The 55,122-nt window shown below is 73.0% G+C and carries 55 protein-coding genes and 1 riboswitch (1 of these 56 only partly in view); of the genes, 33 read left to right on the top strand and 22 right to left on the bottom strand.

The features are described 5' to 3' along the window. Positions 1-2,567: the 3' portion of an ABC transporter permease gene (locus tag JFN87_RS04010; RefSeq protein WP_209338448.1), read on the top strand. The gene continues 28 nt to the left of window position 1, outside the view; 2,567 of the gene's 2,595 nt are visible here — the last part of the coding sequence; its start codon lies off the left edge, out of view; it ends in the stop codon at positions 2,565-2,567. A 96-nt stretch (positions 2,568-2,663) separates the two neighbouring features. Here the strand turns inward: JFN87_RS04010 and JFN87_RS04005 are convergent, their stop codons facing one another. After that, positions 2,664-3,710, bottom strand: a complete 1,047-nt coding sequence (locus JFN87_RS04005; protein WP_209338447.1) for a glucose 1-dehydrogenase — start codon at positions 3,708-3,710, stop codon at positions 2,664-2,666. 336 nt (positions 3,711-4,046) lie between these two features. Between JFN87_RS04005 and JFN87_RS04000 the strand changes: the two genes are divergently transcribed. Continuing rightward, complete coding sequence (locus tag JFN87_RS04000) at positions 4,047-4,397, top strand: DUF190 domain-containing protein (protein ID WP_209338446.1); 351 nt, start codon at positions 4,047-4,049, stop codon at positions 4,395-4,397. Positions 4,398-4,443: 46 nt separating this feature from the next. Continuing rightward, entirely contained in the window at positions 4,444-5,760 is a 1,317-nt protein-coding gene (locus JFN87_RS03995; protein WP_307865289.1) for an MFS transporter, read from the top strand. A 24-nt stretch (positions 5,761-5,784) separates the two neighbouring features. Here the strand turns inward: JFN87_RS03995 and JFN87_RS03990 are convergent, their stop codons facing one another. The 3 genes from JFN87_RS03990 to JFN87_RS03980 all read right to left on the bottom strand — a co-directional run bounded on the left by JFN87_RS03990 (position 5,785) and on the right by JFN87_RS03980 (position 7,981). Continuing rightward, the gene (locus JFN87_RS03990; protein WP_209338445.1) at positions 5,785-6,462 is read right to left on the bottom strand and encodes a class F sortase; all 678 of its coding nucleotides are present in this window, start codon (positions 6,460-6,462) and stop codon (positions 5,785-5,787) included. A gap of 25 nt (positions 6,463-6,487) precedes the next feature. Continuing rightward, a complete protein-coding gene (locus JFN87_RS03985) occupies positions 6,488-7,276 on the bottom strand; it encodes a GVDTG sorting domain-containing protein (protein WP_209338444.1) in 789 nt (262 codons plus the stop codon). 282 nt (positions 7,277-7,558) lie between these two features. Further along, positions 7,559-7,981, bottom strand: a complete 423-nt coding sequence (locus JFN87_RS03980; protein ID WP_209338443.1) for a hypothetical protein — start codon at positions 7,979-7,981, stop codon at positions 7,559-7,561. A 417-nt stretch (positions 7,982-8,398) separates the two neighbouring features. Here JFN87_RS03980 and JFN87_RS03975 point away from each other — a divergent pair, with 417 nt between their 5' ends. Next, complete coding sequence (locus tag JFN87_RS03975; protein WP_209338442.1) at positions 8,399-9,103, top strand: DUF4232 domain-containing protein; 705 nt, start codon at positions 8,399-8,401, stop codon at positions 9,101-9,103. A gap of 117 nt (positions 9,104-9,220) precedes the next feature. Here the strand turns inward: JFN87_RS03975 and JFN87_RS03970 are convergent, their stop codons facing one another. Both JFN87_RS03970 and JFN87_RS03965 read right to left on the bottom strand, forming a co-directional pair. After that, positions 9,221-9,445: a DUF397 domain-containing protein gene (locus JFN87_RS03970; RefSeq protein ID WP_209338441.1), complete on the bottom strand. Its 225-nt coding sequence runs from the start codon at positions 9,443-9,445 to the stop codon at positions 9,221-9,223. Between the two features lie 3 nt (positions 9,446-9,448). Then, the gene (locus JFN87_RS03965; RefSeq protein WP_209338440.1) at positions 9,449-10,309 is read right to left on the bottom strand and encodes a helix-turn-helix domain-containing protein; all 861 of its coding nucleotides are present in this window, start codon (positions 10,307-10,309) and stop codon (positions 9,449-9,451) included. Between the two features lie 238 nt (positions 10,310-10,547). Here JFN87_RS03965 and JFN87_RS03960 point away from each other — a divergent pair, with 238 nt between their 5' ends. Together JFN87_RS03960 and JFN87_RS03955 are read left to right on the top strand one after the other, a co-directional pair. Next, the gene (locus tag JFN87_RS03960; protein WP_209338439.1) at positions 10,548-10,865 is read left to right on the top strand and encodes a recombinase family protein; all 318 of its coding nucleotides are present in this window, start codon (positions 10,548-10,550) and stop codon (positions 10,863-10,865) included. Then, positions 10,862-11,404, top strand: coding sequence for an ATP-binding protein (locus JFN87_RS03955; protein ID WP_209338438.1), 543 nt, complete (start codon positions 10,862-10,864; stop codon positions 11,402-11,404). Before JFN87_RS03960 ends, JFN87_RS03955 begins: the two co-directional genes overlap by 4 nt. A gap of 112 nt (positions 11,405-11,516) precedes the next feature. Here the strand turns inward: JFN87_RS03955 and JFN87_RS03950 are convergent, their stop codons facing one another. Further along, the gene (locus JFN87_RS03950; RefSeq protein ID WP_209338437.1) at positions 11,517-11,903 is read right to left on the bottom strand and encodes a PIN domain-containing protein; all 387 of its coding nucleotides are present in this window, start codon (positions 11,901-11,903) and stop codon (positions 11,517-11,519) included. Beyond that, positions 11,900-12,163: a hypothetical protein gene (locus tag JFN87_RS03945; RefSeq protein WP_209338436.1), complete on the bottom strand. Its 264-nt coding sequence runs from the start codon at positions 12,161-12,163 to the stop codon at positions 11,900-11,902. The genes JFN87_RS03950 and JFN87_RS03945 overlap by 4 nt, the downstream gene beginning before the upstream one ends. Positions 12,164-12,374: 211 nt before the next feature. On the opposite strand from JFN87_RS03945, the gene JFN87_RS03940 reads away from it, so the two are divergent. Continuing rightward, on the top strand, positions 12,375-12,908 hold the full coding sequence (locus JFN87_RS03940; RefSeq protein WP_209338435.1) for a DinB family protein: 534 nt from the start codon (positions 12,375-12,377) through the stop codon (positions 12,906-12,908). Between the two features lie 81 nt (positions 12,909-12,989). Here the strand turns inward: JFN87_RS03940 and JFN87_RS03935 are convergent, their stop codons facing one another. After that, positions 12,990-13,715, bottom strand: a complete 726-nt coding sequence (locus tag JFN87_RS03935; protein ID WP_209338434.1) for a TioE family transcriptional regulator — start codon at positions 13,713-13,715, stop codon at positions 12,990-12,992. Positions 13,716-13,773: 58 nt separating this feature from the next. On the opposite strand from JFN87_RS03935, the gene JFN87_RS03930 reads away from it, so the two are divergent. Beyond that, entirely contained in the window at positions 13,774-14,976 is a 1,203-nt protein-coding gene (locus JFN87_RS03930) for an erythromycin esterase family protein (protein WP_209338433.1), read from the top strand. A gap of 77 nt (positions 14,977-15,053) precedes the next feature. Then, on the top strand, positions 15,054-17,201 hold the full coding sequence (locus JFN87_RS03925; protein WP_209338432.1) for a S9 family peptidase: 2,148 nt from the start codon (positions 15,054-15,056) through the stop codon (positions 17,199-17,201). On the opposite strand, the gene cobN is transcribed toward JFN87_RS03925, so the two are convergent. Further along, complete coding sequence (gene cobN, locus JFN87_RS03920; RefSeq protein ID WP_209338431.1) at positions 17,198-20,869, bottom strand: cobaltochelatase subunit CobN; 3,672 nt, start codon at positions 20,867-20,869, stop codon at positions 17,198-17,200. The two genes, JFN87_RS03925 and cobN, sit on opposite strands and share 4 nt — an antisense overlap. A 53-nt stretch (positions 20,870-20,922) precedes the next feature. Next, positions 20,923-20,998: riboswitch (cobalamin riboswitch) on the bottom strand. Between the two features lie 85 nt (positions 20,999-21,083). On the opposite strand from cobN, the gene cobG reads away from it, so the two are divergent. The 4 genes from cobG (at position 21,084) to JFN87_RS03900 (ending at position 25,332) form a co-directional block, all read left to right on the top strand. Beyond that, positions 21,084-22,334 (top strand): precorrin-3B synthase, encoded by a 1,251-nt coding sequence (gene cobG, locus JFN87_RS03915; RefSeq protein WP_245178698.1) that lies wholly within the window; start codon positions 21,084-21,086, stop codon positions 22,332-22,334. Then, positions 22,331-22,975 carry a precorrin-8X methylmutase gene (locus JFN87_RS03910; RefSeq protein ID WP_209338430.1) on the top strand — a complete coding sequence of 215 codons (645 nt, stop codon included), beginning with the start codon at positions 22,331-22,333 and terminating at the stop codon, positions 22,973-22,975. The genes cobG and JFN87_RS03910 overlap by 4 nt, the downstream gene beginning before the upstream one ends. 44 nt (positions 22,976-23,019) lie before the next feature. Beyond that, positions 23,020-24,543, top strand: coding sequence for a precorrin-2 C(20)-methyltransferase (locus JFN87_RS03905; RefSeq protein WP_209338475.1), 1,524 nt, complete (start codon positions 23,020-23,022; stop codon positions 24,541-24,543). 210 nt (positions 24,544-24,753) lie between these two features. Next, on the top strand, positions 24,754-25,332 hold the full coding sequence (locus tag JFN87_RS03900; RefSeq protein ID WP_209338429.1) for a ferritin-like domain-containing protein: 579 nt from the start codon (positions 24,754-24,756) through the stop codon (positions 25,330-25,332). Here JFN87_RS03900 and JFN87_RS03895 read toward each other — a convergent pair. After that, positions 25,310-26,146 carry a cobalt-precorrin-6A reductase gene (locus JFN87_RS03895; protein WP_209338428.1) on the bottom strand — a complete coding sequence of 279 codons (837 nt, stop codon included), beginning with the start codon at positions 26,144-26,146 and terminating at the stop codon, positions 25,310-25,312. The two genes, JFN87_RS03900 and JFN87_RS03895, sit on opposite strands and share 23 nt — an antisense overlap. Before the next feature lie 11 nt (positions 26,147-26,157). Between JFN87_RS03895 and JFN87_RS03890 the strand changes: the two genes are divergently transcribed. From JFN87_RS03890 to JFN87_RS03880, 3 genes are all read left to right on the top strand, one after another. After that, complete coding sequence (locus JFN87_RS03890; RefSeq protein ID WP_209338427.1) at positions 26,158-27,321, top strand: cobalt-precorrin-5B (C(1))-methyltransferase; 1,164 nt, start codon at positions 26,158-26,160, stop codon at positions 27,319-27,321. Positions 27,322-27,561: 240 nt separating this feature from the next. Beyond that, a complete protein-coding gene (locus tag JFN87_RS03885; RefSeq protein ID WP_209338426.1) occupies positions 27,562-27,759 on the top strand; it encodes a hypothetical protein in 198 nt (65 codons plus the stop codon). A 36-nt stretch (positions 27,760-27,795) separates the two neighbouring features. After that, a complete protein-coding gene (locus JFN87_RS03880) occupies positions 27,796-27,936 on the top strand; it encodes a hypothetical protein (protein ID WP_209338425.1) in 141 nt (46 codons plus the stop codon). A gap of 31 nt (positions 27,937-27,967) precedes the next feature. Here JFN87_RS03880 and JFN87_RS03875 read toward each other — a convergent pair whose 3' ends face one another. Next, the gene (locus JFN87_RS03875) at positions 27,968-28,213 is read right to left on the bottom strand and encodes a DUF397 domain-containing protein (protein WP_209338424.1); all 246 of its coding nucleotides are present in this window, start codon (positions 28,211-28,213) and stop codon (positions 27,968-27,970) included. Continuing rightward, entirely contained in the window at positions 28,182-29,039 is an 858-nt protein-coding gene (locus JFN87_RS03870) for a helix-turn-helix domain-containing protein (protein ID WP_209338423.1), read from the bottom strand. The genes JFN87_RS03875 and JFN87_RS03870 overlap by 32 nt, the downstream gene beginning before the upstream one ends. Positions 29,040-29,206: 167 nt before the next feature. Between JFN87_RS03870 and JFN87_RS03865 the strand changes: the two genes are divergently transcribed. The 3 genes from JFN87_RS03865 (at position 29,207) to JFN87_RS03855 (ending at position 31,101) form a co-directional block, all read left to right on the top strand. Beyond that, the gene (locus JFN87_RS03865) at positions 29,207-29,518 is read left to right on the top strand and encodes a hypothetical protein (RefSeq protein ID WP_209338422.1); all 312 of its coding nucleotides are present in this window, start codon (positions 29,207-29,209) and stop codon (positions 29,516-29,518) included. A gap of 63 nt (positions 29,519-29,581) precedes the next feature. Next, positions 29,582-30,178: a TetR/AcrR family transcriptional regulator gene (locus JFN87_RS03860; protein WP_245178697.1), complete on the top strand. Its 597-nt coding sequence runs from the start codon at positions 29,582-29,584 to the stop codon at positions 30,176-30,178. A gap of 65 nt (positions 30,179-30,243) precedes the next feature. Then, positions 30,244-31,101 (top strand): NmrA family NAD(P)-binding protein, encoded by an 858-nt coding sequence (locus tag JFN87_RS03855; RefSeq protein WP_209338421.1) that lies wholly within the window; start codon positions 30,244-30,246, stop codon positions 31,099-31,101. Positions 31,102-31,103: 2 nt separating this feature from the next. On the opposite strand, the gene JFN87_RS03850 is transcribed toward JFN87_RS03855, so the two are convergent. Continuing rightward, positions 31,104-31,646, bottom strand: a complete 543-nt coding sequence (locus JFN87_RS03850; protein ID WP_209338420.1) for a hypothetical protein — start codon at positions 31,644-31,646, stop codon at positions 31,104-31,106. Between the two features lie 127 nt (positions 31,647-31,773). Between JFN87_RS03850 and JFN87_RS34260 the strand changes: the two genes are divergently transcribed. The 3 genes from JFN87_RS34260 to JFN87_RS03835 all read left to right on the top strand — a co-directional run bounded on the left by JFN87_RS34260 (position 31,774) and on the right by JFN87_RS03835 (position 36,106). Beyond that, positions 31,774-32,994 (top strand): helix-turn-helix domain-containing protein, encoded by a 1,221-nt coding sequence (locus tag JFN87_RS34260; protein WP_307865288.1) that lies wholly within the window; start codon positions 31,774-31,776, stop codon positions 32,992-32,994. Positions 32,995-33,205: 211 nt separating this feature from the next. Then, positions 33,206-34,174, top strand: coding sequence for a hypothetical protein (locus JFN87_RS03840; protein ID WP_209338419.1), 969 nt, complete (start codon positions 33,206-33,208; stop codon positions 34,172-34,174). A gap of 30 nt (positions 34,175-34,204) precedes the next feature. Further along, the gene (locus JFN87_RS03835) at positions 34,205-36,106 is read left to right on the top strand and encodes a M16 family metallopeptidase (protein ID WP_209338418.1); all 1,902 of its coding nucleotides are present in this window, start codon (positions 34,205-34,207) and stop codon (positions 36,104-36,106) included. A 66-nt stretch (positions 36,107-36,172) separates the two neighbouring features. On the opposite strand, the gene cobM is transcribed toward JFN87_RS03835, so the two are convergent. The 6 genes from cobM to JFN87_RS03805 form a co-directional block, all read right to left on the bottom strand. Next, positions 36,173-36,913 carry a precorrin-4 C(11)-methyltransferase gene (gene cobM / locus JFN87_RS03830; RefSeq protein ID WP_209338417.1) on the bottom strand — a complete coding sequence of 247 codons (741 nt, stop codon included), beginning with the start codon at positions 36,911-36,913 and terminating at the stop codon, positions 36,173-36,175. Further along, positions 36,910-38,298, bottom strand: coding sequence for a precorrin-6y C5,15-methyltransferase (decarboxylating) subunit CbiE (cbiE, locus tag JFN87_RS03825; protein WP_209338416.1), 1,389 nt, complete (start codon positions 38,296-38,298; stop codon positions 36,910-36,912). Before cbiE ends, cobM begins: the two co-directional genes overlap by 4 nt. Beyond that, the gene (locus tag JFN87_RS03820; RefSeq protein WP_209338415.1) at positions 38,295-39,821 is read right to left on the bottom strand and encodes a cation:proton antiporter domain-containing protein; all 1,527 of its coding nucleotides are present in this window, start codon (positions 39,819-39,821) and stop codon (positions 38,295-38,297) included. Before JFN87_RS03820 ends, cbiE begins: the two co-directional genes overlap by 4 nt. 130 nt (positions 39,822-39,951) lie before the next feature. Then, complete coding sequence (locus tag JFN87_RS03815; protein WP_209338414.1) at positions 39,952-40,218, bottom strand: GlsB/YeaQ/YmgE family stress response membrane protein; 267 nt, start codon at positions 40,216-40,218, stop codon at positions 39,952-39,954. A 119-nt stretch (positions 40,219-40,337) separates the two neighbouring features. After that, positions 40,338-40,742, bottom strand: coding sequence for a DnaJ family domain-containing protein (locus JFN87_RS03810; protein ID WP_209338413.1), 405 nt, complete (start codon positions 40,740-40,742; stop codon positions 40,338-40,340). Between the two features lie 25 nt (positions 40,743-40,767). Continuing rightward, positions 40,768-41,361, bottom strand: a complete 594-nt coding sequence (locus tag JFN87_RS03805; RefSeq protein WP_209338412.1) for a TIGR03086 family metal-binding protein — start codon at positions 41,359-41,361, stop codon at positions 40,768-40,770. 97 nt (positions 41,362-41,458) lie between these two features. Between JFN87_RS03805 and JFN87_RS03800 the strand changes: the two genes are divergently transcribed. The 6 genes from JFN87_RS03800 (at position 41,459) to JFN87_RS03775 (ending at position 45,354) form a co-directional block, all read left to right on the top strand. Further along, entirely contained in the window at positions 41,459-42,304 is an 846-nt protein-coding gene (locus JFN87_RS03800) for a helix-turn-helix domain-containing protein (RefSeq protein WP_209338411.1), read from the top strand. Positions 42,305-42,349: 45 nt separating this feature from the next. Beyond that, positions 42,350-42,946 carry a GNAT family N-acetyltransferase gene (locus JFN87_RS03795; RefSeq protein ID WP_209338410.1) on the top strand — a complete coding sequence of 199 codons (597 nt, stop codon included), beginning with the start codon at positions 42,350-42,352 and terminating at the stop codon, positions 42,944-42,946. Between the two features lie 22 nt (positions 42,947-42,968). Further along, positions 42,969-43,712: a Mut7-C RNAse domain-containing protein gene (locus JFN87_RS03790; RefSeq protein WP_209338409.1), complete on the top strand. Its 744-nt coding sequence runs from the start codon at positions 42,969-42,971 to the stop codon at positions 43,710-43,712. 83 nt (positions 43,713-43,795) lie between these two features. Continuing rightward, a complete protein-coding gene (locus JFN87_RS03785) occupies positions 43,796-44,146 on the top strand; it encodes a YnfA family protein (protein WP_209338408.1) in 351 nt (116 codons plus the stop codon). A gap of 144 nt (positions 44,147-44,290) precedes the next feature. Further along, positions 44,291-45,073, top strand: a complete 783-nt coding sequence (locus tag JFN87_RS03780; protein ID WP_209338407.1) for an SDR family NAD(P)-dependent oxidoreductase — start codon at positions 44,291-44,293, stop codon at positions 45,071-45,073. A 47-nt stretch (positions 45,074-45,120) separates the two neighbouring features. Further along, positions 45,121-45,354: a hypothetical protein gene (locus JFN87_RS03775; protein WP_030911194.1), complete on the top strand. Its 234-nt coding sequence runs from the start codon at positions 45,121-45,123 to the stop codon at positions 45,352-45,354. 345 nt (positions 45,355-45,699) lie between these two features. On the opposite strand, the gene def is transcribed toward JFN87_RS03775, so the two are convergent. After that, complete coding sequence (gene def, locus JFN87_RS03770; protein WP_209338406.1) at positions 45,700-46,281, bottom strand: peptide deformylase; 582 nt, start codon at positions 46,279-46,281, stop codon at positions 45,700-45,702. Positions 46,282-46,366: 85 nt separating this feature from the next. On the opposite strand from def, the gene JFN87_RS03765 reads away from it, so the two are divergent. Next, positions 46,367-46,951: an ArsR/SmtB family transcription factor gene (locus JFN87_RS03765; protein WP_209338405.1), complete on the top strand. Its 585-nt coding sequence runs from the start codon at positions 46,367-46,369 to the stop codon at positions 46,949-46,951. A 146-nt stretch (positions 46,952-47,097) separates the two neighbouring features. Next, positions 47,098-49,836: an NPCBM/NEW2 domain-containing protein gene (locus JFN87_RS03760; protein ID WP_245178695.1), complete on the top strand. Its 2,739-nt coding sequence runs from the start codon at positions 47,098-47,100 to the stop codon at positions 49,834-49,836. Positions 49,837-49,933: 97 nt separating this feature from the next. Here JFN87_RS03760 and JFN87_RS03755 read toward each other — a convergent pair whose 3' ends face one another. Next, complete coding sequence (locus tag JFN87_RS03755) at positions 49,934-51,127, bottom strand: RtcB family protein (RefSeq protein WP_209338404.1); 1,194 nt, start codon at positions 51,125-51,127, stop codon at positions 49,934-49,936. Positions 51,128-51,463: 336 nt separating this feature from the next. Here JFN87_RS03755 and JFN87_RS03750 point away from each other — a divergent pair, with 336 nt between their 5' ends. The 3 genes from JFN87_RS03750 (at position 51,464) to JFN87_RS03740 (ending at position 54,990) form a co-directional block, all read left to right on the top strand. Then, positions 51,464-52,414: a DUF3558 domain-containing protein gene (locus tag JFN87_RS03750; RefSeq protein WP_307865286.1), complete on the top strand. Its 951-nt coding sequence runs from the start codon at positions 51,464-51,466 to the stop codon at positions 52,412-52,414. 140 nt (positions 52,415-52,554) lie between these two features. Continuing rightward, complete coding sequence (locus tag JFN87_RS03745; protein ID WP_209338403.1) at positions 52,555-53,451, top strand: DUF3558 domain-containing protein; 897 nt, start codon at positions 52,555-52,557, stop codon at positions 53,449-53,451. A 144-nt stretch (positions 53,452-53,595) separates the two neighbouring features. Next, positions 53,596-54,990: a DUF2637 domain-containing protein gene (locus tag JFN87_RS03740; protein WP_209338402.1), complete on the top strand. Its 1,395-nt coding sequence runs from the start codon at positions 53,596-53,598 to the stop codon at positions 54,988-54,990. Positions 54,991-55,122: the final 132 nt, after the last annotated feature.

Here is a 55,122-nt window from a genome sequence, read left to right as displayed (position 1 = left end):
CCCACAAACTCACCGCGCTGATCGCCGTGGCGTGCGCCGTACTCGGCGGCGCCGCTCTGCTCACCGGGACGGGCGTGCTGGCCGAGTCGGGCCTGCGGTCCCACGTGCCGCCCGGCCGCCTCGGCGGCGCGGACGTCGTCGTCGCGGCCGACCAGGAGTTCCACCCGGCCGGTGACCTGCCGATCGCGCTCCCGGAGCGCGCCACGGTCCCCGCCGGTCTCGTCGGCCGGCTCGCCGAGGTCGACGGGGTCACGGCCGCCGTTGGCGACGTCGGGTTCCCGGCCGCGCTCGTCGGCCCCGGCGACGGCCGGGTGCTGCCGGCCGAGGACCCGGGGGCGTCCGGCCACGGCTGGTCGTCGACCGCGCTGCTGCCGAAGCCGCGGATCGAGGGCCACCCGCCGTCCGGCGCGGGCGAGGTCGCCGTCCCGGCTTCGGCCGGCTTCCGGGTGGGCGAGCGGGTCCGGGTCGTCACCGGGGACAGGCCATCGGCCGCTTCCGGTGCGCGGAAGCCGTCCTCCTCGTACCTGGTGTCCGCCGTCGTGGACGCGCCCGGCGCGGGCGTGTACTTCGCGGACGGCACCGCGCGGCGGCTGTCGGGCCGCGCGGGCGGGCCCCGGGCCGGGACGGTCGACCTGATCGGCCTGCGTACCGCGCCGGGCGCCGCGGACTCCGTGGCGGCGGCGGTGCGCGAGCAACTGGCAGGCACGAAGCTGAAGGTGCTGACCGGCCCCGACCGCGGTACGGCCGTGGCTCCCGGAGTGAGCGCCGCTCGTTCCATGCTGCTTCTGCTGGCGGGTTCGCTCGCCGGGATCCTGCTGATGGTCATCGGCTTCGTCACCGCGGGCGCGCTGAGCGCGTCGATCGCCGGGCAGCGCCGCGATCTGGCGCTGATGCGCGCGGTCGGCGCCACGCCTCGGCAGATCCGCCGTCTCGCCGCCTTCCAGGCATCGGCGATCGCGGTCGCCGCCGCCGTACCCGGCATCGTCCTCGGCTACCTGCTGGCCGGGAGGTTCTCCCAGGTGCTCGCCGACCGTGCCGTTCTTCCGCGCGAACTGCCGCTCACCGTCAGCCCGTTGCCCACGCTCGCCACCCTCGTGCTGATGCTAGCCGTAGTGCAGGTGTCCGCCCGCTGCGCGGCCTGGCGCACGTCCAGGCTGCCGGCCACCGAGGCGGTCGCCGAGTCACGCAGCGAGCCGCGCACCCCGTCTCGCGCCAGGACGCTGACCGGCCTGCTGCTGATCGCGGTCGCGACCGCGTCGGCGGTCACCCCGCTGTTCGCACGCACCATGCTGGGTGCCACGTCCGCGTCCATCGCGGGCATCGTGGCCGCGATCGGTCTCGCCCTGTCGGGACCCGCGCTGGTCAAGTCCGCGGGCGGGGCGGCACTGCGGCGCATGCGGCCCGGAGCCTCCGCTCCGAGCCGGCTGGCGGTGGCCGGACTTCGGGCGCACGCTCTGCGGTTCTCCGGGGTCATCAGCCCGCTGGCCATGGGCATCGTCTTCGTACTGACGTACACGCTGACGCAGACGACGGTGCTGGCAGCGACGCGGCAGGACGTACGGGCCGGCACCCTCGCCCAGTACACGCTGAGCGCGCCGCGGCTGGGAGGGGTGCCCGCGGGCACCCTGCCGGCCTTGCGGCGGCTGCCGGGGGTGAAGGCCGCGGAGCCCGTCACCTCCACCACCGCGGTGTGGCAGTACCAGGTGTTCGGCGAGACGACGAGCGAGCCGGCGTCCGCGATGATCCTGCCTCCGGGCGGTGCGGCCGGAGTGCTCGATCTCGGGGTACGGGACGGGGACTTGGCGCGCCTGAAGGGCGCCACCGTCGCCGTGAGCAGTGCGGTCGCGGCTGCGCGTGACGCCGAGCCGGGAGGGCGAGTGCGGCTGATCCTCGGGGACGGTGCGCGGGTGACGGCCCGGGTCGTCGCCGTCTACGACCGGGGCCTCGGCTTCGGCCCGCTGGTCCTGTCCCGGGACCTGGCCGCGGGGCACACCACCGTGGCCGCGGCGCAGAGCGTCCTGGTGCGGACCGACGGCAGCGCGACGGCCGGCGATGCGCTCGCCGCGCTGGCCGGGGAGCGTTCCGGCCTTGTCCTGTCGGGTGCGGGTGCGGGTGCGGGCGCGGGTGCGGATGCGGGCACAGGTTCGGGGTCCGGGGCCGGGCAGCAGACACCGCCCGAGGTGTGGATCAACCTGGCCGTCATCGTCGTCCTGCTCGCCTACCTGCTGCTGTCCATCGCGAACAAGCTGGTCACGGCCACCGTCCAGCGGCGCACCGAGATCGCCGCGCTGCGTCTGGTGGGTACGACGCCCGGTCAGGTGCGCGCGATGATGCGCCGCGAGGCCGCGATGGTCGCCGCGATGGCGTGCGGGGCGGGTCTTGTGGTGTCGGCCGTGCCGCTGGTGCTGCTGGGGCAGGGGTTCCTCGGCCGCCCATGGCCCGCGGGCCCCGTCTGGCTGCTGCCGGTCGCCGTCGCCGTCCTCACCGCGACGTCCTTCGTCGCCCTCGAACTCCCCACCCGGCGGGCCCTGCGCACGCCGCCGGCCGAGGCACTGCGCGCAGCGTGAGGGGGCGCGCGGCGGCGCCGGGCGCCCCCGGTCATCGCGGGCGCCCCGGCGGGCGCGGCCGTGGGCGTCGGCCCCGGCGGGGGCGCCCCGTGGGCGTCAGGCGTGGAGGTCGACCACGACCTTCACGTCGTCGCCCTTCTTGCGCAGCGCGTCCTTGAAACCGCTCATCGGGACGCGCCGCGTGATGAGGCGCTCGAGCCAGGCGCGGTCGGCGCGCGCGAGGGCCTCGGCGGCCTGCTCGTAGTGGCGGCGTGAGGCGTTGACCGTGCCGAACAGGACGGCGTTCTCCAGCACCAGGCTCTTGTTGACCTGGTCGGTGCTGACCGGCACCGTGCGGGTGCCTGAGGAGATCCCCGCCAGGCAGATGACGGCGTCCGGTGAGATCACGTCGGTGAGTTCGAAGACCAGCGGCCCGTGTCCCGTGCACTCGATGACGACATCGGGGCGCAGGCCGGTGTCGCGGACGTCCCCGGTGTGGAAGGTGGCGCCGATGTCCGCCACGAGTCCGGGCTTCGGGCCGCTGTCGTCGAGGTCGAGCACGTGGACCTCAAGGCCGCGTTGCACGCCGAGCAGCGCGGCGAAGAGGCCGATGGGCCCCGCGCCGGTCACCAGCGCGGTGCGGGGCCGCCAGGACGCGCGGGAGAAGACGCGTTCCGTCTGCTCCCAGGCCTTGGCGACGACGGACGTCGGCTCGATCAGGACGCCGCAGTCGCCGAGCGCGGGGTCCACCTTGACCGCGAACTCCGGCTCCACGCGCCAGCGTTCCGAGCCGTAGCCGCGTCGCTCCTTGATGCCGCGCTCGGTGTACTTCCCGTTGCGGCAGAAGTCCCACTCCCCACGCGAGCAGGGCTCGCACGGCACGGGGTCGGGACGGCGCACGATGCCCACCACGCGGTCCCCCTCGGCGAACCCGCTGTCCTGCGGCGCCCGCAGCACCGTGCCGAGCGATTCGTGGCCGACCAGCAGCCGGTCCTCGCCGGGCGGGGGCGTGCCGTAGCCCTGGTGCACGATGTCGGCGTCCGTGCCGCAGATGCCCAGCAGGTCGCCCTGGACCAGCAGGGCGCCCTCCGCCTCAGCGGGTTCCGCCACGTCGTCGGTCCGCACCTGGTCCACGTCGCCGGGCACCACCGTGATCGCCTTCATTCGTGCCGCCTTCCTCGCCCCGGGGTCTTCGGGTTCCGGCTTCCCGGCATGCCGCGCCGCCACACCGCGCCGCGCGGTGCTATGCGGTGCTACGCGGTGCCTGGCACACCGCGCCGGGCACGACGCGCGCACCGCGACGCGCTCGACGCGCCGTGCTCAGCGTCCAGCGTCACCGCTGCCTGGTGGGCCCGCAAGCGCGGCGGGTACCCAGAGGCCGTCCGCCGCAGTGCCGTGCGCGAGCGGGACGCGGCTCGTACGCTTGTGTCCGCGAAGGCCGCCCGGACCGCCATTAGCGGAGAGCCGCGGCGAGTCCGGCGAGTCGCATCGGAGTGAGCCATGAGCTTCCACACGCGAGAAGCGGTCCGCCTGACCGTCATGCTCGACGACACCGACACCTGGCACCACAAGCCCATGTGCAGCGAGATCGTCCACCGGGCCCACCGCGCGGGGCTGGCCGGCGCATCGATCTTCCACGGCATGGAGGGCTTCGGCGGGCGGCAGGTCGTCCACACGACCCGGCTGCTGTCCATGGCCGACGACCTTCCCGTCGCCGTGGTCGTCGTCGACACCGAGGAGCACGTCGAGGCGTTCCTGCCGCGGCTGGAGGAGCTCGGCATCGAGGGCCTGATCACCGTGGAGCCGGTCCGCGTCGTGTGCTTCGGCGACGAACGGGCGCCGGAGCGGTGATCGTCCGCGCACCCGCCCCTTCGGCACTGCCCACGGCGCGGACGGCGTGAGCCTCCCCGGCGCTCCCGGGCCCGCCGCACAGGCGCGCACGCCGGGCATGCGCGCCTGGCGGTTCGTCGTCGTCTTCGGGACGATCAGTCTGCTGGCCGACTTCGTCTACGAGGGCGCCCGCTCCGTCACCGGCCCCCTGCTCGCCCACCTCGGCGCGACGGCCGCGGTCGTCGGCATCGTCACGGGCGTCGGCGAGGCGGCCGCGCTGCTGCTGCGCCTGGGCTCTGGGCCACTCGCCGACCGCACCCGCCGCTTCTGGGCCTGGACCATCTGCGGCTACGCGCTCACCGTGATCAGCGTCCCGGTCCTCGGACTCGCGGCGGCCCTGTGGGTGGCCTGCGCGCTGGTGATCGCCGAACGCGTCGGCAAGGCGGTGCGCTCGCCGGCCAAGGACACCCTGCTCTCGCACGCCACCGCGGTCACCGGGCGCGGCAAGGGCTTCGCCGTGCACGAGGCGATGGACCAGATCGGCGCGGTGATCGGGCCGCTGGTCGTCGCGGGCGTGCTGGCCGCGACCGGCGGCAGCTACGGACCGGCCCTCGGCGTGCTGGGCCTGCCCGGCCTCGCGGTGCTCGTACTGCTGTGGTGGCTGCGCGCCCGGGTGCCCGAGCCGGCGGGGTACGAGACGGCGGCGGGCGCCGCGAGCGCCGACGCGAGCGCCGACGGGGGCGGGGGCGGGGGCGCTCCGGGTCCGGCTCCGGGTCCGGGTTCGGGTCCGGCTCCGGGTTCGGCTCCGACTCCGGCTGCTGACCGCGAGCCGCTGCCCAGGGCCTTCTGGATCTACGCGGCGTTCACCGCGGCGACCATGGCCGGGTTCGCCACCTTCGGCGTGCTGTCCTTCCACCTCGTCACCCGCCACCTCCTGTCCGTCGCGGCCGTGCCGGTCGTCTACGCGGGCGCTATGGCCGTCGACGCCGTCGCGGCCCTGGCCACCGGGTGGGCGTACGACCGCGTGGGGCCGAAGGTGCTGGCCGTGCTGCCGGTGCTCGCGGCGATCGTCCCAGTGCTGGCGTTCACCCGCAGCGTCCCGCTCGCCGTGGCGGGCGCGATGGTGTGGGGAGCCGCCATGGGCGTCCAGGAATCGACGCTGCGGGCCACCGTCGCCGACCTCGTCGGCCCGTACCGCAGGGCAACGGCGTACGGGATCTTCGCCGCGGTGGTCGGGGCGGCGACGGCGGGTGGCGGGGCGCTGGCCGGTGTCCTGTACGACGTGTCCGTGCCGCTGCTGATCACCGTCACCGCCTGCGTCCAGGCTGCGGCGCTCGTCCTCCTCGCGGTCACGCGACCCGGACGCATCGACGTGCACGGCTGACGTGCGCCACGGCGTCCGGCGGGGTCATCCCTTTGCGGTGGTGCGCGTGAGGTGGGCGAAGACGACGGTGTTGCCGCGGTACGTGTGGTGGTCGGCGTCCCAGTCCCCGCAGGTGATCAGCCTGAGTTCCGGTCGGCGCGTGTTGCCGTAGACGGTCCGGGTGGGGAACCCGTCCTTGGGGTACTCACGGACCTTGTCGACGGTGAAGACCGCGGTGGTGCCGTCCTCGCGGCGGACGCTGACCGACGCGCCGGGGCGCAGCGCGCCCAGGCGGTAGAAGACCGCGGGCCCGGTCTCGTCGGAGTCGACGTGGCCGAGGATCACCGCGGGGCCGTTCTGGCCCGGGGTGGGCGAGTAGCGGTACCAGCCGGCCTTCAGCGGCCGGCTGGGGACCTCGACGCTGCCGTCCTTGTTCTGCCCGAGGCTCATGAGCGAGGTGTGCACGCCGATGGACGGGATGGCGAGGGACACCGGGCGTGAGGCGGGCAAGGCACGCGCGGGCGCCGGGGCGGTGGCTGCTCGATGGGATCGATGGGGGGTAGGGGTGGCGGACGGGGCGGCCGCGCGGGGCGGCTGCGGTGGCGGTCCTGGCTGCTCGGCCACGGCCGTGGCGAGCGTGCCGAGGCCGCCCAGGGCGCAGACGGCCGCCACGGCGGTGAGGCCGCGGCGGCCGTTCCTGACCGGCTGCGTGCGTCGACGCATCGTCAGCGGGTGAGGGGCCGCGTCATCAGGCGGCGGTGCGACGGCGGCGCAGGTACCAGGCACCGCCCGCGGCCGCGAGCAGACCGCCGCCGGCGGCGAGCAGGCCGGCGTCGTGCGTGGACTGGGTGCTGCCGGAACCGGTCGCGGCGCCGCCCTTGGGCATGTGGCTGACCTGGGCCGCCTTCAGCGAACCGCAGATCGCCGGCGCGGTGGCGGCCAGCGGCAGGCTGGGCACCAGCGGGCTCTTCTCGGTGGTGGCGGCCTTGGGAGCGGTGGCCGGGTCGAGGCCGTGGACGACGATGACCGCGATGCCACTGCGGATGGACTTGAGGGTGGCCGCGTCCAGCGTGATGGTGCGGTCGTAGGTGAAGCTCGACCCACTCGGCGCGATCTTGACGTTGGTGCCGGCCGCGGGGCTGGTGTCGCCCTTGACGGACAGGGTGGTCTGGATCGGCCCGTAGTTGGGCTGCGCCTCGGGCGTGTTGATCACACCGTCGTGGTTGGCGTCGGCCGACGCGGTGGGGCAGGTGCCCATCGCCCCGCCGTGGATGTGCTGCACGTGCGGGAACGGCGCGTTCATGAACGTCTTGGCCACGCCGGAGACCTGCTCATGGATGGTGGCCTGGTTGCCGTGGAGCTTGAGCGTGAGCGTGCCGGAAGCGGACTTCTGGCCGTTCAGCGGAACCGGAGTCATGTGCGCCCGGTAGGTCGTCGTGGCGCCCGAGTTCGAGGGCGACGCCGATGCGGCGGCGGGCAGCAGCACCTGGGCTCCCAGGACCGCCAGCGGAACTATGGCCTTGAGCGACTTGTTCATGTCTCTTCCGTTCGTGTGCGGAACCTCGCCCGGTCCCCCGGCGGGCAAGCGAGGCGGCGCCTCGGCACCGAGCCTTGGCCGCTCCGCACCGGACGGCACCTCGAAACACCGCCGCGCGGGCGGCAGAACCGGCCGGAACGCCCAGGCGAGACCGCTGTGACCAGCGGCGGCCGGCGGCCGGCCGGCCACTGGTCTATTCGGGTGACGGGCCGGTGAGGGACGTCCGGCCGGCCCGGCCGTTCAGCTCCCGCCGATCAGTTCTCGACGATCAGTTCTCGACGATCAGCTCACGCGTGTCCGGGACGCGGCCCGGGCCGTGAGTGCTGCGGCCACGGTCAGGGCTTCGGCGGCGAGTGCCGTGAGTCCGAGCGGCTCGGTCCAGTTGCCGATGTCGTCACCGATCTGCGGTAGCCCGACCGAGCGGGAGAGCACGTAGCCGACGACGGCCAGCGCGTTGACCAGCCCTGTGGCCCACCAGACCGCCGCGGTGTCGCGCAGGGCGAGGAAGGCGGCCGAGATCAGGCACGCGACTGCCAGCGCGATGAACAGGGAGCCGATGTAGGGGGCTTCCCGCAGGTGCGCGGGGGCCAGGTAGAGGTGCACCCCTGCGGTGATCAGCAGCAGTACTACGGCGGCGGGCCGCCAATGGCTGTGCAGCGGCGAGCCCCACAGTGGATACGGACGAGCCTTCACGGTGCCGGTCATGCTGCCTCCTTGGGCGGGCGAACGACCCCCACACAGGAGATTCGGCGCCGAAGGGGTGACCGATTGGTCGGACGGCCGGGGCGCCGTTCCCCGCCATGCGCGTGCGGCTCTGCCCCGGGTGCCCTCCGGCGGTGGCGCGCGGTTGGTGCCGTGCCACCCTGCATCCACATCGGTGCAGGTGAGGACACGAGAGACCGCCCAGTGACGACGCTTCGCGCGATCGGGCGGGTGGCATGCGCCCGGCCCGTCCCGCTTCCTCTGTTTCCCGGTAACGGTGGTTCGACCCGCATGTCACAGACACGTATTGACGTCGCGTCGGCCGCAACGGCCGAGCCGGCTCGTGGTGTCCTCTGAAGCAGCACCGCCCGCCGAGCCGGCGCGAGCACACGAACAAGACGACACCCCCCAGGAGTACCGATGAGCGCCAAGAAGATCGCAGCCCTCGCCCTCACCGTCGCCGCGGCCGGCCTCTCACTGACCGCTTGTGGCAGCGGCGGGCAGTCGAGCGCTTCCGCCGCCGGCAGCAGCGCGTCCGCCGCCACCGGCAGCCCGTTGGGAACCAGCGCATCCGACAGCGGCAAGGGTTCGTCATCGAGCTCCGGATCGTCCTCGAACTCCGGCTCGTCCGGGTCGTCCAAGGACTCCAGTGGCAGCAACCTCTCCGCCAAGAGCGGTGGCTCGACGTCGACCACCAAGTGCAAGACCGATGATCTCGGCTTCAGCGTCGCCTCCACCCCAGGTTACAAGGACAAGGAGCTGGCGATCACGTTGACGAACAAGGGCTCCCACACGTGCAGCATGCACGGCTACCCGGGCGTCCAGCTCGTGGGCCCCGACGGCCTGGGCGACAGGGGGCCCAACGCCGAGCGCAACACCGAGTCGGCGACGGCGTCCACCGTCACGCTCAAGCCCGGCGAGGAGACCGGCTTCATCCTGGGGTACATGCCGGCCACCAACGACTCCGCCAAGACCTACACCCGGCTGGACATCACCCCGCCCAACAACACGGTCTCGGAGACCGTGGACCTCCACAGCCTGGCCTTCGCCCCCGCTGCCGCCACCAAGGACATCCGCAGCCTCGTGGTCAACCCCGTCGGCTTCCACTGGGGCACCGGGAAGTAATGCCGCGGCCTCCCCATGCGGCCAAGCCGCACGGGAGTCAAGGCTCAGCGCGCACGGCACGACGGCACCCCGCCTCCGGGTTACCACCGGACGGCGGGGGCGCTGCCGGCGCGGTCCTCAGCGCGCGGGCGGCAGGCTCTCTGACGCGACGCCCGACAGGAACGCGTGGAAGCCCGCCAGCCCGAAGGCCAGGACCGGACCGTGCGGGTCCTTGCTGTCCCGGACCGCGCGCCCGTCCCTCGGTAGCGCGGCGACCTCGACGCAGTTGCCGTTGTTGCCGGAGTACGAGGACTTCACCCACGCCCGCCCTACCGCCGGAACAGGCTCGGTGTTCGACTGCATGCTCTAACCCATCTGTTTTGCGGCGTCCGTGATCAACGCCCGCGATGCCCTGACGTTAGCAGCGGCCATGTTGAGGCGGCGGAAGAGCGTCGTGTACACCTCGACCTCGGCCGGCTCCTCGTAGTACAGCGTGCTCGTGGGCGATTCGCTATAGGCGATGTCGGTTTCGGACGCGGCGGGAAAGCCCATGACGACGAACGGACCGAACAGGCACGCGTTCATCGGGTCCTCCCGCGGCAGCACCTGGAGCTGGACGTTGGACCGGCGGCTGTCCGCCAGCAGCGCCTCCAACTGGGCTTTCATCACCGCACGCGTCCCGACCCGGTGGTAGAGCACGCTCTCCGAGACGATCACCCAGAGCTGAGGGGGCTGCTCCTTCATGAGCACCTGGCGGCGCTCCCCGCGCACCGTGACCTGCGTCTCCACATGCTCGGACGTGGCGTCCGGCACCTGTAGGCCGATCACCGCCCGCGTGTACTCCGGCGTCTGGAGCAGCCCGGGGACGAGGTTCGTCTCGACGTTGTACAGCTCACTCGCGTCGGACTCGACGGCGGCGTAAGCGGCATAGGCGCCGTCGACGGCGTTCGCGTACCGCGACCACCAGCCCTTCTGCTTCGACTCCCGGGACAGCTTCTCGATCTCGGCACGCTCGTCCGGGTCGGTGACCCCGTACAGGTCCATCAGCGCGCGGAGATCCGGGAGCCGGACGCCGGACTGGGCGTTCTCGATCCGGCCCACCTTTGACTTGTCCGAGTCCAGCACCACGGAGGCGTCCGCATGCGTCATCCCGGCGGTGGTGCGCAGCTCGCGCAGACGGCGGGCCAGCCTGCGCTGACGGATCGTCGGGTTGGTGTTGAGCGGCATGACGGGTCCTCCTTCGGCCCTCTGGAGCCCTCAGCATGACGCGGTATCACCACGTGGGCAAGTAATAGTACTTACCTGGAAAGTATTGACTCAACACTTCAGTCGGACCACGCTGCATCATGCGTTCACCACTGCGGTGCGTTATGAGGTCGGCACGTTCCGGTCACATCGCGCGTCGTGTGGTCTCCCCGGGCGCGACCACGCCGCCCCACCAGCGCCGCCGCGCGAGGAGGAACCCATGACCGAGCAGGTCCACGGCTACATGCGGGCGTATCCCGGCACACCGGACGACGAGATCGAGGCCGACCAGGAGCGGATGCGCGCGTGGGCCGTGGGGCGCGGGTGGGAGCTGGTGGAGGTCCACGAGGAGACCGCGGAGGGCAGCCTCGCCGCCCTCGACGAGCTCGTCGAGGCGTTAGGGCGTACCGGGGCACGGTCGGTGCTCGTACCGTCCTTCCAGCACCTGGGCACGAACCTCGTGCTCCAGGCGCACCTTGTCGACCACCTCCTGTGGACCAGGGGTGCCGAGGTGCACAGCGTGGGGGCGCCGCGATGAGCCGGCGGAGCAGCGCGCCTGAGGCCGTGGCGGACGTCGCCACGGGCGCCGAGGACGCACGCCGAGTCTGCCGCGTCGCCGGGGTGCGGCTTCCGGTGTCACTCGAATCGGCCCGTCTCGCACGCGAGTTCGTCCGTCACGCACTGATCATCTGGGGAGTGCCGGGACGCGGGGACGACGCCGAACTGATCGTTTCGGAACTGGTGGCGAACGCCGTGACACACACCTCGGGCGCCGATACCGGGGAAGGTGCGGTCGTGGAGGTCCGGCTCCGGCTGTGCGACGCCTGCCTGCGCGTCGAGGTGTGGGACGCGGGAGACGGCGAACCCGGCATCCCGGGCCGGAGCGACGACGCGGAGGCGGAGAGCGGCCGGGGCCTCTTCCTCGTCGAGGCGCTGAGCCGCCGGTGGGGCAGCCGCCTCATGACCGACCATGGCAAAGTCGTATGGGCCGAACTTCCTTGCCCTGAAACCTTGTTGCCGATGACTCCGCCAGTTGACGGCCTGATGCGGGCGCGCACGCCGGTCAAGCGCGGATGAGCGGTTCGGCAAGGGGGCGGCCAGGTCCTGGCCCCGGCCACCCTGTCACGCCCGTCCTCACCGGCCGAGCACGGGAGGCACGCGGGCCAGGAGACGGCGGGGCGGCCGTGGCTCAGCGGTTGAGGTCGAGGACCGGAACCGCGTGGCCCTCGTACCCCTCGGGCTCAACGGTGGCGACGAGAGCGGCCGCGCCCCACTCCGGCAGGTGCCGAGCCGCGTGGATCGCGGCCGCGGTGCCCAGCGGCACGCCGTCGTGGTGCAACCGCGCGACCGCCAAAGCGGCCGGACAGTCCAGGTCGACCGTATGGACGACCTCCAACCGACCCAGGTGCTCGGCCAGGCCTGGGCGCACACGGTCCGCCTCAAGAACCGAGAGCACCGGCGCCCACAGGCGGGTCTCCGTCTCGAAATGCGCCCGATGGATCAGCGCGGACACCTGCCGGTTGCCGGAGAGCGCCAACAGAGTCGGCGCGTCGAGAACGAGATGGTGCAGGATCACGCGGCGCGGCCCTGCTGCCGGGCGAACGCCTCACGGAGCTTCACGCCCATCGCCGCACTCTCCTCGTCGGTTACCTCGACGCCGAAATGCTCGGCCAGGTAGGCACGGGACCGCTCCGCCCGCTCCCGCCTCTCCTCATCGGTCAGGGTCGACTCGGCGAACTCCCGCACCAGGGCACGGATCGACGTTCCTCTGGATTCCGCGAGCACGGCAAGACGGTCGCGGACCTCGGCGGACACACGGATCATGGCGTCAGACATGATGCGAGTATACGTTCACGTATACACCCCCGTGCCGGCACGCCGGATCGGCGTGGCCGCCCCTCAGCGCCTGTCAGTCGCTGAACGGTCCAGGTGACCGGTGATCGCGTCGACGTATGTGCGGGCCTGCGGACCGGAGGCCGGGACAACGGGCTGACGATGTGCGGCGTCACCCGGCCGCGGCGCCGGGTACCTGCACTACCGTCGAGGAATGCAGACGCCATCGGAGCAGGTTCCCGCCCTCCTCGAAGGCCCCGGAGTCAAGGTCTCCGACCCGAGAGAACTTCTCCTGGGCTATCTCCACTGGTATCGCCAGGCTCTGATGCGAAAGATCGACGGACTCTCCGACGAGCAGCTCCGCGCTCCGGTTCAGCCACTGGGTTGGTCGCCGCTTGGCCTGGTACAGCACCTCGGTTGGGTCGAACGGCGCTGGATGCGGTGGGGATTTGCCGCCGAGGACGTCCTCGCCTACCCGCCCGGCGGTGACGAGGCCGAGTGGAGCGTGCCGGTGAGCCGACCCACCACGGAGGTCCTGGACGGTTACCTGGCCGAAGTCGCCAAGTCGAGGGCGCTCTCAGCCGATGCCCCTTTGACCGAGCCGGCCCGCACGGGCGGCCGCTTCCGGACTCCCGAAGAGGCGCCGACCCTCGGAAGGATCCTCTTCCATCTGCTTCAGGAATACGCACGCCACGTCGGTCAACTCGACATCGCGCGTGAGCTCGTCGATGGGCGGACCGGAGAGTGAGGGGCCGGAGAGTGAGGGGCCGCCGCGAAGCCCCGGCGAGGGCGTGAGCGGCTCGCGCCCGGCAGGCGGGCCGGCCCCTTCTCATCCGCGCTCGCGCAAGTACGCCTCCAGCTCGACCGCCCCCATCAGCATCGCCCGGCCGCGGGCGGACAGCCGATCGTGCCAGGCCGAGAGCGTGGCCTCCAGCGGGTCGAGGCCGCCGGCGGAGCGTACCTGGGCGATCAGCGGGGCGATCTGGTCCAGCAGGTAGCCGCCGCGCCTGAGCTGGTGGGCCAGGCGGGCATCCCGCACGTCGGCCTCGGTGTAGACGCGGTACCCGGTCCTCGGGTCCCGGCGCGGGCTCACCAGGCCGGCGCGCTCCCACTTGCGCAGGGTCGCAGGACGGATGCCCAGGTGGGCGGCGAGCGGTCCGATGAACCTCTCGTTCGCGCCGGGCGCGGGCCCGGTCGCCGCCGTGGGGTCCAGGTCGTGGAGGGCTCTTTCCACCGCCTGGAGGGTCCGGCGGTCGTCGAGGAGCTGGGCGTGGCTCTCGTCGACGAGGCGGAACGCCGTGTCGGGCGTTCCCTCGTTCACGGCCCGCATGATCGACGCCGCCGTCCGGTGGCCGTGGCCCGGCAGCAGGGCGAGGAACGCGCGCAGGGCTGCCGCGTGCGACGGCGTGTAGGTGCGGTAGCCGTGCGGTGTGCGGTCGGCGGCCGGGAGGATGCCGGCCTCCTCGTAGTTCCTGACCGCCTGCGTGGACAGGCCGTGCCCGCGCGCCAGGTCGATCGGCCTCAGATGCTCAAGGGTTTGAAGCTTTCGGGTCATGCAACCGGCCTTGGTGAGGGAAAGTTTCCATCGAGAGTTCAACGATACGGTTGAATCCATGGCTACTGACATCAAGGACGCCGTCCGTTCCGTCGAGGCCTCCGCCGTCATGGAACTGCTCCCCCGCCGACCCTCGCTCCTCGCCCTTGGTGAGCCCACCCACGGCGAGGACGCTCTGCTCGACCTGCGCAACGAGTTGTTCCGGCTCCTCGTCGAGCAGGAGGGCTACCGGACGATCGCGGTCGAGAGCGACTGCATGAGGGGGCTGGTCGTCGACGACTACGTCACCGCCGGCACGTCCACCCTCGACGACGTCATGGCCCACGGTTTCAGCCACGGCTGGGGCGCCTCCGCCGCCAACCGTGAACTCGTGCGCTGGATGCGCGCGTTCAACGAGGGACGGACCGGGTCCGACCGGCTGCGTTTCGCCGGTGTCGACGGCCCGCTGGAGATCACCGGCGCCGCGAGCCCCCGGCAGGCCCTCACCGCGCTCCACCGCTGTCTTTCGGCGCTGGTGGACCAGCACCTGCTCCCCTGTTCCCCGGAAGCGCTCGACCAACTGCTCGGCGCCGACGACCGGTGGACCGATCCCGCCGCGATGACGGACCCCGCCCGGTCCGTGGGTCAGTCGGCCGACGCCGCTCGGCTGCGGCTGATCGCCGACGACCTCGTGGCGCTGCTCGACGAGCAGACCCCGCACCTGATCGCGACGACGTCGCGGGACGACTGGGACCGTGCGCGCCTGTACGGGCGCACTGCCACCGGCCTGCTGCGCTACCACCACTGGATGGCCGACGCCTCACCCGCCCGCATGGCGCGGCTGCTCGGTGTGCGCGACGCGATGATGGCCGCCAACCTCCTCGCCCTCGCCGAACGGGGCCCGGCACTCGTCCACGCGCACAACGGCCATCTCCAGCGGCCCAAGAGCTCGATGCGGATGTGGCAAGGGCCGGTGGAGTGGTGGAGCGCCGGCGCGCTGGTGAGCGCGCGCCTGGGCAAGGAGTACGCATTCCTCGCTACGGCCCTCGGCACGATCACGCACCGAGGCGTGGACGCCCCGCCCCCTGACACCGTCGAGGGCCTCCTGTACGCGCTGCCGCGGGACCGCTGTCTCGTCGACGTGCCCCAACTCGCCGGCGTTGTCGCCGACATGCGGCCCGCGCACCGCGAGTCTCCGTGGTTCGGCTACGCGCCCCTCGATCCGGACCACTTGGCCATGTGCGACGGGCTCGTGTTCGTCAGGGACGTCTCTCTGAGTTGAGCGGAGCCGGCGGCCGCGTCAGGTGGGCGCCGGAAAATGCGGCGCCGCCGCCTCGCGCGGGTGTCACAGTGTCGGGCATGCCGACTTCCGACCTTCCCCGACAGTTCACCCGCACCCGCCGCTACACCCTCGGCGCGCCTGCCCGGTTCACCGTGGCGCCGGACGGTGACGCCGTTCTGTTCGTGCGGAGCCGGGCGGGGGACGATCCGGTCGGGTGCCTGTGGGTGCTCGACGTGGCGACCGGTGAGGAGCGGCTGCTGGCCGACCCCGCCGAACTGCTGGGCGGCGCGGCCGACGAGGTGCCGGAGGAGGAGCGCGTCCGGCGCGAGCGCGCACGGCAGCAGGCCGCCGGGATCACCGACTACGCCACCGACACGGCCACCCGGCTGGCCGTCTTCGCGCTCTCCGGTCGGCTGTGGGTGGTGGAGACCGGCTCAGGCGCCCTCCGGGAGCTGCCCGCTCGGCAGCCGGTGGTGGACCCGCGCCCGTCCCCGGACGGCCGGCACGTCGCCTACGTCTCCGGCGGCGCGCTCCGGGTGATCGGCGCCGACGGCGGCGGCGATCGGACGGTCGCCACGCCGGACCCGGCGGAGGGTCCCGACGTCTTCTTCGGCCTGCCCGAGCACGCGGCGAGCGAGTCGATGGGACGCCACCGTGCGTACTGGTGGGCGCCGGACGGGGACCGGCTGCTGGCCACCCGGGTGGACAACCGCGAGGTTCAGCTCCGGTACCTCTCCGAACCGGCCGACCCTGCCAAGCCACCGCGCGCCATGCGCTATCCGCAAGTCGGTACCGCCAACGCCGAGGTCACACTCTGGATCGCGGACCTGGCGGGCAAACGGCAGCAAGTGCGGTGGGACCGCGACGCGTTCGAGTACGTGCCGGTGGCCGGCTGGGACGAGCACGGCCCGTTCGCCGCCGTGCTCAGCCGCGACCAGCGCACGCTCAAGGTGCTGGCCGTCGATCCGGTGGACGGTACGACCCGCCTGCTGGCCGAGCGGCAGGACGAGCGCTGGGTGGAGTTGCTGGTGCCGGGGGTGCCCGCGCGCATGGCCACCGGCCTGCTGGTCGACACCCTCGACCGGGGCGCCACCCGGCACTTGAGCGTCGGGGGCGCGCCGGTGACGCCTGACGGATTGCAGTTGCACGAGGTGCTCGCGGTGGACGGCGAGACGGTGTTCTTCGTGGCCGCCGAGGAGCCCACCGAGCGCCACCTGTGGAGCTACCGCCCTGAACAGGGCGTTCGCCGACTGACCGAGCAGCCGGGGGTGCACTCCGGTGTGTTCGGCGGCGGCACGCTCGTGCACACCGCCCGCACGCCGGACCTGCCGGGCTCGCGTACCTCCGTGCACCGGCAGGCGGCCGGACACAACGGCCGACCTCGGGCGGACTACACCGCCGCCGCGCCCGTCGAGATCGTCTCGCACGCCCAGCGGCCCCTGCTCGAACTGCGCGTCGAGTCCGCCGCCGTCGGGCCGCGCGCCCTGCGCACGCACCTCTTCCTGCCGTCCTGGCACCGGCCAGGCGACGCACCGCTGCCGGTGCTCCTCGACCCCTACGGCGGCCCCGCGTTGCAGAAGGTGCTGGCCGAGCAGAGCGGTCACGACTTCGTCTCGCAGTGGTTCGCGGAACAGGGCTTCGCGGTGCTGGTGGCGGACGGCGCCGGAACGCCGGGGCGCGGGCCGCGCTGGGAGAAGGAGATCCACGGTGACCTGGTCGGCCCGGCCCTGGCCGACCAGGTCGCCGCCCTGCACGCGACCGCCGAGCGGCGCCCGGAGCTCGACCTCGGCCGGGTCGCCATCCGCGGCTGGTCGTTCAGCGGGACGCTGGCCGCCGCCGCGGTGCTGCGCCGGCCCGACGTCTTCCACGCCGCGGTGGCGGGCGCCCCGGTCACCGACCAGCGGCTGTACGACGCCTGCTGGAAGGAGCGCTACCTCGGTTCGCCCGACCGCTACCCGGAGCACTACGAGACGTCGTCACTGCTCGCCGATGCCCCGAAGCTCCGCCGCCCGCTCCTGCTGGTGCACGGTCTCGCGGACGACAACGTCTTCGTGGCCGGCACGCTGCGGCTGTCCGCCGCGCTGCTGGCCGCCGGGAAACCGCACGAGGTGCTGCCACTGAGCGGGACGACGCACGCCGCATCGGCCGGCGACACGTTCGCCCGGATGCTGGAGCACCAACTGGAGTTCCTGCTGCGCAACTTGGACGCCGGAAGTACCCGCTAGGCCTCGTCCGACTCCAGGTCGCCCTCCGTCTCCAGGAAGACCTGCCGCAGCTCCGCGAGCACGCGCGGGTCCGGCTTCGCCCACATGCCGCGGGACTCCGCCTCCAGGAGGCGTTCCGCCATGCCGTGCAGGGCCCACGGGTTGGCCTGCTGGAGGAACTCGCGGTTCTGCTCGTCGAGTACGTACGTCTCCGTCAGCTTGTCGTACATCCAGTCGGCGACCACACCCGTCGTCGCGTCGTAGCCGAACAAGTAGTCCACGGTCGCGGCGAGTTCGAACGCGCCCTTGTAGCCGTGGCGCCGCATCGCCTCGATCCAGCGCGGGTTGACGACCCGCGCGCGGAACACCCGGGACGTCTCCTCCACCAGCGTGCGCGTGCGGACGGTCTCCGGGCGCGTCGAGTCGCCCACGTACGCCTCGGGTGCCGTGCCCTTCAGCGCGCGGACCGTGGCGACCATGCCGCCGTGGTACTGGTAGTAGTCGTCCGAGTCGGCGATGTCGTGCTCGCGCGTGTCGGTGTTCTTCGCCGCGACCGCGATCCTCCGGTACGCGGACTCCATCTCCTCGCGCGCCGCCCGCCCTTCGAGCCCGCGCCCGTACGCGTAGCCGCCCCACGCCGTGTAGACCTCGGCGAGGTCGGCGTCGGTGCGCCAGTCGCGGCTGTCGATGAGCTGGAGCAGCCCCGCGCCGTACGTGCCGGGGCGGGAGCCGAAGATGCGGGTGGTGGCGGTGCGTTCGTCCGCGCCCGCCGCCATGTCGGCGCGCGCGTGGGCCCGTACGCGGTTGTCGTCCGCCGGTTCGTCCAGGGACGCGGCCAGCCGCACCGCGTCGTCCAGCAGGCCGATCGCGTGGGGGAACGCGTCGCGGAAGAAGCCGCTGATGCGCAGGGTGACGTCGATCCTGGGGCGGCCGAGCTCGTCGCGGGCGATCGGTTCGAGGCCCGTCACGCGCCGCGACGCGTCGTCCCACACCGGGCGCACGCCGAGCAGCGCGAGCGCCTCCGCGATGTCGTCGCCCGCCGTGCGCATGGCGCTCGTCCCCCACAGGGAGAGGCCGACGGAGTCGGGCCACGCGCCGTTGTCGTCGCGATAGCGCGTCAGCAGGGACTCGGCGAGCGCCTGGCCCGTCTCCCAGGCCAGTCGGCTCGGCACGGCCTTCGGGTCGACGGAGTAGAAGTTGCGGCCCGTCGGGAGGACGTTGACGAGGCCGCGCAGCGGCGATCCGGACGGGCCCGCCGGCACGAAGCCGCCGTTCAGCGCGAGGACCGTGTGGTCGATCTCGTCCGTCGTCCCGGCGAGGCGCGGCACGACCTCCTGCGCGGCGAACGTGAGGATGGCGGCCACCCCCTCCGGCTCGCCCGCCGCGACCCCGGCCACGGCGGACGGCGCCCAGTCCGCGTCCTCCATCGCCTGGACCAGGGCACGCGCCCGCGCCTCGATGTCGTCGGCCGCCGTGCGCGTGGCCGCCGACTCGTCGAGGCCGAGCGCCTCGCGCAGTCCTGGCAGCGACCGCGTACCGCCCCAGATCTGCCGGGCGCGCAGGACGGCCAGTACGAGGTTGACGCGGGCCTCGCCGGTGGGCGCGGCGCCCAGCACGTGCAGGCCGTCGCGGATCTGCGCGTCCTTGATCTCGCACAGCCAGCCGTCCACATGGAGCACGAACTCGTCGAACCCCTCGTCGTCGGGGCGCTGATCGCCGTCGAGCCCGAGGTCGTGATCGAGCTTCGCGGCCTGGATCAGCGTCCAGATCTGCGCGCGGACCGCGGGCAGCTTCGCCGGGTCCATGGCGGCGATCTGCGCGTGCTCGTCGAGGAGTTGCTCCAGGCGTGCGATGTCGCCGTATGACTCGGCGCGCGCCATGGGCGGGACGAGGTGGTCGATCAGCGTGGCGTGCGCGCGCCGCTTGGCCTGCGTGCCCTCGCCCGGGTCGTTGACGAGGAACGGGTAGACGAGCGGCAGGTCGCCCAGCGCCGCGTCGGGCGCGCAGGCGGCGGACAGGCCCGCGTTCTTGCCGGGCAGCCACTCCAGGTTGCCGTGCTTGCCGAGGTGAACCATCGCGTCGGCGCCGAACCCGCCCTCGGCGCGTGGCGCGGAGATCCACCGGTAGGCGGCGAGGTAGTGGTGCGAGGGCGGCAGGTCGGGGTCGTGGTAGATGGCGATGGGGTTCTCGCCGAAGCCGCGCGGCGGCTGGATGAGGACGAGCAGATTGCCGCGGCGCAGGGCGGCCAGGACGATGTCGCCGTCCGGGTGACGGGAACGGTCCACGAACATCTCGCCGGGCGCCTCGCCCCAGTGGTGCTCGACCGACTGCCTGAGTTCGGACGGGAGTTGCGCGAACCAGCGGCGGTAGTCGGCGGCCGGGACGCGCACCGGGTTGCGCGCCATCTGCTCCTCGGTGAGCCACTCCTGGTCGTGGCCGCCCGCGTCGATGAGGGCGCGGATCAGCTCGTCGCCGTCGCCGGAGGCGAAGCCGGGGATGGCGTCGGTGTCGCCGAAGTCGTAGCCCTCGGCGACCAGTCGGCGCAGCAACGCGACGGCGCTCGCGGGGGTGTCGAGCCCGACGGCGTTGCCGATGCGGGAATGCTTCGTCGGGTACGCGGACAGGACGAGCGCTATGCGCTTGTCCGCGTTGGGCACGTGCCGCAGGCGGGCGTGGCGCACGGCGGTGCCGGCGACGCGCGCCGCGCGCTCCGGGTCGGCCACGTAGGACGGCAGGCCGTCCTCGTCGATCTCCTTGAACGAGAACGGGACCGTGATCAGCCGCCCGTCGAACTCGGGCACCGCGATCTGGCCGGCCGCGTCCAGCGGCGACAGGCCCTCGTCGTTGGCCGCCCAGTCCGCGCGCGAACCGGTCAGGCACAGGGCCTGCAGGATCGGCACGCCGAGCGCGGCGAGCGCGCCCGCGTCCCACGACTCGTCGTCCTCCCCCGCCGACGCCCCGGCGGGCCGGGTGCCGCCGGCCGCGAGGACGGTGGTGACGAGCGCGTCCGCCGGGCGCAGCGCGTCCAGCATCTCGGGCTCGGGCGCGCGCAAGGACGCCACGTACAGCGGGAGGGCGCGGCCGCCCGCGTCCTCGATCGCGGAGCACAGGGCGTCGACGAAGCCGGTGTTGCCGCTCATGTGGTGGGCGCGGTAGTAGAGCACGGCGATGAGTGGTGCGTTTTGTGCGTCTGGTGCCGCCTTTTGTGCGTCTGGTGCGTCCTTGCCGGGCGAGGCTTCGGGCGTGGTCGCGCGCTCCAAAACGCCCCAGGACGGTGCGGGCGCGGGCGGCTCGAAGCCGTGGCCCGTCAGCAGCACGGTGTCGGAGAGGAACCGCGCCAGCCGGTCCAGGTTCGCCGGGCCGCCGTGCGCGAGGTAGGCGTGCGCCTCGGCGGCGATCCCGATCGGGACGGTGGACGCCTCCATCAGCTGGGCGTCGGGCGCCTGCTCGCCGGTCAGCACGACGAGGGGTTTGCCGCAGGCGCGGAGGGCGTCGATCCCGTCCTGCCAGGCGCGCACGCCGCCGAGCAGGCGCACGACGACGAGGTCGGCGCCGTCGAGCAGCCCCGGCAGGTCGTCGAGGGGCAGGCGGGAGGGGTTGGCGAACCGGAACCGCACGGGTCCGCCGTCGGCGTTCGCGGCGCGGGCGGAGAGCAGATCGGTGTCGGACGTCGACAGGAGCAGGAGCATGCGGCGTCTTGCCTTCCTCGGGGTCCGCGCCCCGGGCGGTGGGAGGACGGCGGGAGTTCCTGGCTCGCCCGGCAGGTGCTGCCGGGTTCACAGTGGCGGGACCGCGCCGGATTCGCACCGGGCTTCCTCCCAGACGCCGTCGCTGGTTGTGTCGATAGTAGGCGCTCCCGGTCTGCCCGGGGAGGAGTCCCGGTACGTGGGTATGCTCGCCGCCATGCCACCCACCACCCCGCCGACCGGCGCGAACCCGCACGGCCAGGCCGTGCGCGAGCGCGGCGACGCCTGCCCGGGTGCGCTGCGGCTGCATGCGGCGGACGACGGCCGACTGGCCCGGCTGCGCCTGCCCGGTGGGTTGCTGACGGCTCGTCAGCCGTTCGCGCTGGCCGACGCGGCCGAGCGGCTCGGGGACGGCCGGCTCGACCTCACCTCGCGTGGAAACGTTCAGCTGAGGGGCCTTTCCGACGCCTGCGCGGGACCGCTCGCCGAGACGCTGCGCGCCGCCGGGCTGCTCCCGTCCGAGCGGCACGAACGCGCGCGGAACATCGTCGCGTCGCCGCTCGCGGGAGAGGACCAACGCCCCTTCGCCGACGTTCGGTTGTGGGTGCGCGCACTCGACGCCCTGGTGTGCGGGAGCGACACGGCGGCGGGCCTTTCCGGCCGTTTCCTGTTCGCGCTCGACGACGGCCGGGGGGATGTGGCCGCGCTCGGCGCGGATGTGACGTTGCTCGCAGAACCGGCCGGCGGGACGGCGGTCCTCAGGGCCGGCGACGACCGCCTGCGGGTACGGGACGCCGACGCGCCGCGCGCCGCGCTGGCCGCCGCCGAGGCGTTCCTCGGGGCGGCGGCCGCGTCCGGCGCCTGGCGCGTACGGGAACTGCCCGAAGGGCACGATCTGTCCGCACGTCTCGCGGCCGCGCTCGCGTCGGCGGGCATCACGGCGCGGCCCGCGCGGCCTGAGCGCCCCGCTCGGGAGGGCGGGCCTGAGCCGCAGGGCGGGCCGCCCGCGCTGGGTGTCATCACGCCACCAGGACAGGTACGCGCGGCCGTCTCCGTCCAGCCGCGGCTCGGCAGGGCGACCGCCGCGCAGTGGCGGCTGCTCGCGTCGGCGGGCGGCGGCCTGCGGGTCACGCCGTGGCGCGGGATCGTCGTCCCGGGCCTGACGCACGGCGCGGCCGAGGAGTTGCTCGCGCGTGCGGCGGCGGCCGGACTCGTGACGAGCGCGGACTCCCCCTGGTACGGCGTCGGCGCCTGCACGGGCCGCCCCGGCTGCGCGAAGGCGCTCGCGGACGTACGCGCCGACGCCGCGGCTTCCCTCGGCGCGCACGCGCCCGGCCTGCCCGTCTACTTCTCGGGCTGCGCGCGCCGCTGCGGGCACCCGCAGGGCCGCTACGTCGACAAGGTGGCGACGGCCGAGGGTACGTACACGACGACAACGGGGACAGGGACAGGGACGGGTACAGGATGACGACGCCCACCGGATTCGACTACGAGAAGGACGGCTCCGAGATCTACCGCCGCTCCTTCGCGACCATCCGCGCCGAGGCGGACCTGTCGGGCCTGCCCGGCGACGTGGCGCAGGTCGTCGTCCGCATGATCCACGCCTGCGGGATGGTCGACCTCGTCGAGGACATCGGCCACACCGCCGGCGTCGTCTCGCGCGCACGCGAGGCGCTGCGCGCGGGCGCGCCGATCCTGTGCGACGCGAAGATGGTCGCCAGCGGGGTGACCCGCAGGCGGCTGCCCGCGGACAACGAGGTGGTGTGCACGCTCGGCGACCCGTCCGTGCCCGCGCTCGCCGCCGAACTCGGCACGACGCGCAGCGCCGCCGCGCTCGAACTGTGGCGGGAGCGCATGGGCGGCGCGGTCGTCGCCGTCGGCAACGCGCCGACCGCGCTGTTCCGGCTGCTGGAGATGGTGGAGCAGGGCGCGCCGCGCCCGGCCGCCGTCATCGGCGTGCCGGTGGGCTTCATCGGCGCCGCCGAGTCCAAGGACGCGCTGGCCGCGCACCCGTCGGGCCTCGAACACCTCGTCGTACGGGGCAGGCGCGGCGGCAGCGCGATGGCCGCGGCGGCACTGAACGCGATCGCGAGCGAGGACGAACGTTGAGCACACACCGTGAACTCCCGCACCCCGAAACCCCGCGTCCCGAAATCCCGCAAAGCGCCGGTACAGGACGCCTCTACGGCGTCGGACTCGGCCCCGGCGACCCGGAGTTGATGACCGTGCGCGCGGTGCGCGCGATCGCGGAGGCCGATGTCGTCGCGTACCACAGCGCCCGCCACGGCAGGTCGATCGCCCGCGCCATCGCCGCCGGTCACCTGCGCGCCGACCACATCGAGGAGCCGCTCGTCTACCCGGTGACGACCGGGACGACCGACCACCCCGGCGGCTACCAGGGTGCCATCGACGCGTTCTACGAGGAGGCGGCCGCGCGCCTCGCCGCCCACCTCGACGCGGGCCGCACGGTCGCGGTGATCTCCGAGGGCGACCCGCTCTTCTACGGCTCGTACATGCACATGCACAAGCGCCTCGCGCACCGCTACCCGACGGAGGTCATCCCGGGCGTGACCTCCGTCTCCGCGGCCGCGGCGCGCCTCGGTGCGCCGCTCGTGGAGGGCGAGGAGGTGCTGACGGTCCTCCCCGGCACGCTGCCGGAGGAGGAGCTGGCCGCTCGGCTCGCCTCGTCGGACTCGGCGGTCGTCATGAAGCTGGGCCGTACGTTCCCCGCGGTGCGGCGCGCGGTGGAGCGGGCGGGGCGGCTGGACGACGCGCGGTACGTGGAGCGCGCCACGATGGACGGCGAGCGGACGGGACCGCTCGCGGAGACCGACCCGGAGTCGGTGCCGTACTTCGCGGTGACGGTGCTGCCGAGCCGCGCCGACGCGCGGCCGCGGCGGTCGGCGGAGGCGCGCCCTTCGGCCCCCGCGCGCGGCGAGGTCGTCGTCGTCGGCACGGGACCGGCGGGTCCGCTGTGGCTGACGCCCGAGGCGCGCGGCGAACTGGCCGCCGCGGAGCACCTGGTGGGCTACACGACGTACCTCGACAGGGTGCCCGTACGGCCGGGGCAGCGGCGCCACCCGTCGGACAACAAGGTGGAGTCGGAGCGCGCCGAGTTCGCGCTCGACCTGGCGCGGCGCGGCCACCGGGTCGCCGTCGTCTCGTCCGGGGACCCGGGCGTCTTCGCGATGGCGACGGCGGTGCTGGAGGTCGCGTCGTCCGACCCGTACAGGGACGTGCCGGTGCGGATCGTGCCGGGCGTGACGGCGGCCAACGCGGCCGCGTCCCGCGCGGGCGCGCCGCTCGGCCACGACTACGCGGTGATCTCGCTCTCCGACCGGCTCAAGCCGTGGGAGGTGGTCGCGGCGAGGCTGCACGCGGCGGCCTCGGCGGACCTGGCGATGGCGCTGTACAACCCGGGCTCGAAGTCGCGCACCTGGCAGGTCGGCAAGGCGCGTGAGCTGCTGCTCGAACACCGCACGCCCGACACGCCGGTCGTCCTGGCGCGTGACGTGGGCGGCCCGCAGGAGAGCGTCCGCATCGTACGGCTCGGGGACCTGGACCCGGCGCAGGTGGACATGCGCACGATCCTGCTCGTGGGCTCGTCCCAGACGGTCGCGACGCGACGCGCGGGCGGCGAGATCGCCTTCACGCCACGGCGCTACCCGGAGGCCTGAGGCTGGGCACCGCCCGGCCCGGCACGGCAGCCGTGCCGGGCCGGGCGCCGCGCCCTCTCCGGGCTGCCCGACCTCCTCGGACCGCGCATCCGCGCCGTCCGACATGCCACGAACAGGTCATTCTCCGGTCCAAGCGTGAGCTCGCACGGCGGCGGCGGGAAGGGCTTCCTGCTGCCGACCGCATCCGCGAGCAGAGGGGATTGAACCGACATGAGCGACTCGAGCGGCTCGAACGACTCAAAGGACTCCAAGCACTCAAAGGACTCCTTCGTACTGGACGTCACCAGGATCCGCGAAGAGGCCCGTAAGAAGATGGACGCGGGCCCGATCACCAACACCTACGGCCTCGACACCGACCGGGTCATCGCCGTACTCAACGACGTGGTCGCCACCGAGGTGGTGTGCTGGCTTCGCTACACCCGCCACGCGATCTCGGCCGTCGGCATCGACCGCGCCCAGGTGTCGGCGGAGTTCACGGAGCACGCGGCCGAGGAGATGCAGCACGCCGTCCGTGCCGCGGAACGCCTCTCCCAGCTCGGCGCCGATCCCGACTTCGACCCCGCCACGCTGGTGGAACGCTCCCACACCGACTACACCACTCCTCCGCACGGCGACCTCAAGGCGATGCTGAAGGACAACCTCCTGGCGGAGCGGATCGTCATCTCCACCTACCAGGAGATCGTCCGCTGGCTGGGGGACCACGACCCCACCACGCGCCGGCTGATGGAGTCGATCCTGGAGGAAGAGGAGGAGCACGCCGACGACCTCACCGACCTGCTCGGCGTCTGATCGCCTCTCGGCATCCGACCGCCTCTCGGCGTCCGATCGCTTCCAGCCAGGCCAGCACCTCGGCGACGGTGTCCGCCGTCCGCACGCCCCCGGGCGCGGGCGGGCGGCACACCACGACCACCGGCAGCCCCGCCTCGCGGGCCGCGGCGAGCTTGGGCGCGGTGGCGGACCCGCCGCTGTCCTTCGTGACGACGACGTCGATCGCGTACCGGCGCAGCAGCGCGCGCTCGCCGTCCAGCGTGAAGGGGCCGCGGTCGAGGAGCGTGTCCAGGTGGCGGGGGTGTGGCGGCTCGGGCGCGTCCACCGACCGTACGAGGAAGCGCAGGCCGTCCAGGTGGGCGAAGGCGCCGAGGCCCATGCGGCCCGTGGTGAGGAAGACGCGGCGCCACGGCCCGGCGGCGAGCGCGTCGGCGGCGCCGTCCAGGGACGCGACGCGGCGCCAGTCGTCGCCGGGGACGGGGACCCAGCCGGGGCGCAGCAGCCGGAGCAGGGGAACATGGCTGGTGGCGGCGGCACGCGCCGCGTTGGCAGAGATGGTCCCGGCGAAGGGGTGGGTGGCGTCGATGAGTGCGTCCACGCGGTGCTCGCGCAGCCAGGCGGCGAGGCCTTCGGCCCCGCCGAAGCCGCCGATCCTGACCTCACCGGGCGGCAGCACGGGGCGGGCGACGCGGCCGGCGAGGGAGCTGGTCACGCGCACGCCTGGCGCGCCCGTCCCGGCGGACGCCCCGGCTCCCGTCAGCGCCTCGGCTCCCGTCAGCGCCTCGGCGAGGCGGCGGCCCTCGGTGGTGCCGCCGAGGATCAGCACGTGCCGCATCGGACGCCTCCATGGCTAGGCCCGCCGGGAGTGGCGGCCGGGAGGCCCAACTCAAACACACCGGCCTGCGGCCCGGCTGGACGACCGGGGCCTGCGCGACCGCGGCCGCGACCGCCGCGTACACCGCGCTGCTGTCCGGCGAGTTTCCTGACCCGGTGACGATCACGCTGCCGCGCGGCGAGCGTCCGTCGTTCGCACTGGCGATCGAGGACCAAACCCATACCCATACCCATACCCATGCCCACGCCCAGGGCAGTGCCACGGCGGGCGTGATCAAGGACGCGGGCGACGACCCGGACGTCACGCACGGCGCGCTGATACGCGCGACGGTGCGGCGGCTCGCGCCGGGCGCGGGCGTGGTCTTCCGCGCGGGCCCCGGCGTCGGCACGGTCACCCGCCCGGGGCTGCCGCTCGACGTGGGCGAGCCGGCGATCAACCCGGTGCCGCGGCGCATGATGACCGAGCACATGGCGCAGGTCGCCGCGGTCCACGGCGACGGCGCGGCGGCCGACGTCGAGATCACCGTCTCGGTGGACGACGGCGAGGAGATCGCCCGCTCGACGTGGAACCCGCGCCTCGGCATCCTCGGCGGCCTGTCGATCCTCGGCACGACGGGCATCGTGGTGCCGTACTCGTGCTCGGCGTGGATCGACTCGATCCGCCGCGGCGTGGACGTGGCACGCGCGGCGGGCCGCACGCACCTGGCGGGCTGCACGGGCTCGACGTCGGAACGGACCGTCACCGAGGTCTACGGCCTGCCGCAGGACGCCCTGCTCGACATGGGCGACTTCGCGGGCGCGGTCCTCAAGTACGTACGCCGCCACCCGGTCGACCGCCTCACGCTCTGCGGCGGCTTCGCCAAGCTCTCGAAGCTGGCCGCGGGCCACCTGGACCTGCACTCGGCGCGCTCGCAGGTCAACAAGGACCTCCTGGGCGAACTCGCGCGCGGCGCCGGCGGCAGCGCGGACCTGGCGGCGAGCGTGGCCGCGGCGAACACCGGCCTGGAGGCGCTGCGCATGTCCGAGGCGGCGCATGTCCCCCTGGGCGACGCGGTAGCGGCACGCGCCCGCGACGAGGCCCTGTCGGTCCTGCGCGGCGCGTCGGCGCCGATCGCGGTGGACGTCATCTGCATCGACCGCGCGGGCACGATCGTGGGCCGCGCGGCCCCGCGCTGACGGCGGCGCGCGGGGCCTACGTCGAGCGTGCGCTGAGGGCTCAGCAACTCCGCGACGCGGCCCCCGCCGTTCGAGCCTGGCGGGCGCAAGCCGCGAATGACGTCGAAGCGAACGCCGATCTCTTCGGCGAGGAGGTCGCGTGACACAGGTCACCTGCAGCCAGGGGTGGCGTGCCCGAAGGCAGAGCCGCGGATGCGCGCCCGCGTTGGTACCAGTCCAGGCACCAAGGGGAGGGCGGTCGTGCCCGTACTCAACGTAGTGTTCACCGAAGAGGAGATGGCCTCGCTCCGCGACCAGGCGGAGAAGGAGGACATCAGCCTGAAGAGACTGGCTCATGATGCCGTCCTGGCCGAGGTGCGGCGCCGAAAGATCACCGCGCTGGCCGTCCGCACGGCCCGTGCATCGGCCGTCCTGAACAAGCGCCTCGAAAACGAGTAGGCGGGGAACGCCACGGCAGCCATCGCCCTCCTCGGCGTGAACGGCTACGACCTGACGGAACCGCTCGACGTGGACGCGGCAGAGAAGCTGGTCCTGGCGACCGCGCAATCGCAGATCGAGCACGAGACGGTGGCAGCGTTGCTGGAAGGGTTCGTGAAGCGCGGCACGCTCCTGTGACGAGATCGCCGGAGGTCGGGGCCACCCGCCATTACCCGAGGCGGCCGCTTCCGCGACTGGAGAAGCGCCCCAGCGCGGTCGCCGTCACGAACACGTCCCAACTCCCGGCCGGGAAAACCAGAACGCCCGCCGAGCGCGACTTGCTGTCACGGACCGGCACCGCGCCGCTCGCGGCAGCGAGCAGCGGCGCCCACTCCAGGCAGTTGCCGCCATTGCCGTTGCTGTAGCTGGACTTCACCCATGTCTCACGCCGGACGTCCGAGGCAGTGGTGTTCATCTGACAGAGCCTCCCGGGCCGAACGGATCATCGCCGCCGAGTCGCGCGGCGGCAGGGCGTGTCCCCTGATGCGATCGTAAGCCCGGCGCCTGGCTGTGGCCTCCTCCAAGTCCTCGATCAACGTGCCCGTTCCGATGCTCTCCTCGTACGCGACCGTCGTGCGGTCGTCCAGGGTCAGCAGGGTCAGGGAGCCACCCAGCAAGGCGTGCGCCCCGTGGCTGAACGGCAGCACCTGCACACTGGTTGTGGGCGTGTCCGCCAACTCGATCAGGCGGGCGAACTGTTCGCCCATGACCCCGGCGCCGCCGACAGGCCGCCGCAGCACCGCCTCGTCGAGGATCATCACCAGTTCCGGCGCCGGGTTCGCCGTCAGGAGCTTCTGCCGGCTCAACCGGGCGCTCACCAGCGACTCGACATGCTCCTCCGGCGCCCGGGGATCGCTGGCGCGGAAGATCTCGCGTGCGTAGTCCTCCGTCTGCGCGAGGCCCGGAACGGTATGGCCGGAATACTCCTCGATCACCTGCGCCCGCGCCTCCAGCTCCATTCGCCTGCGGTACTGATCGGGATGGATCTCCCGGCGCGCCAGCGCGTACAGCTCCTGGAAGATGCCGTCCGTCCCGAACGCCGCGTCCAGCGCGGGCGGGAGGTCGGCCGGTGGCATGTACTCGGCGCATTCGACGCGGGACAGGTGGCTCCGGCTCATGTGGACGACGGCCGCGAGACTGTCGAGCGTCATGCCGTTCCTGTCCCGGAACACGCGCATCTTCGCGCCGAACAGGTGGCGCGCCGAAAGGTCGGGCGTGAGTTGGCGCGGCGGGCGGGCCATGTGCGTACTCCCGTGGGCTCGTTGCAACAGCGGCTCACGAGACGCGGGCGCCCGCGATTTCTCACGTTCGGACCCACGACCGCGAACCCTTCCGAGGCTAGGGCAGGAGGCAGCAGATTGTGAGGTGTTCGACACACTCCGCAATCACGAGAGGTAGCGCCGCCGAAATGAGCCGAAGCCCGAGCCGACGCATGCTGTCCACCCTGACCGAAGCCTTCGGCGCCGATGGGGCGTTGATCGTCCCCAAGGACGGGTCCGCCTCGGACGGCGGCGAACTCCCGCCCGGATCCGCCTTGGAGTGGCCCCCGTGCCGGTGCGGGGGCCCGACGTGTCCGGACCGGGACAGCGACGACGGCGACGCGCCCGCGCCCGGCGCGGAGTCGGCGCAGGACCCGCGCCAGCAGCTGCGCGCCCGCCTCGACGAGGTCAACAAGCGCAGTCGCGCGGGCAGGGACGGGCTCGGTGTCGATCGGGGTTGACCTCCGGCACGCTCCGGCCTATTTTCATTACGTACCCGTTCCGTTTCGTAAATGGAGATGAGCATGATGCCCGGCAGCCGCGGCGCGGAGCCTGCCCGGGGCAGACCTCGCGACTCCGGCCGGGATCTGGCGATCCTCGACGCGACGCTGAGGCTGCTGGTCGAGGTCGGATACGACCAGTTGTCCATCGAATCGGTCGCGGCCGAAGCAGGGGTGGGCAAGCCCACGGTCTACCGGCGCCACGCCGGCAAGGCCGCGCTGGTGGCCGCGGCGGTCGAGCACCGCGCGGCGAGCGTTCCGCCCGCGATCCCGGCCGGTGATCTCCGGCAGGCCCTGCTGGGGACCGTGGCATGGCTGACCGAACAGATCGCCGAGCAGGAGATCGGGCTGCTCGGCGCCCTCTTCGCCGGCATGCGCAGCGATCCGGACCTGGCGGCGGAGATGCGGCGGATCCTGCGCCGCGACGAAGCGGCGATGACCGAGCAGCCGTTCGGCGGCATCCAGGACGAGCACCTCGTTCCCGGAGCCGCCGGACTGTTCGCCGAGATCGTCCCGGCGCTCATCGTCCACCGGCTCGTATTCGTCGGGGAGCCCTGCGACCAGGGCTTCGTCGAGCACATCGTGGACGACATCGTGCTGCCGCTGATCCAGCGCCGATGAACGGCGGAGCGTCCCCCTCGCCCCTACCGGCGCCCCTCGACACAACACAACGGAGGCGACACAGCGTGATCGTCATCACCGGCGCGACCGGCGCCCTGGGCGGCGCCGTCGTCGGGCACCTGCTCGAACGCATCCCCGCGGCCCGCATCGGCGTCAGCGTCCGCGACGTCACCAAAGCACAGCATCTCGCCGATCGCGGCGTGCGCGTACGGCGCGGCTCCTACGACGACCCGGCAGCGCTGCGTTACGCGTTCGAGGGCGCCGAACAGGTCCTGCTGGTCTCCCAGAACGACCCCGCCGCCGACGGAATCGGCCTGCACCGCAACGCGATCGAGGCCGCGGCCGCCGCGGGCGCGCAGCGCGTCCTGTACACCAGTCACCAGAATGTGCGCCCCGGCAGCCCGTTCGCCCCGGCGCACGAGCACGCCGCCACCGAAGCGCTGCTCGCGGCGTCGGGGATCGCCTGGACGTCGCTTCGCAACGGCTTCTACGCGCACAGCCTCGACTGGCTGCTCGGCCCCTGGCAGGCGACCGGCGCGATAGCCGCACCGGCCGACGGCCCCGTCTCCTGGACGGACCGCGCCGACGCCGCCGAAGCCACAGCGGTCATCCTCGCCGGTCAACGCCCCTTCGACGGCCCCGTCACGCTCACCGCGCGCCGTGCCGTCACCTTCGGCGACATCGCCACGACCGCGGCCGAACTCACCGGCCGTGACATCAACCGAGTCGTCCTGGACGACGAGCAGTGGCTCACCGGCCGGATCGCCTCCGGCACACCAGAGCCGATGGCGCGCATGCTGCTGCCGTTCTTCGACGCCGCGCGCAGCGGCCACTTCGCGGAAACCGGCCCGCTGCTGGCCGAACTCCTGGGCCGCGAACCGCACACGGTCGCCGACCTCCTCGCCGAGCGGATCAACGCCTGAGTTCAGGGCGCGGTCTCCATCACCTCGCGAGCGCGCCGGGCGAACCTCTCGCGGCTCGCCTCCACCGCGTCCACCGCGCGTTCGAGGCCGGCCGGGTAGCCGTCGTCCGGCAACTGCCCCTGGAGCACGCGCTCGAGGTACGTCCGCAGGGACCGCACGTCCGACCACACGTTCACGGCCTCCTCGGCCACGCCCTCCGGGCCCATGAGGTCGAGCCGTGCCTGCGCCTTGTACAGGGTGTGCACCGCCTTGCCGAGTTCCTCGACGGCCTCCCGCAGCACGTCCGTCGGGGGCGGGGCGTCGCGGACGGCGGCCGGCACGCCGTCCTGGTGGGCTATGCGGTGCAGCACGGCGTCGACCGGCTCCGCGGCCTCCGTGAAGGCGAGGTACACCTCGCGGCGCTCGCCCCGCAACTCCCTGCCGTGTTCGGCCGCCCCCTGGTCGCGGGCCAGACGCCGATCCGCTGTCGTCTTCAGCCACGAGGTGCTCAACGTGCCGACGACGCCGACTCCGGCCCCCACGATGGCCGCCCATCCCTGGTCCATGCACCCATCCTGCTGCCTCGCGCCGCCGCGCGAAACCGGCTTCCTGGATGTTCTGGTCTCTCCAACTGCCGTACCACACCTCTAGACTTGGCGGAGCCGCGTACACGTCATTGGAGGGGAGACGGGCATGCCGGGTGATGCGGAGCGCGGTCCGGCGGCGCGGTTCGCCTCCGAGTTACGAGCCCTCCGCCACTCCGCGGGCGGCCCGACCTACCGCCAGATGGCCGCGCGTACGGGGCAGTCCTCCAGCGCCCTGTCCGCTGCCGCGCAGGGCGCACAACTTCCGCCCCTTGACGTCGCTCTGGCCTACGCCGAAGCCTGCGACGGGGATCGTGCGGAATGGGAACGGCGGTGGCGAGCCGCGCGGGACGAGCTCGACGAGGCAACGACAACGGCACCACCACCGTCAACCGCTCGGCGGAGGTGGGTCATTGCCGTCGTCGGTGCTACCGCGCTCGCCCTGGCCGCCGCCGGCGTCGTACTCGCGAACCTGCCGCAGGACAAGCAGCCGTCATCGGGCCACGCCGAGGCCTCCCGCCTGTTCGCCGAGGGCGACGTCTTCAACCAGCCGCACCCGCATCCCCATCTGGCGTCCGGCTCCGCCGAACTGGTCGACGACCTGCTCGCCCCTGGCAAGGTGCAGTTGTACACCGGCACGGCCGGATTTCCGGTGTACCGGGCCACGTCCAGCACCCCGACCTACGCGGTCACCCCACGCGAGCACATCGGCAGTTGGGGGCCCGACCCGTTCGCCGGCGTCCGCTTCCCCTGGGACGCGTCGTGGAAGGCGCCGAAGAGGGAATGGACAGTGGTGATCGCGCCGGACGGGCAGGCGGTGGAGTGCTGGCGGATCAAGGTGCAGGCAGGCAGGCCGAGCTGCGAGTGGGGCGCCGTGACCGACACCCGCCGCGCGTCGATCGTCAAGAAGGGCAAGGCCACCGGCGGTGGTTTCTCCCGTCTCGCAGGAGTGATCACTCGCGCGGACTGGAAGGCCGGGCGCATCGATCACGCCCTGAGCTTCGGCGCCCCCGACAACGACGGCCGGCACGTGTTCCCGGCGGTGGCGAGCGACGGCCGGGAGAAGGGCCGCTGGCACGAGGGGCAGTTCATCTGGCTCGACCCCGCCTACGACATCGACTCCGACCCCACGCTCAAGCCGTACGAGCGGATGGTCGCGAAGGCACTGCAGACGTACGGCGCCTTCGACGTCAAGAACGCCGACAGGTTCAGCTTCGCGTCCGAGTACGGGTCGAAGCCGCCGGACGGCGACGCCGGCACCTACGCCTCCCTCAGTGACATCGAGTTCGCGAAATACCTGCGGGTCGGGACCGTCCCGCCCGCGCCGTAAGGGCTCGGCCCCGCAGAGAGCGATCCACTCTCAGCGGCTCCCAGCCGTCGGATGCCCGGGTGGCGCAGGCCCCGTTCCGTATCTCTCTCCCCTTCCGTCACCGCCTGCTGCTAACCTGCGGCTTCACACTCCGGTCATCGTCTGCACACCTCAGGGTCACCAACACCGAGGCGTGCTGGACGCCCATGTCCATCCATCCCGAGGACTCGCCATGCCTCCCGTTGATCCGCCGTCTCCCGTCCCACCGCCCGCCGGGCCGCAGTCGGACCCTTACGTCACGACGCCCGCGCTCGTCCCGCTGCGGTCCGCCGCGCAGGCCGGGGACTGGGCCGCGACCAGGCGGTTCCTGACCGGCCTCGGTGACGACGACCAGGCGTACGCCGTGCGGATGCTGACGGAGATCGACGACACCGAGGCGTACCTGGAGCGTGCCGCGGCCGAGAATCCGGACGATCCGCTGGCCAGGACCCTGGTCGCCGCGCGCTACGTCGTCGTCGGCTGGAACATCCGCACCCACAGCAGGCCCCAGTACGTGTCGCGGGACCAGTTCACGCGGTTCCACGAATGGCTTCGGCGCGCCGAGGAGTTGCTGATCGGCATCTGCGCGGACCATCCCTCGTACGCCCTCGCCTGGAACGCACGCCTGGCGACCGCGCGCGGCCTCGAACTCGGCCAGAGCGAGGCGCGTCGCCGCTACGACCGGCTGGCGGCGCACCATCCGTACTACTTCGCTTCTCAGCGCCATCTGCTGCAGAAACTGTGCCCGAAGTGGGGCGGTACGTACGAGTCGCTGCACGAGTTCGCCCGCACCTGCGCGGACGCCGCGCCGCCGGGGAGCCTGGCGGGGGCGCTGGTCGCCGACGCGCACATGGAGCACTGGCTCGAACTGGACGAGCCGGCGGACGGCGAGTACATCGCCTCCCCCGAGGTGCGCGACGAACTGACCGAGGCTGCCGCCCGATCAGTGCTGCACCCGGACCACCGACCGGGCTTCTGGGACGTGACCTGCCACTCCCTGTTCGCGATGGCGCTGTCGACGGGCGGCCATCACGCCGAGGCCGCCCCGCACTTCAAGGCGCTCGGCGAACGGTTCGACAGACAGCCTTGGGGCTTCCTGCGCGGCGACCCGGAGAGCCAGTTCGTCAACCACCGTACGACCGCGCTGACACTGACAAGCTGACAAGCCGAGAAGCCGAGAAGGGGCTGACCGATGCCGGAGAACACCACCACAGTCGCCGGTGCGGCGCAGACGGGTACGGGCGACGCCGCGCCGCCGTCGGCGGTGGGCCACGTGCGGGAGACGGAGGTGTGCGGCATACGCGCCTTCCTGGCCGCGCCGGCCGCCACGGACGCGACCGCCACGGACGCGGCCGCCACCGACGCGGCCGCTCCGTCCGAGGGCCGCGAGGTCTCCGCCGGGCTCGCCTTCCGCGTCGGCACGGTGGACGAGACGTACGCGACGCACGGCATCTCCCACCTGGTGGAACACCTGGCGCTGCACCGCCAGGGCATGACCGAAGCGCACTACAACGGCGCCACGACCAGCACGGCCACGGTCTTCCACGTCTCGGGGACCGAGGAGGAAGTGGTCGCGTACCTCAACGGCGTGTGCGCGTCCCTGCGGGACCTGCCGCTTGACAGGCTGGAGACCGAGCGCGAGATCCTGCGCACGGAGGCGTCCGGCCGCAGCGACGGCCCCAACCACGCGCTGCCGCTGTGGCGTTACGGGGCCCAGGGCTACGGGCTCGCGAGCTACACGGAGTTGGGCAGCTGGCACCTGGACGCGGATGCCGTACGTGACTGGGCCCGTACGCGGTTCACCCGCGGCAACGCCGTGCTGTGGTTCACCTCGGACACCGTGCCCGGCACCCTGGACCTCGCCCTGCCCGACGGCGAGTTCCTGCCCACTCCGGCAGCCACTTCGGCGCTGCCCGTCACACCAGCCTGCGTCCACGGTGGCGATGGCGTGGTCGTGGCGGACGGCGTGGTGCGCAGGTCCGTGGCGGCCACCGTCTTCGCCGACGTCCTCGGCCGTGCCCTCTACACGGACCTCCGCCGGACGGGCGGCTACTCCTACACCGCGACCGCCGCCTACGCGCCGCGCGACGCGGAGTACGCGACCATCACGGCGTACGCCGACGCCCTGCCGAAGAAGCAGGACGCGGTGGTCGGCGGCTTCGTGGACGCCCTCGCACGGCTACGCGCGGGCCACGTCGAGCAGTCGGAACTCGACTCGGTGCGCGCAAAGCGTTTGAAGGCGGCCGAGAGCCAGACGCGCGAACCGGACGCGCTCGTCGTGTCGCGCGCCATGAACGCGCTCACGGGGCACGAGTCCCTCCCTCCCGCCCAGTGGAGGACGGAACTCGAGGCCCTCACCGTCGAGGACGTGCGCGACGTGGCACGCGCCTGGTACGCCACGTCGCTGCTCCAGGCGCCGGGGCGCGGCGCCGACTGGGCGGGGTTCACCGAGGCGCCCCAGTTCTCGGCCCCCGAGTCCGCCGTCACCGGGACGCGTCACCGTTCCATCGAGGACGCCGAGTGGACGCTGGTCATCGGGGATGACGGGGTCGGCTGCAACGGCCCCGGGGACCGGGTGACGACCGTTCGCTACGCGGACTGCGCTGCCGTCGTGGCCTACCCGGACGGCGGCCGCCTCCTGACCGGCCTCGACGGGTTCCGTGTCGCCGTCGAACCGACGATGTTCGCGAACGTCACGCAGAGTCGCATCGCCCTCATCGACCGGTCGGTGCCGCCCGCGGCGGTGGTACGGATGCCGAAGCGCGACCCGGAGCGCATCCCCAAGCCGGACGTTCCGGCCGCGGCGTCGACCGCCGCCACACCGGCAGGCGCCGCCACCGCCGCGGGCGCCCGGCCCGCGCGGCGGTCACGACGGCGGCTGGCCGCACTTGTGGTGACGCGCATCCTGGCACTATTCCTCGCCGTGTTCGCCGGACTCTTGACCCTGGCGGAGCTGACCACCCCCGACAAGGACTACGTCGCCCTCGTGATCGCGTGGGTGCTTGCGATCGGCGCCGTACTGCTGGCGCGGAGGCTCATGCGGCCGAGCCGGCGAGCGGGCGGGCGCACGCGGGGACGAGCGGCCAAGTCCTGACGTCCGGGGACGGCGCGACACGCGTGCGCGACACGCGTGCGCAGCGTGCGTACTCAACGCGCTTGCTCAGCGTGCGCGTTGCGCCGAGTAGAGGTGGCTGTCGCGGAAGCTCGTCGCGCCGAGTACGCGGCCGACCAGGATCACCGCTGTCTTCGTGATGCCCGCCGCCCTGACCTGGTCGGCGATGTCCGACAGCGTTCCGCGCAGCACCAGTTCGTCGTCCCTGCTCGCCATCGCGACCACCGCCGCCGGGCAGTCCGCGCCGTAGTGCGGCAGCAGTTCCGCGGCCACGCGGTCCGCGTACCGCGCCGCCAGGTGCAGGACGAGGAGCGCGCCGCTCGCACCCAGCGTCGCCAGGTCCTCGCCCTCGGGCATGGGCGTGGCCTGCTGGGCGACGCGCGTGAGGATGACCGTCTGGCCGACCGTCGGCACCGTCAGCTCGCGGCCCAGCGCCGCTGCCGCCGCCGCGAAGGCCGGTACGCCGGGGACCATTTCGTAGGGCACGCCCGCCGCGTCGAGGCGCCGCATCTGCTCGGCGACGGCGCTGAAGACGGACGGGTCGCCCGAGTGCAGCCGCGCCACGTCACGGCCCTCGCCGTGCGCGCGCACCATTTCCGCCGTAATGGCGTCCAGGTCCATGCGCGCCGTGTCGACCAGCCGCGCGCCCGGCGGGCACTCAGCGAGCAGGTCGGTCGGAACCAGGCTGCCCGCGTACAGGCACACCTCGCAGCGCGCCAGCAGCCGGGCGCCCCTCAGTGTGATGAGGTCGGCCGCTCCCGGGCCCGCGCCTATGAAGTGGACCGTCATGTCGTGTCTCCCGGTGTGTCGTCCGGTGTGTCGTCCGCTGTGTTCGCCGCCTGCTTCGTGACCGACCACTGCGTCACCGGCATCGCCTGCCGCCAGCCCGTGAACGTCCCCACGGGCACCGCCGTCGCCACCGCGAGCCGGACCAGTTCGCCGCCGTGCCGCCCGTACCAGCGCGCGAGCAGCGCCTCCGACTCCAGCGTCACCGTGTTCGCGACCAGCCGGCCGCCCTCCCCGAGCGCGGCCCAGCACGCCTCGAGCAGGCCGGGGGCCGTCAGGCCGCCGCCGACGAACACCGCGTCCGGCGGGCCCGGCAGTGCGGTCAGCGCCGCGGGCGCCGTGCCCGTCACGACGTCAAGGCCCGGCACGCCGAGCGCACGCGCGTTGCGGCCGATGCGCTCGGCGCGTACGGGGTCGCGCTCCACCGCCACCGCGCGGCACGACGGGTGCGTGCGCATCCACTCGACGCCGATGGAGCCCGAGCCGCCGCCGACGTCCCACAGCAGTTCCCCGGGCGCGGGCGCGAGCGCCGCGAGCGTGGCGGCGCGCACGTGGCGCTTCGTGAGCTGGCCGTCGTGCTCGTACGCCGTGTCCGGCAGCCCCGGTACGGCGCCGAGCCTGGCGGCGCCCGGAGCACGCGTGCACTCGACGGCGACGATGTTCAGCGGGTCGCCGGGCGGCTCGTCCCACGTGTCGGCCGTGCCGCGCAGGTGCCGCTCATGCGGCTCGCGCGGCTCACGCGTCTCGTCCGCCTCGTGCGCCCCGTGCGCCCCGTGCGCCCCGTGCGCCCCGTGCGCCTCGTGCGGCTCGTGCGCCCCGTCCGCCTCGTCGCCGAGCCGCTCCAGCACGTGCAGCGCGCTCGGCCCGTACCCGCGCTCTCGCAGCAGCGACGCGACAGTGGCCGGCGTCGTGGCGTCGGCGCTCAGCACGAGGATCCGGCGGCCGTCGTGCAGGGCGGCCGCGAGCCGCTCGGGCGGCCTGCCGACGAGAGTGACGACCTCGACGTCCTCCTGCGGCCAGCCAAGCCGCGCGCAGGCGTACGACATCGACGACGGATGCGGCAGCACGCGCAGCCGCCCCGCCCCGACGGTCTCGGCGAGCAGGCGGCCGATGCCGTAGTACAGCGGGTCACCGCTCGCCAGCACGCACACATCGCGTTCCGCGTGCCCGGCGAGCAGCCCGGGCACGGCGGGGCGCAGCGGCGAAGGCCAGGCGACGCGCTCGGCACGCGCCTCGGGCGGCACGAGGGCGAGCTGGCGCGGCGCGCCGATCACGACGTCAGCGGCGAGCAGCGCGCGCCGGGACGGGTCGGGCAGCCCGGCCCAGCCGTCGGCGCCCACCCCGACGACGGTGAGGGTGCCGTGGGGTGCGGGCTCGGGGGCCGTCATCGGGGGCCGTCCTCGCCGGGCCTTTCGTCGCCCGTCCCGTCCTCGTTCTCCGGCTCCGCCCCCGCCTCGTCGTCCCCGGCGGCCTTCGCACCTTCCTCGGCCTCGCCCGACACCAGCAGCAGCTCGTCGCGCGGGCGCAGCACCGTGTCCGGGCTCATGGGCAGCAGGTGACCGTCGCGCAGGACGGTGCTGACCCACACGTCGCCGTTGGTGACGACGTCGCCCAGCGTGGTCCCGTCGGCGTCGTCACCGGCCTTGACCGTGTAGTGGCGCGTGCCCACGGGCTCGTGCGGCAGACGGACGCCGAAGGACCACGGGGTGGGCGTGGTCTCCTCCATGGGGACGCCGAGACGCTTGGCCGCGAAGCCGATGCTGCCGCCCTGGACCAGCACGGAGAAGGCGACGACCATGAAGATGATCTCGTAGATGCGCCGGGAGTCCGGCACGCCCGCCGAGATCGCGAAGCCGCCCAGCAGGATGGGCACCGCGCCCTTCAGCCCGGCCCACAGCACGAACGCCCGCTCGCCGTGCCGCATGCGCACCGGTAGCAGCAGCGGACCCACGAGCAGCGGACGCACGACGAACGCGAGCAGGACCGCGAGCACCAGGCCGATCAGCCAGGCGTTGTCCCTCCCGAGCGCTTCGAGGCCGATCGTCGCCCCCAGCGCCACGAACACCACGATCTCGGCCAGGCTCGCGAGCGCCGAGCACACCTGCCGGATCTCCAGGCGGTACGGCACGGACTCGTCCCCCAGCAGCACGCCCGCGACGAGCACCGCGAGGAACCCCGAGCCGTGCGCGACGGTCGCGGCGCCGTAGATGACCCCCGCCCCGGCGAGCGCGCGCACCGGGTGCAGGCCCGCGCCGGGCAGCGGCACCTTGCGGATGAACCAGAGCAGGGCGAACCCGCCCACCGCGCCGACCGCGACACCGACGGCCATCTGCTCGACGAACGTGACGAGGATCTGCCCCACCTGCGCACCCGTGCTGCCGCCCGCGCCGAGCAGGGCGACCATGAGGGCGATGCCGACGGGGTCGTTGGTGCCGGACTCACCCTCCAGGATCGTGCCGGTACGGCCGGTGATCTCGCGCCGGCCCAGCACGGAGAAGACCACCGCAGGGTCCGTCGGGGCGAGCGCGGCGCCGAGCAGCAGCGCGGTGCGCCAGGACAGGTCGCAGGCGAAGTGCGCGAGCAACGTGACCGCGCCGGTCGTCAGGATCGTGCCCGCGACGCCGAGCGAGACGATGGGCACGGCGGCGGCACGGAAACGGCCCCATCCGATGCCGAGGCCGCCGTCGAAGAGGATGACGATCAGCGCGACGGTGACGACCTGCTCGACCAGCCCGATCGGCACCGCCTTCCCCACGGCGGGGAAGAAGTCGGACACGGCGGCCGCGCACACGAGGAAGAGGAACGGGGCCGGGACGCGGATGCGTTCGCTGAGACGGTTCGACACCACCGCGACGAGGACGACCGCCGCCAGGATGAGGATCGTCAGGCCGGTGCTTTCACTGCTGTTCACCGCCCCATCCAATCAAAGGGGGCGCGAGCGGTGGTCCGGCCGGGTGCGGATCGGCAGGGAAAGCGGGACGGCCGCCGAGTCGTCATCGGCGGCCGTCAGCCTGCTGCTCTCGCGCGCCGTGCGCGCGGTGTCACCTGCGGTGCGTCCGCGGGCGGTCGAGCGCCGCGATACCGAGCGCCGCCAGGCCGATCTGGATGAGCCACTCGATCCAGTCGACGCCGTTCGTGTCGGCGACACCGACGGCCGACGCGATCCAGGCGCCGATGAACGCCGCGACGATGCCGATGATGATCGTCCACAGCACACCGATGTGCTGGCGTCCCGGGACCACGAGGCGGCCGAGGACACCGATGATGACGCCGATGACGATCGCCGAGATGATGCCTGAGATCTCCATGTCCGCTCCTGTTCGCTTCACTGCCGTCGGCAGTGCGTCCCGTCGGAGCTTGTGCCCGTACGGCAGGCGTTCACTCCCCGCAAGGGGCGGGGCGCGGAAGCGCAGGGGGCGCGGACGTCTCAGCCCGCGCGGCGGCGCCTGCGCCAGTCCGCGACGATCTCCTCGACGTCGAACGGACGGATCCCGAGCGGCGGACCCGGCGGCGGCTTCGCCAGCAGGGCGCCGATCCTCTCGTTGATCTCCGCCACGATCCGCCGGACCTTCCCCTCCGACGGCGCGCGCTTCGCGGCGACGAGCGCGTCCTCGGCCTCCTTGCGCAGGGCCAGCGTCGGCGGGAGGTAGGACAGGTTTTCCTGCCGCATCTTGTCCTTGATCCACCACAGCTCGTCGTACGGCCTGTCGAGCCCGACGAGCGGCTTGCCCGCGCCGGTCAGGCCGTCGAAGACGCCGCGCTCCTGGGCGTCCCTGATCTGCCGGTCCACCCACGTCTCGAAGTTGACGCCCGGCGGCTTGCGTTCGGTCATCGGTGAGCCTCCTCCGGCGATCCTGTCACGCCCCGGCGCGCGCCTCGCGCGTCCACTCCGGGTCCCGGCCGGTGAGCCCGAGCAGCCGCTCGAACCTGCCCGCCCCGGGGGCCACGGGAAACTCGGGCCCGAACACGCCCATCTTCCGCCCGGTCGGCGCCAGCTGCGCCCACTGCGGACCGAGCTCGTCCAGCAACGTCGCGTCCACGCCGGACGGGGCGTAGGGCAGGCCCGTCGCGCGTGCCAGGTCCCAGCCGTGCACCACCAGGTCGCCGAGCACCATGCACCCGACCGTGCGTGCGGGCATGGCCCTCGCGCCCGTCGTGCCCTCCTCGGCGCCCGGCTCGGCCCAGGCCTCGACGAGACGACGCGTCGCCTCGGCGAAGCCGGTCCGCCAGTCCCCTTCGAGTGGCATGGACTGCTGGCTGAAGTCCGAGTCGCGCTTGGCCGCGAGCTCCCGGAAGTTGACCACCACGCGGTAGAGGTGGCCGGCCAGCGTGCGCACGTCGTAGTCGCCGCACGGCGTCGGCCAGGACAGCTGCTCGTCCTCGATGCCGCGGACGACCGGAACGGTGCGGGCCGCGGCGCGTTCCAACAGGTCACTGATCTTCTCGCTCATACGGCCGACGCTAGGCGACGGCGCGTGGCGCGTGGCGCGTCTTGAACAAACGCGCCACCGGACGCACGCGCCCCGGCCGCCGCCTACGATCGGACGCATGGCAGGCCCACGCCGTGACACGCGCGGCATCGTCGACGCCGGGGGCCTCTTCGCGCGCGTGCGTTTCCGGCGCAGGGAGCCCGCGCCGGAGCTGCGCCCCTTCCTGGAGCACTACTGGCTGATCGACTGGGACCTGGACGAGCCGTACGCGTCCCAGGTCGTGCCGCACCCCTCGGTCAACGTCGTCTTCCAGCACTTCGCCAGGGAGAGCCCCGGCACGCACAAGAGCCGCCCGTTCGCCGAGATCGCGGGCATCCGCCACGAGCTGTTCGTGCAGAAGCTCGCCGGACGCGGCCGCGTGTGCGGGGTGCAGTTCCGGCCGGGCGGTTTCCGTCCCTTCTCCCCCGGGCGCTCCGTCGCCGACTGGACGGGCCGGCAGATCCCGCTGGCCGAGGCCATGCCGGTGACGGACGACGACATCGCGGCCGTCCTCGGCCCCGAGGCGGAGGACGACCGGGTCGCCGCGCTGGACGCCTACCTGCTCGCGGTGGTGGCGGCCGCGCCCGCCCCTGAGCACGCACCGCACGTGGCGAGGGCGACGGCGCTGGCCGACCTGGTGCGCCGCGACCGCTCGATGCGGCGGGTCGACGCCCTCGCGCAGGCGGGCGGTCTCTCGCCGCGCTCGCTGCAACGGCTCTTCGCCGGGTACGTGGGCGTGGGCCCGAAGTGGGTCATCCTGCGCTACCGCATCCACGAGGCGCTCGAACGTGCCGAGGCGGCGGGCGGCACGGCGGACTGGAGCACGCTGGCCGCGGACCTCGGCTACAGCGACCAGGCGCACCTGGTGCGGGACTTCACGGCCACGGTCGGCGTGTCACCGACCGCGTACGGGCGCGCTGTCTGAGTGGCCGGGCGCGGTTGTCAGACCCCCCTCGTACCGTGGACCGGTATGGAGAGGAAGGCACCGCGAGTGCTGCTCGAACCGTGGTCGGAGGCCGACCTCGGCCTCCTGCGCGCCCTGAACGCGCCGGAGCTGATGACGCACCTCGGCGGCCCCGAGACGGACGAGCAGGTGCTCGTCAGGCACCGGCGGTATGTGGGCATGAGCGCGCGGAGCGCCGCCGAGGACAGGATGTTCCGCGTCGTGCTCGTGCCGGAGGAGTCGCACGCGCCCGCGCCCTCCGTGGGCCTGGTCGGCTTCTGGGAGCACGTCTGGCAGGGCCGGGGGATGTACGAGTCGGGCTGGGGGCTGCTCGCCGCGTTCCAGGGCAGGGGCATCGCCGCGGCAGCGGCGCGTGCGGTCGCCGAGCAGGCGCGCGCCCAGCGCGCGCACCGCTTCCTGCACGCGTTCCCCTCGGTGACCAACCCGGGCTCCAACGCGGTCTGCCGCAGGGCGGGCTACACCCTGCTCGGGGAGTGCGCCTTCGAGTACCCGCCGGGCAGCATGATGCGCTGCAACAACTGGCGCCTCGACCTGGCCGCCTCCCCGGAGGAGCGTGCGGAGTGGGAAGCGATGGAGGCAACGGAAACTCCGCCCGCTTCCTGAGCGCCGATGCCATGCTGACGGGGTGAACGGACCCTCGATCCAGCTCGGCGTCGCCCCCGAGTTGCGCCTCTTCGTCGCCGCCGAGCGCCGCCACGGCGTCTTCACCGTCGTCACGGACGGCTCGTCCACGCTCGGCCACGTCGTCCAGTCGCTCGGGATCCCGCTCACCGAGGTGGGCAGGCTGCTGGTCGACGGTCGGCCCGTGCCCGTCTCGCACGTGCCGTCCGCCGGCGAGACCGTCGGGGTGCGGCCGCGCCCGCGCCCCCAGGCCGTGCCCGGCGCGCCGCTGCGCTTCCTGCTCGACGTGCATCTCGGCACGCTCGCCCGCAGGATGCGCCTCCTCGGCGTGGACGCGGCGTACGAGAGCGAGGACGTCGGCGACGCGGAGCTCGCGAGGCGGTCCGCCGCCGAGTGCCGCGTCATGCTCTCCCGCGACCGCGGGCTGCTGCGCCGCAGCGCGCTGTGGGCGGGCGCGTACGTATACAGCGACCGTCCCGTGGACCAACTTCGCGACGTGCTCGGGCGGTTCGCACCCGCCCTCGCCCCCTGGACGAGGTGCACGGCGTGCAACGGCGTCCTGACGGCGGCCGACAAGGACGACGCGTCGGTGCGTGCCAGGCTCCAGCAGGGCACGATGCGGTCGTACGACGTGTTCGCCCGGTGCGCGGCCTGCGGCAAGGTCTACTGGCGCGGCGCGCACCACGGGCACCTGGCGGAGATCGTCGCCGAGGCGGTGCGGGAGTTCGGGGACGGGACGGCGGCCTGACGCGCGCGTCCGTACACGAACGTCGAGCGCGCACGCCGCCGGCGCGGCGCGGCGGCCGCGCACCCGCGTGGCACGCTGTGGCCATGTTCGTGCTCCGCTCCGCCGCGCTCTACGTACTCGCCGCACTGTTCGAGATCGGCGGTGCCTGGCTCGTGTGGCAGGGCGTGCGCGGCGACGGCACCGCGGGCGGGCGCGGCTGGCCGTGGATCGTCGCGGGCGTCGCGGCGCTCGGCGCGTACGGCTTCGTCGCCACGCTCCAGCCGGACGGCCAGTTCGGCCGCGTCCTCGCGGCGTACGGCGGTGTCTTCGTGGCCGGTTCCGTCGTCTGGGGCGTGGTCGCGGACGGCTACCGCCCGGACCGCTGGGACATCGCCGGTGCCGCGGTCTGCCTGGTGGGCATGGCGCTGATCATGTTCGCGCCGCGTGGCCGCTGACGTGCGCGGCGAACGCCTCGCCGCTGACGGCGCGGCGAACGCCGGGCAACGCTCAGGAGCCGGCCGCGACCGCCCGTCCGGCCTCTAGGGCACCCTGCCTATCCTGGGGTTTCGGCAGAGACCACACGCGCGAGGAGAACACCCATGACCGCCGCCGCCGACCGTCACACCGCCGTCGTCACCGGCGCGAGCAGCGGCATCGGCGCCGCGACCGCACGGCAGCTCGCCGCCGCCGGCTACCACGTCGTGGCCACCGCGCGCCGCGAGGACCGCCTCGCCTCGCTCGTCGAGGAGATCACCGCGGCAGGCGGCAGCGCGAGCGCCCACGGGCTCGACGTCACGGACCGCGCCGCCGTCGACGCCTTCGCCGCGGACCTCGCGAAGACGGCGCCCGGCGCGGTCGAGGTCCTGGTCAACAACGCGGGCGGCGCGCTCGGCGCGGACCCGGTCGCCAGCGGCGACGTCGCCGAGTGGCGGCAGATGTACGAGACGAACGTCCTCGGCACGCTCAACGTCACGCAGGCGCTGCTGCCCGCGCTGACCGGCAGCGGCGACGGCACGGTGGTGATCGTCTCGTCCACGGCGGGGCACGGCACGTACGAGGGCGGCGCGGGATACGTCGCCGCCAAGCACGGCGAGCACGTGCTCGCCGAGACGCTGCGCCTCGAGATCGTCGGCACGCCGGTACGGGTGGTCGAGATCGCGCCGGGCATGGTCAAGACCGAGGGGTTCTCGACCACGCGCTTCCACGGCGACACGGCGAAGGCGGCCAAGGTGTACGAGGGCGTCGCGGCGCCCCTGACCGCGGACGACGTGGCCGACACGATCACCTGGGCCGTCACCCGCCCCAGCCACGTCAACATCGACCTGCTGGTCGTCAGGCCTCGCGCGCAGGCGTCCAACACCAAGGTGCACAGGGAGCTCTGAGCGAACCGGCCGACGACCGGGACCCACATCGAGGCGAGGAGCGAGTGATGACCGACAACTTCACCACGCGGGCCCACGACGAGGGCGCGAGGCGCGGCGGCGAAGCCGTCGAGACGTACGCGTACTCCGGCCACACCGCCAGCGGCCAGAGCTGGCGGTCGAGTCCGGGCGAGAACCTGACGAGACTGCTGGCGGACCTGCTGCACTGGGCGGACGACACGCAGCGGGACTTCGACAGGGCACTGGAGCGCGCGAGGAAGCTGCACGACACGGAGCTGTAAGCCAGATCCTCACATCAACTGAACGCCTGATCGAAAGATCATCAGTTCAGGTGAGGGGGCGGCAACCTACTGGCGCGGACACCTCCGAATGGGTGATGCTCACTGTGTGCGAGTGACCGGCCGCGGACCGTCACGAGCGCTCCCGCCCAGTCCCACGAGGCGGGAACAGTCCCAGTAGTGCGCGCCCTCAGGGCAGCACGCAGCAAGGAGAGAACGAAACATGAACATCCTCACTGGTGTCCTCGCCGGCCTCATCCACTTCGTCGGCTGGCTGATCTGACACACGGCGAGCACGGCGCCGGCCTCCCCCGAGGAGGCCGGCGCCTTCGCGTGCGCCCCGCGGGGTCACCACGCACCCGCCCGCCGCGCCCGGCGGGCGAGCACACCGTCCCGCAGCTCCTCCATCTCCCGCAGCACGTCGCGGCGTTCGCGCCGGGCGAGACGGTCGAGGTAGAGACGGCCGTGGAGATGATCGGTCTCGTGCTGCAAGCACCGGGCGAAGTAGCCGCGCCCCTCCACGACGACCGGCTCACCGTCCTTGTCGAACCCGCGCACGACAGCCCTGTCGGTACGCGCGACGACGCGCTGCGGCCCGGGGACGGACAGGCACCCCTCGCACTCCTCGACGAGCCGCCGCTCGCCCGGGGGAAGCTCGTCGAGCACCGGGTTGAGTACGTGCCCCACGTGACGGACGCCCCAGTCGTCGTCCATGTCCCAGACGAACAGCCGCAGATCGACGCCGACCTGGTTCGCGGCGATGGCCGCGCCCTCCGCGACGGAGTTGGTGGCGAACATGTCGTCGACGAGCGCGGCCAGTTCGGCCGACCCGAAGTCGGCGGCCCCGGCGGGACGGCACCGCCGCCGCAGGATCTCCTCCCCGACGAGCGTGACGGGCCGCGGCGTTCCGCGCCGCTCGGTCTCGGCCATGCGTACTCCTCGGGGAACGGGCCGGGGCGCGACCACCGGCGACCGCGGCTTGCACAGGGCTTTGCAAAGTAGCACGCTTTGCAAAATGAGCGACGAACCACTGCCCCGCTTCGCCCCCACCGCCCCGCGCCTGCTCCCCGACCACCCCGTGCGCCTCGCGCTCCTCGACCTGCTGGCGGAGCACGGCACGCTGACGGCGACGGAGGCGGCGCGGCATCTCGGGCACAGTTCCGGTCTCTGCTCGTTCCACCTGCGCCAACTCGCCCGGTACGGCCTGATCGAGGAAGCCCCTCACGCTGGCGGCCGGGCCAAGCCGTGGCGGCTGCGCTGGGAGGACACCGGCGACGACGGGACGACACCGGCAAGCGACGGACCGGGCGCCGAATTCGCCACGCTGACGCGCGCGCTGGAGAACGAGAGCTACGACCGCTGGCTGGAGCACCGGGAGCGGGCGCCCCTGGAGTGGCGTGGGCGCGAGGACGAGGCGGTCAGCGCGGTGGTGTACCTGACCCCGTCCGAGGCGGCCGAGCTGGCACGCTCCTTCGAGGAGCGGCTGCGCGCCTACGCGGTGCGCGACGCCTCCCCGTCCCGCCGGCCGCGCGACGCGGTGGCGGTCGCCGCGATCGCGCGCGTCTTCCCGCTCCTGACGCCGCCCCACGACCGGGAGTAGGCCGACCGGGAGTAGGCCGACCGGCCGACGTGTCCGGCTTCGGACTCGCACGTGACGGCGTGTTGAGTTCCGGTGGCATGTGGTGGAAAACTGTGAGAAAAGTTCGTAGTTGTTTGTGAAGGGCCGTCAAGTCCCGGAGGCTGCACATGCGATCCATCCGCGAAAGATTCCGGCGGGCGGTGTCCGGGGTGGCACTGTCGGCGCTGCTGGGCAGCGGGCTGGCCGTGGCGGCCGCCGCGCCGGCCGGCGCCGCACCGCACCCCACCGCACCGCACCCCGCGAACACCTGGACCGTGAACGAGCCCGGCCGCTCGACCCTCAGCGCCGAACTCGATCTCGACTCGGCGGGCGAGCTGCGCCTCGCGGTCGACCGCGGCAGCGCGCCCGTGCTGCTGCCGGGACGGCTCGGCATCCGCACCGCACGGCACGATCTGACGAAGGGCCTGCGGCTCGTCAAGAGGCACGACCGCACGGTCCACGAGTCCTACCGGATGACCACCGGCAAGCAGCTGCGCCGTTCGGCCACCATGCGGGAGGCGACGTTCACCTTCCGCGGCGCCGACGGAGCGCGGCTCGGCGTGGTGGTGCGGGTGTCGGACGACGGCGTCGCCTACCGGTACCTGCTGAACGACCGCGGTCCGGTCACCGTCGAGAGCGAGGCGTCGACGTTCGAGGTCCCGACGGACGCCAAGGCCTGGTTGCAGCCGTACGTGACCAGCTACGAGACCGAGCGGACCGAGACCACCGCGGGCGCGGCCAACGAGGCGCGGCCCGGCACGTGCACCGGCGACACGTGCTCGTTCGGCTACCCGACGCTGTTCGAGGTCGGTGGCACCTACGTGCTCCTCACGGAGGCGGACGTCGACGGCCGGTACTCCGGCAGCCATCTCGACCATGTGGCCGGCGGCTCCGCCTACTCGGTGGCGCTCGCCGACGGCGCGCCCGTCACGTCGGACGGGCCGCTGGCGACGCCGTGGCGCACCGCGATCGTGGGAAGCCTGGACACGCTGGTCGGCTCCACCCTCGTGGACGACCTCGCCCCGCCGTCCAAGGTCAGGGACACCTCGTGGATACGTCCCGGCGTGGACGACTGGTCCTGGCTGAGCGACGGATCGAGCCCCGGCGACTACGGCCGGCAGCGCGACTTCGTCGACTACGCGGCCGAGCACGGGCTCCAGTACACGCTCGTGGACGCCGGATGGCAGGCGAGCTGGGTCCCCGAGCTGGTGCGCTACGCGCGCGCCAAGGGCGTCGACGTGATCCTCTGGTTCGACTGGAACGACCTGAAGACCCAGCAGCAGCGCGACGCCTGGCTGCCGAAGGTCAAGGCGTGGGGCGTCGCGGGCGTCAAGGTCGACTACATGTACTCGGACTCGCAGTCCACCTTCCAGTGGTACGACGCGATCCTGCGTGACACGGCCAGGCTCAAGCTCATGATCGACTTCCACGGCGCGACGATCCCCCGCGGGCTCCAGCGCACCTGGCCGCAGGTGATGAGCGTCGAGGCGGTGCGCGGGGAGGAGAACGGGCAGCATTCGACCCGCGATATCTTCCTCGCATTCACCCGCAACATCGTCGGCTCGATGGACTACACGCCGACGTGGTTCTCGCGTCCTGGCCGGCAGGACTCCCTGGGGCACGAGCTGGCGCTGCCCGTGGTCTTCGAGTCCGGCTGGACCAGCCTCGGCGACAACCCCGAGGGGTTCGCCGCGCATCCGGTGGCCGAGCGCTTCCTCGAACAGCTCCCCACGACCTGGGACGAGACCCGGCTGGTCTCCGGAGGCCCAGGCGCGCAGCCGGCCGGCGACCGCCAGGCCGTCATCGCACGCCGCAGCGGGCACCGCTGGTTCGTCGGGGGCATCCTCGCCGGCACGAGCGACACGATGAAGGCGCCGCTCGGCTTCCTGGGCAAGGGCAGGTGGCTCGTGGAGACGATCGGCGACAGCGACGGCCGGCTGCGGCGCACCGTCCGCACGGTGACCGCCGCGGACACCCTCGCGGTCCCCACGGCCGCCGAGGGCGGCTTCGTCACGCTGGCCTGCCCCGCCACCAGGGGCCGCACCGACTGCGAGGAGCCGGTCGTCACCGCGCCCGCCGCCTCCCTGACTCTCGACCCCGCGGCCGTGACCGCGGGCCCCGGGCAGAAGGCCGGGATCGGCGCGACGTTCACGCTGCCGGAAGGAGCCGCACTGCACAGGGTGCGGATGACGGTGGACCGCGACCGGCTCCCCGCGGGCTGGAGCGTCACCGGCCGCGACGTCAGGGCGGGGACGCTCCCGGCGGGCAGGGCACTCGACGGCAACTGGACGGTGACGGTCGGCAAGGACCAGCCGGGCGGGGAGATCGACGTGCCCGTGGTCGTCACCTATGCCGACCCGGCGGGCGGGAAGGTCCCGCCCATCCACGTCGAGAAGGTCGTCAAGTTGTCCATCCCGCTGCACGGCACCGTCTACGCCAGTGACCAGCCGTTCCTCACCGAGACCAACGGCTACGGGCCGGTCGAGCGCGACATGTCCAACGGCGAGGCCGGCGGGCAGGACGGGCAGCCCCTGACGGTGGGCGGCACCGTGTATGCGAAGGGCCTGGGCATGAACGCGCCCTCGCAGGTGGGCATCGACCTCCAGGGCCGCTGCACCCGCTTCGAGGCCCACGTCGGCGTCGACGACGAGACGAACGGGAACGGCAGCGTCACGTTCACCGTCCTCGGCGACGACGGCCGCCGGCTCGCGACGACCGGCGTGCTCCGTGGCGGGGACAGCGCGGTCGACCTGACCGTCGACGTCACCGGCGTGCACACGCTCGGCCTCGTCGTCGGCGACGGCGGCGACAACAAGAACTACGACCACGCGGACTGGGGCCTGGCACGCCTCACCTGCGCGGACTGAGCATCGCAGCCTGCTGCCCGCAGCCCGCTGCCCCGTCACACCGTGTGTGACGGGGCAGCGGGCATCCGGGGCGCCTGCGCCCGTCGCCCGGCCCCCGTCACCCCTTGACGCACACCACCTGCCGCAGCTTCGTGACCACCTCGACGAGATCCGTCTGGCGCTCCATGACCTGCTCGATCGGCTTGTACGCGCCGGGGATCTCGTCCACCACACCCGAGTCCTTGCGGCACTCCACACCCCGCGTCTGCTCCTCCAGATCCCTCGTGGAGAAGCGGCGCTTCGCCGCGTTCCGGCTCATGCGGCGGCCCGCGCCGTGCGACGCGGAGTTGAACGCCGCCGCGTTCCCCAGGCCCCGCACGATGTACGAGCCCGTGCCCATGGAGCCCGGGATGATCCCGAGGTCGCCGCCGCCCGCGCGGATCGCGCCCTTGCGGGTGACCAGCAGGTCCATGCCGTCGTACCGCTCCTCCGCCACGTAGTTGTGGTGGCAGCTGATCTCCTGCACGAACGTGACGCCGGCCTTCTTGAACTCCTTGCGCACGACGTCCTTCAGGAGCCCCATCATGATCGACCGGTTGTACCTGGCGTACTCCTGCGCCCAGTAGAGGTCGCGGCGGTACGCGGCCATCTGCGGCGTGTCCGAGACGAACACCGCGAGGTCGCGGTCGACGAGCCCCTGGTTGTGCGGCAGGCCCTGTGCGACGCCGATGTGGTGGTCGGCCAGCTCCTTGCCGATGTTGCGCGAGCCGGAGTGCAGCGTCAGCCACACCGCGTCGTCGTGCCCGATGTTGACCTCGATGTAGTGGTTGCCGGAGCCGAGCGTGCCGATCTGCCTCCTGGCCCGGCTCTCCCGGTGCTTCACCGACTCCGCCAGGCGCCCGAACCGGTTCCAGAGGTCGTCCCAGCCGGCCGTGGCGAACCCGTGCGTCCCGTGCGGGTCCACCGGCTCGTCGTGCAGCCCCCGGCCCACCGGGATCGCCCGCTCGATCCTGCTGCGCAGGCGGGACAGGTCGCCGGGCAGGTCGGACGCGGTCAGCGACGTCTTCACCGCGGACATCCCGCAGCCGATGTCCACGCCGACCGCCGCCGGGCACACCGCGCCCTGCATCGCGATGACGGAACCGACCGTCGCGCCCTTGCCGTAGTGCACGTCCGGCATCACGGCGAGGCCCTTGATCCACGGGAGCGACGCCACGTTCCGCAGCTGCCCCATCGCCGCGTCCTCGACGCCGCGCGGGTCCGCCCACATCCGGATCGGGACCTTCTGACCCGGAACCTCTACATATGTCATGGTGCTCGATACCCCCGATTGTCACTGTGCGCCGGAACGAGACAGCCCGACGTTGCTCATGCCGGGTTCACCCGATTCGAGCGCTTCAACCCGTTTCGCGGCTTCTTCAGCTCCCTGTTCCCGCCGAAGAATTACGATGCACACGGCGCACCGGCCACCCCACAGGGCACACGGAGCGCACCGCGCCCCACGAGGTGCCGAATGGTGGCGAAAGGGCCGCCCATCAGCGCCGACGGCGTGTGCGGTACACATTGTGTCCATCGTCCGCCCCAGCGCGGCAAACGCTTTTCACCGCCGGCCGCCATCACCGACACGTCCCCCAGGAGGCTCCGCACCGTGCAGCGAATCGCGCACAAGGCGCGCCGTGGCGTACAGCGCGGCGCGCTACGCAAGGTGTACGCGCCCGGCCTCGCGGCCCTGCTCGTCGCGCTCGTCGCGAGCGGTTGCACGTCGGGCGGCAGCGCAGGAGCGTCGCCCACCGACCCCAAGCAGGGCGACCCGACGCTGTCGATGCCCGCGCCCGGCAAGTACCGCACGCTGCTCGAACCCTGCGGCGCCGTGCCCACGTCCATGCTCAAGGACCTGCTCCCCGGCATCTCCTCCCTCAGCCCCGACCAGCAGGAGCGCGCCCTGCAGGGCACCCCGGCCGTGACGTACGACACGGACCGCAGGGTCGGGTGCGGCTGGAAGGCCGACTCGCCCAGCTCGTCGCACCGGCTGTCGGTGGACATCGAGCGCGTCGTCTCGTACGACGCGTCGGTCAGCGACGCGGACCGCGCGAAGCAGGTCTTCACGAAGAAGCAGCAGGCAGCGCACATCCCGACCCCGGGCTCGTCGGCGTCCACGGACACGGGGACGAACGGCGGCAGCGGGCCGGGCAGCGGCTCCGACGGCCAGACCGGCGGTTCGCCGTCCGGATCCCCGTCGGGATCCCCGTCGGGGTCGCCCTCGGGCTCGCCGTCCGCCACGGCCACGGGCTCGGCGGACTCATCGGACGCCGGCTCCGGTTCCGGCGGGGGCGCCAACGGCGACACCTCGGCCCCGGACCTGCTGCCGCGCACGCTGAGCGGGCTCGGCGACGCCGCGTACGTGAACGACAAGCTCACCCAGTCCGGATCGGCCACCCAGAACCGGACCGTGAGCGTGGTCTTTCGCACATCGAACGTGATCGTGACCGTCACGTACACGCAGCAGCCGACGCATCCGGACGAGGTCCCCGACAGCAAGGAACTGCAGGACAGGGCGCAGGCGCTGGCCAAGAAGCTGGCCGACGAGTTCGACCAGTAGGCGCCCGGCGGCGGTCCGCACGGACCCCGCGATGAGGGGACGGTCCCCGGCGCCCGGGCCCTGCGCCGGCCTTCCTGCGGTTAACGTGGCGGCTCGGACACGACAGCAATGACCGCCCGATAGCAACGACTGAAGGAACCATGCGCCGATCAGCCTCGCGACTCCCCCGCATCCTCGCCGCCGCGGCCGTTCCTGCGCTGCTCGTCGTCGCCGGCTGCTCGTCCGGCTCCGGCTCAGGCAGCGGAGGCGGCAAGGACGCGGCGGACGCCTCCGCGTCGAGCAAGACCGCCAAGGCCTCGCCGTCCGTCACGCCGGCGAAGTACCGCACCCTTCCGGACGCCTGCAAGATCATCGACTCGAAGACGATCGGCAAGCTCGTCCCGTCCTCCAAGGACAAGAGCGGCACGGCCGGCACGTCGACGGACGTGAACGCGCACGGCAGCTGCCACTGGAACGGCCTGAAGAACAAGGGCGTCGACGGCTCCCAGTACCGCTGGCTCGAAGTCTCGCTGCAGCGCTACGACTCCCAGTCGACGATCGGCAGCGGCGACGCGCAGGCGTCCAAGCAGTACGCCAACGCCATCGAGGTCGCGCAGACGACGTCGGGCGCCAAGAGCGTCATGACGCACCCGGCCACGGGCATCGGCAGCCAGGCCACCACGATCACCTACACCCTGCGCAAGACGGGCGAGGACTTCTCCTACGCGACGGTTGTGGCGCGCGCGGACAACGTGGTCCTGGCGCTGACGTACAACGGCGCCGGGTACGCGGGCGAGAAGTCGCCGAGCGTGTCGGACATCTCGAAGGACGCGGTGTCGGCCGCGAAGGGCGCGATCGAGGTGATCACGAGCGGCGGCAGCGGCTCGGGCTCCGGCACGGCGTCCCCGTCCTCCGGCTCCTCGAAGTCGTCCTCGCCGAGCCCGTCGAAGTCGAGCGGCAAGTCGAGCGCCAAGTCGGACGGCACGTCGGGCAAGAAGTCCGGCGCGAAGCCGTCCGGCTCGGCGTCGCCGTCCAAGAAGGCGAGCACGACGGGCTGACGCCCCGGCGCCCCGGGCATCCGTACGCGTGTGCAAGGCTGTTGCCCCGCCGGAGGGCGGCAGACGGGGGCCCGGTGGGTCCCTGAGGCCTTGAGGCCTTCGAGGCCGTGAGGCCCTGAGGACGACAACGGGAGGGGATCGCGCGTGGCCGCGATGCAGTTGTCACGGACGCATCGAATACTGGTCGGCGTCGTCGTCAGCGGCGCGGTGATCATCGCGGGCATCGGCTTCGCCGGTTCGTACGCGGCCGTGCGCGCGCTTGCCGAGAGCAAGGGCTTCGGCGCCTTCGCGGTCGTCTTCCCCGTCGGCATCGACGCGGGCATCTGCGTGCTGCTGGCGCTCGACCTGCTGCTGACCTGGATCCGCATCCCGTTCCCCCTGCTGCGGCAGGCCGCCTGGGTCCTGACGGCCGCGACGATCGCCTTCAACGGCGCCGCCGCCTGGCCCGACCCGCTGGGCGTCGGCATGCACGCCGTCATCCCGCTGCTGTTCATCGTCACGGTGGAGGCGGCGCGGCACGCGGTCGGCAGGATCGCCGACATCACCGCCGACAAGCACATGGAAGGCGTGCGGCTGACCCGCTGGCTGCTGTCGCCCGTCCCGACGTTCCTGCTGTGGCGGCGGATGAAGCTGTGGGAGCTGCGCAGCTACGAGCAGGTCATCAAGCTCGAACAGGACCGGCTGATCTACCAGTCGAGGCTCCAGGCCCGCTTCGGCCGCGGCTGGCGCAGGAAGGCCCCGGTGGAGTCGCTGATGCCGCTGCGCCTCGCCAAGTACGGCGTGCCGCTCGCGGACACGGCCTCCGCGGGGCTCGCCGCCGCGGGCATCGACGCGGTGGCGGCGATCGTCCCCGCCGCGCCCGCCGGCGCCGGTGCCGGCAACGTCGATCTGGCGAAGCCGCCTGCGGCACCGGCCGTCGAGCCGCCACGCGCCCACCTCCCGGGCCAACGCCAGGCGCCGCCCGCGCCGTTCGGACAGCAGGACCGGCAGGGCCACGAGCCGTACGAGGAGCCGTACCAGGACCCGCGTTGGGAGCAGGAGGAGTGGGCCGAGCTGCAGGAGGACGACCAACCGCAGGACGCCAGTCCGTGGTTCGCCGCGCAGAGCCTCCCTCAGGCCGCCTACAAGGGCGCGTACAACCCCACGTACGTGGAAGGCCTTGAGCCGACCCCGGTACTCCCGCCGCAGGGCCCGGGCCAAGCCCCGGCACCCGAGCCGGAGTTCGGCCCGGAGCCGGAGTTCGGCCCGGAGCCGGAGCCGGAGGCCGGGAACGCACCCGAGCCGACGACGCCGCCGCCCCCGGCCACCCAGACGCCCGACACCTCGGAACGCGAGGAGCACGTCTACAACGCCTTCAGGAAGTTCATCAGCGAGAACGGCGACGCACCCAACGAGCGCCAACTGGGCCGCTACCTCATGGAGATGTACGACATCAGGGGCCGCGCGGGCGGCCCGCTGAGCGAGAACACACTGCGTGCGCCACTGCGTGAGGCGTACCGCCGCTTCCAGGAAGAAATGGACGCGGAACACATCGCCTGACCCGCCCGACGCGAGCGGACCAGGCGAACGCGCCCGCACCCCGCACAGCCGCACAGACGCCCGGCGAGCGCGGCGCCCGGCCGCATCGGGCCTGCCCGCCGGCGCACACAGGGCGCGCCCCAGGCGCACGCG

Origin of the sequence: Streptomyces montanisoli (genome assembly GCF_017813245.1) — a bacterium.
In the GTDB taxonomy this organism is placed as follows: domain Bacteria; phylum Actinomycetota; class Actinomycetes; order Streptomycetales; family Streptomycetaceae; genus Streptomyces; species Streptomyces montanisoli.
The sequence above is the reverse complement of the archived record's forward strand: the minus strand, read 5'-3'. Positions and strand labels throughout refer to the sequence as shown.

Bases quoted from the DNA above. Each gene is read 5' to 3' on its own strand.
- JFN87_RS03765 (WP_209338405.1), top strand. From the start codon at position 46,367: ATGAGCGACGAACCACTGCCCCGCTTCGCCCCCACCGCCCCGCGCCTG.
- JFN87_RS34260 (WP_307865288.1), top strand. From the start codon at position 31,774: ATGCCGGGTGATGCGGAGCGCGGTCCGGCGGCGCGGTTCGCCTCCGAG.
- JFN87_RS03940 (WP_209338435.1), top strand. From the start codon at position 12,375: ATGCAGACGCCATCGGAGCAGGTTCCCGCCCTCCTCGAAGGCCCCGGA.
- JFN87_RS03810 (WP_209338413.1), bottom strand. From the start codon at position 40,742: ATGACCGAACGCAAGCCGCCGGGCGTCAACTTCGAGACGTGGGTGGAC.
- JFN87_RS03930 (WP_209338433.1), top strand. From the start codon at position 13,774: ATGGCTACTGACATCAAGGACGCCGTCCGTTCCGTCGAGGCCTCCGCC.
- JFN87_RS03970 (WP_209338441.1), bottom strand. From the start codon at position 9,445: ATGCAGTCGAACACCGAGCCTGTTCCGGCGGTAGGGCGGGCGTGGGTG.
- JFN87_RS04000 (WP_209338446.1), top strand. From the start codon at position 4,047: ATGAGCTTCCACACGCGAGAAGCGGTCCGCCTGACCGTCATGCTCGAC.
- JFN87_RS03960 (WP_209338439.1), top strand. From the start codon at position 10,548: ATGACCGAGCAGGTCCACGGCTACATGCGGGCGTATCCCGGCACACCG.
- JFN87_RS03985 (WP_209338444.1), bottom strand. From the start codon at position 7,276: ATGAACAAGTCGCTCAAGGCCATAGTTCCGCTGGCGGTCCTGGGAGCC.
- JFN87_RS03860 (WP_245178697.1), top strand. From the start codon at position 29,582: ATGATGCCCGGCAGCCGCGGCGCGGAGCCTGCCCGGGGCAGACCTCGC.
- JFN87_RS03945 (WP_209338436.1), bottom strand. From the start codon at position 12,163: ATGTCTGACGCCATGATCCGTGTGTCCGCCGAGGTCCGCGACCGTCTT.
- def (WP_209338406.1), bottom strand. From the start codon at position 46,281: ATGGCCGAGACCGAGCGGCGCGGAACGCCGCGGCCCGTCACGCTCGTC.
- JFN87_RS03890 (WP_209338427.1), top strand. From the start codon at position 26,158: ATGGCTAGGCCCGCCGGGAGTGGCGGCCGGGAGGCCCAACTCAAACAC.
- JFN87_RS03935 (WP_209338434.1), bottom strand. From the start codon at position 13,715: ATGACCCGAAAGCTTCAAACCCTTGAGCATCTGAGGCCGATCGACCTG.
- JFN87_RS03965 (WP_209338440.1), bottom strand. From the start codon at position 10,309: ATGCCGCTCAACACCAACCCGACGATCCGTCAGCGCAGGCTGGCCCGC.
- JFN87_RS03850 (WP_209338420.1), bottom strand. From the start codon at position 31,646: ATGGACCAGGGATGGGCGGCCATCGTGGGGGCCGGAGTCGGCGTCGTC.
- JFN87_RS03875 (WP_209338424.1), bottom strand. From the start codon at position 28,213: ATGAACACCACTGCCTCGGACGTCCGGCGTGAGACATGGGTGAAGTCC.
- JFN87_RS03990 (WP_209338445.1), bottom strand. From the start codon at position 6,462: ATGCGTCGACGCACGCAGCCGGTCAGGAACGGCCGCCGCGGCCTCACC.
- JFN87_RS03780 (WP_209338407.1), top strand. From the start codon at position 44,291: ATGACCGCCGCCGCCGACCGTCACACCGCCGTCGTCACCGGCGCGAGC.
- cobM (WP_209338417.1), bottom strand. From the start codon at position 36,913: ATGACGGTCCACTTCATAGGCGCGGGCCCGGGAGCGGCCGACCTCATC.
- JFN87_RS03775 (WP_030911194.1), top strand. From the start codon at position 45,121: ATGACCGACAACTTCACCACGCGGGCCCACGACGAGGGCGCGAGGCGC.
- JFN87_RS03865 (WP_209338422.1), top strand. From the start codon at position 29,207: ATGAGCCGAAGCCCGAGCCGACGCATGCTGTCCACCCTGACCGAAGCC.
- JFN87_RS03895 (WP_209338428.1), bottom strand. From the start codon at position 26,146: ATGCGGCACGTGCTGATCCTCGGCGGCACCACCGAGGGCCGCCGCCTC.
- cbiE (WP_209338416.1), bottom strand. From the start codon at position 38,298: ATGACGGCCCCCGAGCCCGCACCCCACGGCACCCTCACCGTCGTCGGG.
- cobG (WP_245178698.1), top strand. From the start codon at position 21,084: ATGCCACCCACCACCCCGCCGACCGGCGCGAACCCGCACGGCCAGGCC.
- JFN87_RS03870 (WP_209338423.1), bottom strand. From the start codon at position 29,039: ATGGCCCGCCCGCCGCGCCAACTCACGCCCGACCTTTCGGCGCGCCAC.
- JFN87_RS03815 (WP_209338414.1), bottom strand. From the start codon at position 40,218: ATGGAGATCTCAGGCATCATCTCGGCGATCGTCATCGGCGTCATCATC.
- JFN87_RS03835 (WP_209338418.1), top strand. From the start codon at position 34,205: ATGCCGGAGAACACCACCACAGTCGCCGGTGCGGCGCAGACGGGTACG.
- JFN87_RS03955 (WP_209338438.1), top strand. From the start codon at position 10,862: ATGAGCCGGCGGAGCAGCGCGCCTGAGGCCGTGGCGGACGTCGCCACG.
- JFN87_RS03755 (WP_209338404.1), bottom strand. From the start codon at position 51,127: ATGACATATGTAGAGGTTCCGGGTCAGAAGGTCCCGATCCGGATGTGG.
- JFN87_RS03980 (WP_209338443.1), bottom strand. From the start codon at position 7,981: ATGACCGGCACCGTGAAGGCTCGTCCGTATCCACTGTGGGGCTCGCCG.
- JFN87_RS03925 (WP_209338432.1), top strand. From the start codon at position 15,054: ATGCCGACTTCCGACCTTCCCCGACAGTTCACCCGCACCCGCCGCTAC.
- JFN87_RS03840 (WP_209338419.1), top strand. From the start codon at position 33,206: ATGCCTCCCGTTGATCCGCCGTCTCCCGTCCCACCGCCCGCCGGGCCG.
- JFN87_RS03805 (WP_209338412.1), bottom strand. From the start codon at position 41,361: ATGAGCGAGAAGATCAGTGACCTGTTGGAACGCGCCGCGGCCCGCACC.
- cobN (WP_209338431.1), bottom strand. From the start codon at position 20,869: ATGCTCCTGCTCCTGTCGACGTCCGACACCGATCTGCTCTCCGCCCGC.
- JFN87_RS03785 (WP_209338408.1), top strand. From the start codon at position 43,796: ATGTTCGTGCTCCGCTCCGCCGCGCTCTACGTACTCGCCGCACTGTTC.
- JFN87_RS03745 (WP_209338403.1), top strand. From the start codon at position 52,555: ATGCGCCGATCAGCCTCGCGACTCCCCCGCATCCTCGCCGCCGCGGCC.
- JFN87_RS04005 (WP_209338447.1), bottom strand. From the start codon at position 3,710: ATGAAGGCGATCACGGTGGTGCCCGGCGACGTGGACCAGGTGCGGACC.
- JFN87_RS03900 (WP_209338429.1), top strand. From the start codon at position 24,754: ATGAGCGACTCGAGCGGCTCGAACGACTCAAAGGACTCCAAGCACTCA.
- JFN87_RS03910 (WP_209338430.1), top strand. From the start codon at position 22,331: ATGACGACGCCCACCGGATTCGACTACGAGAAGGACGGCTCCGAGATC.
- JFN87_RS03975 (WP_209338442.1), top strand. From the start codon at position 8,399: ATGAGCGCCAAGAAGATCGCAGCCCTCGCCCTCACCGTCGCCGCGGCC.
- JFN87_RS03795 (WP_209338410.1), top strand. From the start codon at position 42,350: ATGGAGAGGAAGGCACCGCGAGTGCTGCTCGAACCGTGGTCGGAGGCC.
- JFN87_RS03800 (WP_209338411.1), top strand. From the start codon at position 41,459: ATGGCAGGCCCACGCCGTGACACGCGCGGCATCGTCGACGCCGGGGGC.
- JFN87_RS03760 (WP_245178695.1), top strand. From the start codon at position 47,098: ATGCGATCCATCCGCGAAAGATTCCGGCGGGCGGTGTCCGGGGTGGCA.